This is a genomic window from Streptomyces sp. NPDC003032, assembly GCF_053591415.1.
The window spans coordinates 1-56120 of sequence record NZ_JBSFTT010000016.1 but is presented as its reverse complement, the minus strand read 5'-3'; the positions used below and the strand labels follow the sequence as shown (position 1 = coordinate 56120).

At 72.0% G+C, this 56120-nt stretch carries 49 protein-coding genes and 2 pseudogenes (1 of these 51 running past the window's edge); 32 read left to right on the top strand and 19 right to left on the bottom strand.

Features of this window, described 5'->3' with window-relative positions:
- The 4 genes from ACWDZ7_RS22865 to ACWDZ7_RS22850 form a co-directional block, all read right to left on the bottom strand.
- Positions 1-940 carry the 5' portion of an NCS2 family permease gene (locus ACWDZ7_RS22865; RefSeq protein WP_451799310.1) on the bottom strand. It extends 518 nt beyond the left edge of the window, so the window shows 940 of its 1458 coding nt (coding positions 1-940); it begins with the start codon at positions 938-940; its stop codon lies off the left edge, out of view.
- 228 nt (positions 941-1168) lie between these two features.
- Complete coding sequence (gene pucD / locus ACWDZ7_RS22860; protein WP_451799309.1) at positions 1169-3559, bottom strand: xanthine dehydrogenase subunit D; 2391 nt, start codon at positions 3557-3559, stop codon at positions 1169-1171.
- 2 nt (positions 3560-3561) lie between these two features.
- On the bottom strand, positions 3562-4173 hold the full coding sequence (locus ACWDZ7_RS22855; protein WP_451513264.1) for a (2Fe-2S)-binding protein: 612 nt from the start codon (positions 4171-4173) through the stop codon (positions 3562-3564).
- Positions 4173-5063: an FAD binding domain-containing protein gene (locus ACWDZ7_RS22850; RefSeq protein WP_451799307.1), complete on the bottom strand. Its 891-nt coding sequence runs from the start codon at positions 5061-5063 to the stop codon at positions 4173-4175. Before ACWDZ7_RS22850 ends, ACWDZ7_RS22855 begins: the two co-directional genes overlap by 1 nt.
- 330 nt (positions 5064-5393) lie before the next feature.
- Between ACWDZ7_RS22850 and ACWDZ7_RS22845 the strand changes: the two genes are divergently transcribed.
- Entirely contained in the window at positions 5394-7070 is a 1677-nt protein-coding gene (locus ACWDZ7_RS22845) for a PucR family transcriptional regulator (RefSeq protein WP_451799306.1), read from the top strand.
- 185 nt (positions 7071-7255) lie between these two features.
- Entirely contained in the window at positions 7256-8017 is a 762-nt protein-coding gene (locus ACWDZ7_RS22840) for a hypothetical protein (RefSeq protein WP_451799304.1), read from the top strand.
- A 93-nt stretch (positions 8018-8110) separates the two neighbouring features.
- On the opposite strand, the gene ACWDZ7_RS22835 is transcribed toward ACWDZ7_RS22840, so the two are convergent.
- Positions 8111-8875 carry a GntR family transcriptional regulator gene (locus ACWDZ7_RS22835; RefSeq protein WP_451799302.1) on the bottom strand — a complete coding sequence of 255 codons (765 nt, stop codon included), beginning with the start codon at positions 8873-8875 and terminating at the stop codon, positions 8111-8113.
- Between the two features lie 86 nt (positions 8876-8961).
- Here ACWDZ7_RS22835 and ACWDZ7_RS22830 point away from each other — a divergent pair, with 86 nt between their 5' ends.
- On the top strand, positions 8962-9828 hold the full coding sequence (locus ACWDZ7_RS22830) for a (2Fe-2S)-binding protein (protein WP_451799301.1): 867 nt from the start codon (positions 8962-8964) through the stop codon (positions 9826-9828).
- 189 nt (positions 9829-10017) lie between these two features.
- The gene (locus tag ACWDZ7_RS22825) at positions 10018-11082 is read left to right on the top strand and encodes a DUF2637 domain-containing protein (RefSeq protein WP_451799299.1); all 1065 of its coding nucleotides are present in this window, start codon (positions 10018-10020) and stop codon (positions 11080-11082) included.
- A 46-nt stretch (positions 11083-11128) separates the two neighbouring features.
- On the opposite strand, the gene ACWDZ7_RS22820 is transcribed toward ACWDZ7_RS22825, so the two are convergent.
- Positions 11129-11614: an ATP-binding protein gene (locus tag ACWDZ7_RS22820; protein ID WP_451799297.1), complete on the bottom strand. Its 486-nt coding sequence runs from the start codon at positions 11612-11614 to the stop codon at positions 11129-11131.
- Between the two features lie 177 nt (positions 11615-11791).
- Between ACWDZ7_RS22820 and ACWDZ7_RS22815 the strand changes: the two genes are divergently transcribed.
- Entirely contained in the window at positions 11792-14836 is a 3045-nt protein-coding gene (locus tag ACWDZ7_RS22815) for an alpha-mannosidase (protein WP_451799295.1), read from the top strand.
- Between the two features lie 51 nt (positions 14837-14887).
- On the opposite strand, the gene ACWDZ7_RS22810 is transcribed toward ACWDZ7_RS22815, so the two are convergent.
- A complete protein-coding gene (locus ACWDZ7_RS22810; protein WP_451799294.1) occupies positions 14888-16630 on the bottom strand; it encodes a pyruvate dehydrogenase in 1743 nt (580 codons plus the stop codon).
- Between the two features lie 64 nt (positions 16631-16694).
- Positions 16695-17954 (bottom strand): protein phosphatase 2C domain-containing protein, encoded by a 1260-nt coding sequence (locus tag ACWDZ7_RS22805; protein ID WP_451799293.1) that lies wholly within the window; start codon positions 17952-17954, stop codon positions 16695-16697.
- A gap of 347 nt (positions 17955-18301) precedes the next feature.
- Between ACWDZ7_RS22805 and ACWDZ7_RS22800 the strand changes: the two genes are divergently transcribed.
- The 3 genes from ACWDZ7_RS22800 (at position 18302) to ACWDZ7_RS22790 (ending at position 20275) form a co-directional block, all read left to right on the top strand.
- Entirely contained in the window at positions 18302-19297 is a 996-nt protein-coding gene (locus ACWDZ7_RS22800; protein ID WP_451799291.1) for a helix-turn-helix domain-containing protein, read from the top strand.
- Positions 19298-19338: 41 nt separating this feature from the next.
- The gene (locus ACWDZ7_RS22795) at positions 19339-19821 is read left to right on the top strand and encodes a DUF456 domain-containing protein (protein WP_451799290.1); all 483 of its coding nucleotides are present in this window, start codon (positions 19339-19341) and stop codon (positions 19819-19821) included.
- Between the two features lie 82 nt (positions 19822-19903).
- A complete protein-coding gene (locus tag ACWDZ7_RS22790; protein WP_451799289.1) occupies positions 19904-20275 on the top strand; it encodes a PPOX class F420-dependent oxidoreductase in 372 nt (123 codons plus the stop codon).
- Here the strand turns inward: ACWDZ7_RS22790 and ACWDZ7_RS22785 are convergent.
- The 4 genes and pseudogenes from ACWDZ7_RS22785 to ACWDZ7_RS22770 form a co-directional block, all read right to left on the bottom strand.
- Positions 20211-21689 carry a bifunctional transcriptional activator/DNA repair enzyme AdaA gene (locus ACWDZ7_RS22785; protein ID WP_451799287.1) on the bottom strand — a complete coding sequence of 493 codons (1479 nt, stop codon included), beginning with the start codon at positions 21687-21689 and terminating at the stop codon, positions 20211-20213. The genes ACWDZ7_RS22790 and ACWDZ7_RS22785 overlap by 65 nt on opposite strands.
- Positions 21690-21841: 152 nt before the next feature.
- A complete protein-coding gene (gene rsgA / locus ACWDZ7_RS22780; protein ID WP_451799488.1) occupies positions 21842-22909 on the bottom strand; it encodes a ribosome small subunit-dependent GTPase A in 1068 nt (355 codons plus the stop codon).
- A gap of 327 nt (positions 22910-23236) precedes the next feature.
- Positions 23237-23880 (bottom strand): annotated as a pseudogene (locus tag ACWDZ7_RS22775) (class I SAM-dependent methyltransferase); the annotation flags it as partial.
- On the bottom strand, positions 23877-24452 hold the full coding sequence (locus tag ACWDZ7_RS22770) for a GNAT family N-acetyltransferase (protein WP_451799286.1): 576 nt from the start codon (positions 24450-24452) through the stop codon (positions 23877-23879). The pseudogene ACWDZ7_RS22775 and the gene ACWDZ7_RS22770, both read right to left, overlap by 4 nt.
- A gap of 215 nt (positions 24453-24667) precedes the next feature.
- Between ACWDZ7_RS22770 and ACWDZ7_RS22765 the strand changes: the two genes are divergently transcribed.
- Positions 24668-25981, top strand: a complete 1314-nt coding sequence (locus ACWDZ7_RS22765; RefSeq protein ID WP_451799284.1) for a cytochrome P450 — start codon at positions 24668-24670, stop codon at positions 25979-25981.
- Positions 25982-25994: 13 nt separating this feature from the next.
- A complete protein-coding gene (locus tag ACWDZ7_RS22760; RefSeq protein ID WP_451799283.1) occupies positions 25995-26219 on the top strand; it encodes a ferredoxin in 225 nt (74 codons plus the stop codon).
- 29 nt (positions 26220-26248) lie between these two features.
- Here the strand turns inward: ACWDZ7_RS22760 and ACWDZ7_RS22755 are convergent, their stop codons facing one another.
- Both ACWDZ7_RS22755 and ACWDZ7_RS22750 read right to left on the bottom strand, forming a co-directional pair.
- Positions 26249-28798: a polysaccharide lyase family 8 super-sandwich domain-containing protein gene (locus ACWDZ7_RS22755; protein ID WP_451799281.1), complete on the bottom strand. Its 2550-nt coding sequence runs from the start codon at positions 28796-28798 to the stop codon at positions 26249-26251.
- Positions 28799-29347: 549 nt separating this feature from the next.
- Complete coding sequence (locus ACWDZ7_RS22750) at positions 29348-30040, bottom strand: pyridoxamine 5'-phosphate oxidase family protein (RefSeq protein WP_451799279.1); 693 nt, start codon at positions 30038-30040, stop codon at positions 29348-29350.
- Positions 30041-30225: 185 nt separating this feature from the next.
- Here ACWDZ7_RS22750 and ACWDZ7_RS22745 point away from each other — a divergent pair, with 185 nt between their 5' ends.
- The 3 genes from ACWDZ7_RS22745 to ACWDZ7_RS22735 are packed head-to-tail and all read left to right on the top strand — an operon-like array spanning position 30226 to position 35590.
- Positions 30226-33168: a glycoside hydrolase family 2 TIM barrel-domain containing protein gene (locus ACWDZ7_RS22745; RefSeq protein ID WP_451799278.1), complete on the top strand. Its 2943-nt coding sequence runs from the start codon at positions 30226-30228 to the stop codon at positions 33166-33168.
- A gap of 52 nt (positions 33169-33220) precedes the next feature.
- Entirely contained in the window at positions 33221-34807 is a 1587-nt protein-coding gene (locus ACWDZ7_RS22740; RefSeq protein ID WP_451799276.1) for a hypothetical protein, read from the top strand.
- A gap of 45 nt (positions 34808-34852) precedes the next feature.
- Complete coding sequence (locus ACWDZ7_RS22735) at positions 34853-35590, top strand: hypothetical protein (RefSeq protein ID WP_451799274.1); 738 nt, start codon at positions 34853-34855, stop codon at positions 35588-35590.
- A gap of 15 nt (positions 35591-35605) precedes the next feature.
- On the opposite strand, the gene ACWDZ7_RS22730 is transcribed toward ACWDZ7_RS22735, so the two are convergent.
- Positions 35606-36019 carry an NUDIX hydrolase gene (locus ACWDZ7_RS22730; RefSeq protein ID WP_451799273.1) on the bottom strand — a complete coding sequence of 138 codons (414 nt, stop codon included), beginning with the start codon at positions 36017-36019 and terminating at the stop codon, positions 35606-35608.
- 100 nt (positions 36020-36119) lie between these two features.
- On the opposite strand from ACWDZ7_RS22730, the gene ACWDZ7_RS22725 reads away from it, so the two are divergent.
- Positions 36120-36575: a VOC family protein gene (locus ACWDZ7_RS22725; RefSeq protein WP_451799271.1), complete on the top strand. Its 456-nt coding sequence runs from the start codon at positions 36120-36122 to the stop codon at positions 36573-36575.
- On the opposite strand, the gene ACWDZ7_RS22720 is transcribed toward ACWDZ7_RS22725, so the two are convergent.
- Both ACWDZ7_RS22720 and ACWDZ7_RS22715 read right to left on the bottom strand, forming a co-directional pair.
- Positions 36558-37307 carry a DUF6597 domain-containing transcriptional factor gene (locus ACWDZ7_RS22720; protein ID WP_451799270.1) on the bottom strand — a complete coding sequence of 250 codons (750 nt, stop codon included), beginning with the start codon at positions 37305-37307 and terminating at the stop codon, positions 36558-36560. The two genes, ACWDZ7_RS22725 and ACWDZ7_RS22720, sit on opposite strands and share 18 nt — an antisense overlap.
- A pseudogene (locus tag ACWDZ7_RS22715) lies at positions 37229-37644 on the bottom strand (cupin domain-containing protein); the annotation flags it as partial. The pseudogene ACWDZ7_RS22715 and the gene ACWDZ7_RS22720, both read right to left, overlap by 79 nt.
- A gap of 324 nt (positions 37645-37968) precedes the next feature.
- Between ACWDZ7_RS22715 and ACWDZ7_RS22710 the strand changes: the two are divergent.
- Positions 37969-38169 carry a hypothetical protein gene (locus tag ACWDZ7_RS22710; protein WP_451799269.1) on the top strand — a complete coding sequence of 67 codons (201 nt, stop codon included), beginning with the start codon at positions 37969-37971 and terminating at the stop codon, positions 38167-38169.
- Between the two features lie 69 nt (positions 38170-38238).
- Here the strand turns inward: ACWDZ7_RS22710 and ACWDZ7_RS22705 are convergent, their stop codons facing one another.
- Entirely contained in the window at positions 38239-39375 is a 1137-nt protein-coding gene (locus ACWDZ7_RS22705; protein ID WP_451799268.1) for a YihY/virulence factor BrkB family protein, read from the bottom strand.
- A gap of 17 nt (positions 39376-39392) precedes the next feature.
- On the opposite strand from ACWDZ7_RS22705, the gene ACWDZ7_RS22700 reads away from it, so the two are divergent.
- From ACWDZ7_RS22700 to ACWDZ7_RS22620, 17 genes are all read left to right on the top strand, one after another.
- Entirely contained in the window at positions 39393-41027 is a 1635-nt protein-coding gene (locus ACWDZ7_RS22700) for an acyl-CoA dehydrogenase family protein (RefSeq protein ID WP_451799266.1), read from the top strand.
- A 264-nt stretch (positions 41028-41291) separates the two neighbouring features.
- Positions 41292-42590 carry a GAF domain-containing protein gene (locus ACWDZ7_RS22695; protein WP_451799264.1) on the top strand — a complete coding sequence of 433 codons (1299 nt, stop codon included), beginning with the start codon at positions 41292-41294 and terminating at the stop codon, positions 42588-42590.
- Positions 42587-42715 (top strand): hypothetical protein, encoded by a 129-nt coding sequence (locus ACWDZ7_RS22690; protein WP_451799262.1) that lies wholly within the window; start codon positions 42587-42589, stop codon positions 42713-42715. Before ACWDZ7_RS22695 ends, ACWDZ7_RS22690 begins: the two co-directional genes overlap by 4 nt.
- 5 nt (positions 42716-42720) lie before the next feature.
- Entirely contained in the window at positions 42721-43308 is a 588-nt protein-coding gene (locus ACWDZ7_RS22685; protein WP_451799260.1) for a GNAT family N-acetyltransferase, read from the top strand.
- Positions 43309-43431: 123 nt separating this feature from the next.
- On the top strand, positions 43432-43515 hold the full coding sequence (locus tag ACWDZ7_RS22680) for a putative leader peptide (protein ID WP_324611535.1): 84 nt from the start codon (positions 43432-43434) through the stop codon (positions 43513-43515).
- Between the two features lie 139 nt (positions 43516-43654).
- Positions 43655-45352: a nitrite/sulfite reductase gene (locus tag ACWDZ7_RS22675; protein ID WP_451799258.1), complete on the top strand. Its 1698-nt coding sequence runs from the start codon at positions 43655-43657 to the stop codon at positions 45350-45352.
- Complete coding sequence (locus ACWDZ7_RS22670) at positions 45349-45528, top strand: hypothetical protein (RefSeq protein ID WP_127909339.1); 180 nt, start codon at positions 45349-45351, stop codon at positions 45526-45528. Before ACWDZ7_RS22675 ends, ACWDZ7_RS22670 begins: the two co-directional genes overlap by 4 nt.
- Positions 45525-46235 carry a phosphoadenylyl-sulfate reductase gene (locus ACWDZ7_RS22665; protein WP_451799255.1) on the top strand — a complete coding sequence of 237 codons (711 nt, stop codon included), beginning with the start codon at positions 45525-45527 and terminating at the stop codon, positions 46233-46235. The genes ACWDZ7_RS22670 and ACWDZ7_RS22665 overlap by 4 nt, the downstream gene beginning before the upstream one ends.
- Positions 46232-46831: an adenylyl-sulfate kinase gene (cysC, locus tag ACWDZ7_RS22660; RefSeq protein WP_451799254.1), complete on the top strand. Its 600-nt coding sequence runs from the start codon at positions 46232-46234 to the stop codon at positions 46829-46831. The genes ACWDZ7_RS22665 and cysC overlap by 4 nt, the downstream gene beginning before the upstream one ends.
- A complete protein-coding gene (gene cysD / locus ACWDZ7_RS22655; protein ID WP_451799253.1) occupies positions 46828-47766 on the top strand; it encodes a sulfate adenylyltransferase subunit CysD in 939 nt (312 codons plus the stop codon). The genes cysC and cysD overlap by 4 nt, the downstream gene beginning before the upstream one ends.
- A gap of 2 nt (positions 47767-47768) precedes the next feature.
- Positions 47769-49127 carry a sulfate adenylyltransferase subunit 1 gene (locus tag ACWDZ7_RS22650; RefSeq protein ID WP_451799252.1) on the top strand — a complete coding sequence of 453 codons (1359 nt, stop codon included), beginning with the start codon at positions 47769-47771 and terminating at the stop codon, positions 49125-49127.
- Positions 49128-49348: 221 nt separating this feature from the next.
- Complete coding sequence (locus ACWDZ7_RS22645) at positions 49349-50452, top strand: aliphatic sulfonate ABC transporter substrate-binding protein (RefSeq protein ID WP_451799250.1); 1104 nt, start codon at positions 49349-49351, stop codon at positions 50450-50452.
- A gap of 46 nt (positions 50453-50498) precedes the next feature.
- Complete coding sequence (locus tag ACWDZ7_RS22640; RefSeq protein ID WP_451799249.1) at positions 50499-51290, top strand: ABC transporter ATP-binding protein; 792 nt, start codon at positions 50499-50501, stop codon at positions 51288-51290.
- Entirely contained in the window at positions 51277-52203 is a 927-nt protein-coding gene (locus ACWDZ7_RS22635) for an ABC transporter permease (RefSeq protein WP_451799248.1), read from the top strand. Before ACWDZ7_RS22640 ends, ACWDZ7_RS22635 begins: the two co-directional genes overlap by 14 nt.
- Before the next feature lie 6 nt (positions 52204-52209).
- Positions 52210-52995, top strand: a complete 786-nt coding sequence (locus tag ACWDZ7_RS22630) for a sirohydrochlorin chelatase (protein ID WP_451799246.1) — start codon at positions 52210-52212, stop codon at positions 52993-52995.
- Positions 52996-53006: 11 nt separating this feature from the next.
- Positions 53007-53864 carry an SCO6745 family protein gene (locus ACWDZ7_RS22625; protein ID WP_451799244.1) on the top strand — a complete coding sequence of 286 codons (858 nt, stop codon included), beginning with the start codon at positions 53007-53009 and terminating at the stop codon, positions 53862-53864.
- Between the two features lie 41 nt (positions 53865-53905).
- Complete coding sequence (locus ACWDZ7_RS22620; protein WP_451799243.1) at positions 53906-54433, top strand: GNAT family N-acetyltransferase; 528 nt, start codon at positions 53906-53908, stop codon at positions 54431-54433.
- Positions 54434-54607: 174 nt separating this feature from the next.
- On the opposite strand, the gene ACWDZ7_RS22615 is transcribed toward ACWDZ7_RS22620, so the two are convergent.
- Positions 54608-55816: a S8 family serine peptidase gene (locus ACWDZ7_RS22615; RefSeq protein ID WP_451799241.1), complete on the bottom strand. Its 1209-nt coding sequence runs from the start codon at positions 55814-55816 to the stop codon at positions 54608-54610.
- Between the last annotated feature and the right edge of the window lie 304 nt (positions 55817-56120).

Genomic DNA, 56120 nt, shown 5'->3' with positions numbered 1-56120 from the left:
TGGCCTCGGTGCCGACGCCGATGATGGTGGCCATCGCGTCGAAGAAGCCGGCGAGCACCAGCGTGAAGACGATCATGCCGACGGTCATCGCGCCGACCTCGCCCCAGCCGCCGAACTCGACGTCTCCGAAGAGCGAGAAGTCGGGTGACGAGACCGCGCCGCCGTGCAGTTCGGGGGCGCCGTTCGCCCACTGCTTGGGGTCGATGACATCCAGGGCGTTGAGGATGACCGCGACGATCGTGCCGGTGACGATGCCGATCAGGATCGCGCCGGGGATGTTGCGCGCCTGCAGCATGAAGATGAGGAGCAGGGTGCCCGCGAAGAGCAGGACGGGCCAGCCCGAGAGCTCACCCGCCGGGCCGAGCGAGAGCGGTGTCGCCTTGCCCGGGTGGACGAAGCCGCCCTTGACCAGGCCGATGATGGCGATGAACAGGCCGATGCCCATGGTGATGCCGTGCTTGAGGGCGAGCGGGATCGCGTTCATGATCATCTCGCGGAGCCCGGTGATCACCAGGAGCATGATCACCACGCCGTACATCACGCACATGCCCATGGCCTGCGGCCAGGTCATCTGGGGCGCGACCTGCGAGGAGATCACACCGGACACGGAGAGTCCGGCGGCGAGGGCGAGCGGCACCTTGCCGACGAAGCCCATGAGGAGCGTGGTGAGGGCGGCGGCGAACGCGGTCGCGGTGATCACGGCCTTGGTGGCCATGGTGTCCCCCGCCGCGTCCTTGCCGGACAGGATCAGGGGGTTGAGCAGGAGGATGTACGCCATCGCCATGAAGGTGGTGACGCCGCCGCGCACCTCACGCGCGACCGTGGATCCTCTCCGGGATATGTGAAAGTACCGATCGAGCCAAGACCGGCCGGCCGGGACGCGAGAGCCGTGGCCCGCGTCCTCTGCGGTGGTCTTGGGCTCCACTGACGACTGGGTCATGGTGCCTACTCCCAAGGTTCACAGGGGCACCCGCGGAGTTGCGGGATTTGGGATGGTGCGTGGGCTGCACGACCCGGGGGACGGCCCGAGACGAACTACATCTCCCTCGGAACGAGGGGGAGTTGGGATCCGAGCGGTGTGGGCGAAGGGAAGTGTGACGTTCCTGGGAGGCACACACCGCTCGGAGAACTGGGGTGGACCGCGCGGGGGCCGGGGCCCCCGCGGGGCTCAGGTGCCGGTGAGGTGTTCGGGCCGTACCGGCGTCTTGTTGAGTTCGAGACCGGTCGCGTTCCGGATGGCCGCGAGGACCGCCGGGGTCGACGACAGGGTCGGGGCCTCGCCGATGCCGCGCAGCCCGTACGGGGCGTGCTCGTCGGCGAGTTCGAGGATGTCGACGGGGATGGTCGGCGTGTCGAGGATGGTGGGGATCAGATAGTCCGTGAAGGAGGGGTTCTTCACCTTCGCGGTCTTCGGGTCGACGATGATCTCCTCCATGACCGCGACGCCCAGGCCCTGGGTGGTGCCACCCTGGATCTGGCCGAGGACGGACAGCGGGTTGAGCGCCTTGCCGACGTCCTGGGCGACGGCCAGCTCGATGACCTTGACCAGGCCCAGCTCGGTGTCGACCTCGACGACCGCGCGGTGCGCGGCGAAGGAGTACTGGACGTGGCCGTTGCCCTGCCCGGTGACCAGGTCGAAGGGCTCGGTGGGGCGGTGGCGCCACTCGGCCTCGACCTCGACGCTCTCGTCCTCCAGGACGTCCACGAGGTCGCCTAGGACCTCGCCGCCGTCGGTGACGACCTTGCCGCCTTCGAGCAGCAGCTCGGCGGTGGCCCACGCCGGGTGGTAGGAGCCGAACTTGCGGCGGCCGATCTCCAGGACCTTCTCGCGCACCAGCTCGCAGGAGTTCTTGACGGCGCCACCGGTGACGTACGTCTGACGCGACGCGGACGACGAACCGGCGCTGCCCACCTGGGTGTCGGCGGGGTGGATCGTCACCTGAGCGACGCCCAGCTCGGTCCGCGCGATCTGCGCGTGGACGGTGACACCGCCCTGGCCGACCTCCGCCATCGCGGTGTGCACGGTCGCGACGGGCTCGCCGTTGATGACCTCCATGCGCACCTTGGCGGTGGAGTAGTCGTCGAAGCCCTCGGAGAAGCCGACGTTCTTGATGCCGACCGCGTAGCCCACACCGCGTACGACGCCCTCGCCGTGCGTGGTGTTGGAGAGGCCGCCGGGCAGCTGGCGCACGTCGGAGCCCTCGCTGGACTCCCACTGGCGCTCGGGCGGCAGCGGGCGGGCCTTGACGCGGCGCAGGATCTCGGCGACCGGGGCCGGCGAGTCGACCACCTGTCCGGTCGGCAGGAGCGTGCCCTGCTCCATGGCGTTCAGCTGGCGCAGCTCGACGGGGTCCATGCCCAGCTTCGCGGCCAGCTTGTCCATCTGGGCCTCGTACGCGAAGCACGCCTGGACCGCGCCGAAGCCGCGCATGGCGCCGCAGGGCGGGTTGTTGCTGTAGAGGGCTATGGCCTCGATCTCGACGTCGTCGATCACGTACGGACCGACCGACAGGGACGAGGCGTTGCCGACGACCGCCGGGGAGGCCGACGCGTAGGCGCCGCCGTCCAGGACGATCCGGCACTTCATGTGCGTGAGCTTGCCGTCCTTGGTGGCGCCGTGCTCGTAGTACAGCTTCGCCGGGTGGCGGTGCACATGGCCGAAGAAGGACTCGAACCGGTTGTAGACGATCTTCACCGGCTTGCCGGTTCGCAGCGCCAGGAGGCAGGCGTGGATCTGCATCGAGATGTCCTCGCGGCCGCCGAAGGCACCGCCGACGCCGGAGAGCGTCATGCGCACCTTCTCCTCGGGCAGGCCGAGGACGGGGGCGATCTGTTCGAGGTCCGAGTGCAGCCACTGGGTGGCGACGTAGAGGTCGACGCCGCCGTCCTCGGCGGGCACGGCGAGGCCGGACTCCGGGCCGAGGAAGGCCTGGTCCTGCATGCCGAAGGTGTACTCGCCCTTGACGATGACATCGGCCTTCTTGGCCGCCTCGTCCGCGTTGCCGCGGATGATCGGCTGGCGGTGCACGATGTTCGGGTGCGGTACGTGCTTCATGTGGTCGTCGGTGCGGCCCTCGTGCACGAGCACGGCGTCGGGGGCGGTCGCCGAGGCCTCATCGGTGATGAGGGGCAGTTCCCTGTACTCGACGACGATCTTCGCGGCGGCGCGGCGGGCGGTCTCCGGGTGGTCGGCGGCCACGATGGCGACCGGCTCACCGTGGTGACGGACCTTGCCGTGGGCGAGGACCGGGGTGTCCTGGATCTCCAGGCCGTAGTTCTTCATCTCGGCCGGCAGGTCGTCGTAGGTCATGACGGCGTAGACGCCGTCCATCGCGAGGGCCTGGGAGACGTCGATCGAGACGATCTCGGCGTGCGCGACCGTGGAGCGCAGGGTCTGGCCCCACAGCATGTCCTCGTGCCACATGTCCGAGGAGTACGCGAACTCGCCGGTGACCTTCAGGGTGCCGTCGGGCCGCAGCGTCGACTCGCCGATGCCGCCCTTGGTCTGCGAACCCTGGGTGAGCTTGGTGGGTACGCCGGTCGTACGGGTGGAGCCCATGGTCAGACCGCCCCTTCCTGGAGTCCCTGACGGTCCTGGCGGGCGGCGGCGAGGCGCACCGCGTCCAGGATCTTCTCGTAACCGGTGCAGCGGCACAGGTTGCCGGAGAGCGCCTCGCGGATGTCCGCGTCGGTCGGCTGCGGGTTGCGCTCCAGCATCTCGTCGGCCGCGATGAGCAGGCCGGGGGTGCAGAAGCCGCACTGGACGGCGCCGGCGTCGATGAACGCCTCCTGGATCGGGGAGAGTTCGCCGCCCTCGCCGGTCTGCGAGTCCGTCCCCTGGGCCTTCCACTGCTGGGCGTCCTGGAGCGAGGTGCCGCACGCGCCAGAGGCGCAGCCGCCGCCCGGGTGGGCGCTCTCGCGGTGCTTGGCGTAGTCGGCGAGGCCCTCGACGGTGGTGACCTCGCGGCCCTCCACCTGACCGGCCGCGACCAGACACGAACAGACCGGCACCCCGTCGAGCCGGACGGTGCAGGAACCGCACTCGCCCTGCTCGCAGGCGTTCTTGGAGCCCGGCAGGCCCATGCGCTCACGCAGCACGTACAGAAGGGACTCGCCCTCCCAGACGTCGTCCGCTTCCTGCTGACGGCCGTTGACCGTGAAGTTCACGCGCATTATGCGACTCCCTCAATGCTGCGGCCCTTGCCGCGGTACGACTCCCAGGTCCAGCCGAGCGTGCGGCGGGCCATGATGCCGACGGCGTGACGGCGGTAGCTCGCCGTGCCGCGCACATCGTCGATCGGGTTGGCGGCACCGGAGGCCAGCTCCGCGAACTGCTTGGCGATCGAGGGGGTGATGATCTTCTTGCTCTCCCAGAAGCCGCCCTCTTCGAGGGCCGCGTTCAGGAACTCCTCGGCGGTCTTCGCCCGGATCGGGGTCGGCGCGGCGGAGCCGATGCCGGTCCGCACGGTCCGGGTCTCGGGGTGCAGCGCGATACCGAAGGCGCACACGGCGATGACCATGGCGTTGCGGGTGCCGACCTTGGAGTACTGCTGCGGGCCGTCCGCCTTCTTGATGTGGACGGCCCTGATCAGCTCGTCCGCGGCCAGCGCGTTGCGCTTCACGCCGGTGTAGAAGTCGTCGATCGGGATCAGGCGCGAGCCGCGCACCGACTCCACCTCGACCTCGCAGTCGGCGGCGAGCAGCGCCGGGTGGGCGTCGCCGGCCGGGGACGCCGTGCCGAGGTTGCCGCCGACGCCGCCGCGGTTGCGTATCTGCGGGGACGCGACCGTGTGCGAGGCGAGCGCCAGGCCGGGAAGCTCGGTGCGCAGCTCCTCCATGATCTGCGTGTACGGGACGGAGGCACCGAGCCGGACCGTCTCCTCGCCCACCTCCCAGTCGCGCAGCTCGCCGATGCGGTTGAGGTCGAGCAGGTACTCGGGACGGCGGTGGTCGAAGTTGATCTCGACCATCACGTCGGTGCCACCCGCAATCGGCACAGCCGTGGGGTGCTCGGCCTTGGCGGCGAGCGCCTCCTCCCAGCTGGCGGGGCGAAGGAAGTCCATGAGGCTCTCTTCTTCGTGTCGAGGGTCGTTCGCTGCGAGGGATTCCGTATCGGCCACTCGGGCCGTTCGTCCCTCGACTGCTCGTTCATCTGCTGTTAACGCGGAGTGGGGCAAGTACACCGCCCGGTCCTCCGATGGGGTCAGTCACCGAAACCATGAAGGAGTTGGCTGGCCAAGCCGCGCGTCTTGTAGATTCGTATGAAGAACGGGTCTCAGTAACCTCGCGGAATCCCCCGGGAAACCGCGGACACCCGGCGGCACAGGGCCCCGGCCCTGCAGAGCCCTCCTGCTTGTACACCACTTTCGAGACAGATCGGCGGCGACGACACCATGCGGCTGCGCGCACTCCTGGACACCGACGCGCTGGGCCTGCGGCTGCTCGGCGGCGAGGACGAGCTGGACCGCACCGTGCGCGGTGTGATGACCACGGACCTGCGGGACCCCAGCCGCTATCTGGCGGGCGGCGAGCTGGTCCTCACCGGGCTCGCCTGGCGCCGCGACGCCTCGGACACCGAGCCCTTCGTCCGCATCCTCGCGAGCGCGGGGGTGGCGGCGCTGGCGGCCGGTGAGGCCGAGCTGGGCGATGTCCCCGCCGACATCGTCGAGGCCTGCGCCCGCCACCGTCTGCCGCTCTTCGCGGTCAACGAATCGGTGGCCTTCGCGACCATCACCGAACACGTCGTACGTCAGGTCTCCGGCGAGCGCGCCGGGGACCTGGCGGCCGTGGTGGACCGGCACCGCCGCCTGATGACCTCGGGTCCGGCGGGCGGCGGCCCCGACGTCGTACTCGACCTGCTCGGCACCGACCTGGACCTGCGGGCCTGGGTGCTCTCCCCCGCCGGGCGCCCCATCGCCGGGTCGGGCGCGGACGGCACGGCCCTGTCCGGGCCCGTCTGCGCGCGGCTGGCCGGGGAGCATCTGGCGGCCACGCGCACCGGGCGGCGCGGCCCGCACCGCGTCGCGGTGGACGGGGTGACGTACTCGCTGTTCCCCGTTCGGCCCAGCGGCCGCGGAGCGGGCGGCGGCGCGCGCGACGTGCGCGAGACGCTGCTCTCCGACTGGGTGCTCGCCGTGGAGGCCGACGCGGGCGACTGGCCCGAGGAGCGGCTGGACCTGCTCCAGGGCGTCACGCAGCTGATCGCGGTGGAGCGGGACCGCCGCGACGCCGCCCGCACGGTGCGGCGCCGCCTGGCCCAGGAGGTCCTGGAGCTGGTGCAGACGGGCGCGGCACCGGCGGAGATCGCGGCGCGGCTGCGGGTCGCGGCGCCCGTGCTGCTGCCGGGGCTCGGCGCGGCCCCGCACTGGCAGGTCGTGGTGGCCCGCGTGGAGTGGGAGGGCGGCGACATCGCGGGCGGCCCGGTGGCCCAGTCGCTCCTGGAGGAGATCCTCGTCGACCCCCTCTCCTCCGGACCGGAGCCCTCCGACCGGATCGCGGTCGCCCACACCGGCGACGAGGCCATCGCGCTGCTGCCGCTCCCCGCGGTCTCGGCGGAGCACGACGGCTCGGAGACGGGCCTGCTCGCCGACGCGCTCCTGGAGTCGGTACGCGACCCGCTGTCCGCGGGCCTGGACGGCGACGGCCGCCTCACGCTGGGCGTCAGCGCGTCCGTCCACTCGGCGGAGGGGCTGCGCGGCGCCCTCGAAGAGGCGCGGCACGCCCGCCGGGTCGCCGCCGCCCGCCCCGGCCGGGTCTGCGCGGCCGGCCACCAGGAGCTGGCCTCGCACGTCCTGCTGCTGCCGTTCGTGCCGGACGACGTGCGCCGGGCGTTCACGGCGCGGCTCCTGGACCCGCTGCGGGAGTACGACCAGCGCCACCGGGCGGAGCTGATCCCGACCCTGGAGGCGTTCCTCGACTGCGACGGCTCGTGGACGCGCTGTGCGGCGCGGCTGCACCTCCACGTCAACACGTTGCGCTACCGAGTGGGCCGTATCGAGCAGTTGACGAGCCGTGACCTCTCGCGCCTGGAGGACAAGCTCGACTTCTTCCTCGCGCTGCGGATGAGCTGAGGAAATCCGGCGGAGGCCGGCCGGGGCCGACGGAACACCGGTCGGCCCCGCGCCCTCCCCGGGCCCGCCGTTTGTGAATTCTTTCACCCGGCCTCTTGGCCGGACACCGCCATCCATGCTGAGATGCGCCCACGACTCAACAGCTCAATGGTGTGCTCGGGGAGGGCAACGTGGCGCATACCGCCATGTCTGGTACCGGAACGATTGCAGGGGACGATCCACTCCAGACCGCGGTATGGCGGCTGCGCTCGCGCGGCTGCTGGACCGACGCGGCCGCGCTGCTCGCCTCGCGGGCCGGGGCGGTGCCGGCGCTCCAGCGGGCGGCGCTGCTCGTCGAGCGCTGCCTGTTCACCGGGGACGGCTGGGCCGAGGCCGAGGACGGGCTGCGGACCGCGGAGGCACTGGCCGAGGACGACGACGACCGCGGGGCGGCGGCCTGCGAGCGGGGTCAACTCGCGTACGCCTCCACGGTGTTGGGGGTACGGGACCGGGCCGACGAGGCGCGTACGGCGCTCGGCAGGGCGGCAGCGCTGCTCGCCCCCGACGCGGCGGGCCGGCCCCTTCTCGACTTCCGCCGGGGGCTGATCGCCGAGCACGTCGCCGACTCGCCACAGGCCGCGAGGGCCGCGTACCGGCGGGCGCACGCGGGGGCCACCGCGCGCGCCGACTCCCTTCTCCTGTCCTTCACTTGGCGGCATCTGGCCGGACTGGCCCTGCGGGACGGGGAGTTGGCGGAGGCGCGGCACGGTTTCGCGGAGTCGCTGCGGCTCCGCGAGGAGCTGGGCTACCTCGTGGGCACGGCGCCGGCGCTCGCCGCGCTCGCCGACGCGGAGCCGGAGCCGGAGGCCGGCCGCCTCCGCGCCGAGGCCACCCGCCTCTTCCGCCTCCTGGGCGGAGTCCCCACCTGGCTCACCCCCCACCTCACACCGACGGCTCCGGCGACCTAGGCAGCCGAAAACCCGGGGCAACGGACGGGTGGGTGGGAAACATCCGCCGCGAAGCGGCGGACCAGGACACCTCCACCGGACGGCGCGAAAAGGTCAGGCCCCCGCGAAGTGTTCGCGGGCCAACGCGGAGACCACCGGCAGGTCCTGGGCGATCAGCGCCTGAAGGAGCGCCATGTGCTCCGCCGCGTCCGCGACGAGATCGGCCCGTCGGCCCGGGACGGGACCACTGACGAGGGGCCACCGCGCCCGCCGGTGCAGGTCATCCGCGACCCGCACCAACTGGCGGTTGCCGGAGAGCGAGAGCACCGCTCCGTGAAAGGCGCGATCGGCCTCGGCGTAGCGCGCGAGGTCGCCGCCGGCCGCCGCCAGCACGGTCGCCTCGGCCAGCGGCGACAGCTCGCTCCAGCGCTCCGACGGCACCGTACGGGCGAGCCTCAGCATGACCGGCACCTCGATCAGCGCCCGCACCTCCGCAAGCTCCGCCAGCTCCCGCGCACCCCGCTCGACGACCCGGAAGCCACGGTTGGGGACGACCTCCACGGCGCCCTCGATCGCCAGCTGCTGCATCGCCTCGCGCACGGGCGTCGCGGAGACGCCGAAGCGCTCGCCGAGCACCGGCGCCGAGTACACCTCGCCGGGCGTCAGCTCGCCGCCCACCAGCGCGGCCCGCAGGGCGTCGAGGATCTGCCCGCGTACGGAGTTCCGCCGTACCGTCCGACGCGGTGCCTGCTCCGGCACCCGGACGGGCGGCGCCGCGGCGGAGGGCTCCGCCGCACGCCCTCCGCTCTGCCCCACGACGTCCACCCGTGCCCGCTCCGCCCCGCTTGCGACTGCTGTGAAAGGTACGAGAGGCACCATAGGCGGACAGGACCGCGGTTGAAACCTCGATCACGTCGGGTAAGGTAAGGCTTACCTGCAATCGATCGCGATTCGGTGGTCCCCGCATGTCCGTCCCCACCTTGGCCGCGCCCGCCCAGAGCGTCTCCAGCGCCGTAGCGGACTCCTACGCCCGCCTCAACGAGGTGTTCCCAGGACTGCGCGTCACCGAGCTGAGCGCCGGGGAAGAGGCCCCCCGGGACGGCGGCTGGGTCACCGCCGCCCACCTCGCGGAGGGCGGGGCCGACCTCGACGCGTTCCTCGCGTGGGACGACGCGCAGGTCCTGAAGGACTACGGCACCCGGGCGCGCCCCGACGTGGTGGCGAGCTTCGGACTGCACCGCTACGCCTGGCCGGCCACCCTGCTCATCACGGTCCCGTGGTTCCTGCACCGCCGCGTCCCCCGCTTCCCGGTGGCGAACGTCTCCTTCCAGCGCTCCCTCGGCCGGATGGCCGTACGGGCGGACGGTTTCGCCTGTCTGCCGGGCGACCCGGCCGCCGAACTGCCCGCCGCCCGCGTCGTGGCGGACGAGGAGGCGCTGCGGGCGGAGGTGCGGGCGGCGGTCGCCGACCATCTGGGCCCGCTCCTGGAGGGTTTCGGCCCCCGGATGCGGCGCCGTTCGCGCGCCCTGTGGAGCGTGGCCACCGACGAGATCGTCGAGGGCCTCTGGTACATCGCGCACCTCCTCGGCGAGGAGCGCCGCGCGATGACGGAGCTGGAGCGGCTGCTGCCCGGCGCCACGAAGCCGTACGTGGGCACGGCCGGTTTCCGTGAGCTGACGGGGCCGAACGGCGAGTCGCTGCCGACCCGCGACCGGGCGAGCTGCTGCATGTTCTACACCCTGCGCCCCGAGGACACCTGCGTCACCTGCCCCCGCACCTGTGACACGGAACGCGTCGCACGGCTGAGCGCCACCGCCGCCACTTCCGGCTGAACCACCCCTTCGGTGCACGGTTAATCGAACTCGACAGCCGTTCCCTGGCAGTCAGTTCGAGCAAAAACGCGTTCCGCGTACTCTCTCTCACCCCCTTGGCGTTCTCTTGCCCGGAAACCCTCCTGAGGGCCTTCCGGATCGGGTCACTATGGCGCCCGAAACGCCCTACCGCGACGCAAGGGACCCCCGATGAGACTGACCGACATATCGCTGGACTGGCTGCTCCCCGGCGGCGTCCTGCTCCTGGGCGTGCTGGTGGCGGTGGCGGTGCTGACGCGCGGCAAGCGAGGCCACCCCAAGGCGGCGAAGTCCGCCGCCGGCGACGATTCGTGGGAACGCAGCGAGGAGCGCCGCAGGCGCAAGGAAGCCGTCTACGGCACCGCGTCCTATGTGCTGTTGTTCTGCTGTGCGGCGGTCGCCGCCGCGCTCTCCTTCCACGGCCTGGTCGGCTTCGGCCGGCAGAACCTCAGCCTCTCCGGCGGCTGGGAGTACCTCGTCCCGTTCGGCCTCGACGGCGCCGCCATGTTCTGCTCCGTCCTCGCCGTGCGCGAGGCCAGCCACGGCGACGCGGCGCTCGGCTCGCGCCTGCTCGTGTGGACGTTCGCCGGAGCCGCGGCCTGGTTCAACTGGGTGCACGCGCCCAGAGGGCTTGGCCACGCGGGCGCCCCGCAGTTCTTCGCCGGGATGTCGCTGTCGGCGGCGGTCCTCTTCGACCGCGCGCTGAAGCAGACCCGCCGGGCGGCGCTGCGCGAGCAGGGTCTGGTGCCGCGTCCGCTGCCGCAGATCCGTATCGTGCGGTGGCTGCGCGCGCCCCGGGAGACCTTCGGCGCCTGGTCGCTGATGCTCCTCGAAGGCGTACGCACTTTGGACGAGGCCGTCGAGGAGGTGCGGGAGGACCGCCGTGAGAAGGAGCGCACCCGGCTGCACCGGCGCGACCGGGAGAAGCTGGAGCGCGCCCGGCTCAAGGCGATCAGCCGCGGCCACCGGGGCTACAACCGGGGCGGCCGACAGGTCGACGTACAGGCCGTCTCCACGGCCGCCGGGTCCGCGCAGGTCGGCGCGGACCCTGTCATAGCGGCGTCGGAACAGCTGCCGTCAGGCGCCCGGCCCTCCCTCCAGGCCGTCGGGGGCGACGGTGACGAGCGGATCACTCCCGTCACCGTCGACCTCACGGCGGAGGACGACACCCAGGCCCTGCCCCGGCTCGACTCACTGGAACAGAAGCTGAAGAACCTGGAGCAGCAGTTCGGCTGATCGCTGCGGACACGTCATCACGGACAGGCGGGGGTGGCGGCAGCGTTCACGTCATGCCGCCGCCGTTCAGCTCGAACCACACCGCCTTTCCCACCCCGTGCGCGCGCACGCCCCACGCGTCGGCGAGGGACTGCACCAGGATCAGGCCCCTGCCGTTCGTACCGTCGTCGGCGTTCGGCACGCGCGGCTGGGGGCGGCGCCCCACGAAGTCCCGCACCTCGACGCGCAGACCGCGCGGTCCGAGGGTCGCGGTGACGATCGCGTCGTGGTCGGTGTGCACCAGTGCGTTGGTGACGAGTTCGCTGGTGAGCAGCTCGGCTATGTCGGCCCGTGCCGGTTTTCCCCAGCGCCTCAAGAATTCCCTCAGAGCGCCCCTGACCTCGGGCACCGCCGACAGATCGGCCCTCCCCAGTCTGCGCCTGAGCTGCGCCCGGTCCGGTTCGGCCGGCGCCCCCTCGGCGATCTCGTCTCGTACGTTCTGCGAAGAGGCCCCGATTCCCCCGGGGCCGCCTCCACGTGACTGCCTCGTCATGACCCCCGCCCACAAAGCGATGACCTTGCCTCCCTGCTCGAACAACTTCACGGAATGCATGCCCCGGCCCACAGACGGCACTCCTGTCGAATCGTCAACCAATGACAGGGGTGTGCCGAAGACCTGGGGGGAAGTGAAGCGGTGGACCCCCGCCACCGACCGTTCCGAGGAGCCCGTGTGCACGACGACAGACTGCTGGTGGAAGGCCGCCTGGAACGGGCGCTGCGCCAGTTCATCCGCCCCGCCCAGTACCCGCACAGGGTGCCGCTCGCGCTCTCCGTCTGGCACGCGCCGGGCGAGCCGGTGCCCGTCTCGGCCGCTCTCGAAGCGTCGTACGAACCCTTCGAGACCGGCACGGACTGGGGAAGTCCCTGGTCGACCAGCTGGTTCCGCCTCCAGGGGCGGGTGCCCGACGAGTGGCGGGGGCGCCGGGTCGAGGTGGTCGTCGACCCCGGCTTCACGGGGGACGGGCCGGGGTTCCAGGCGGAGGGTCTGGTGTACGACGCGGCGGGCGTGCCGCTGAAGGGAGTTCACCCGCGCAATCGGCATATTCCGGTGGCCTCCCCCGCGCGGGGTGGTGAGCCGGTGCACCTACTCCTGGAAGCGGCGGCCAATCCCGCCGTTCTGCACGACTTCGTGCCGACGCCGCTGGGCGACGTACTGACCGCGGGTACTGGGCCGATCTACCGATTCGCGTCTGCCGATCTCGCCGTACTCGATGAGGACGTATGGCGGTTGGTCCTGGACATCGAGGTCCTGTCCGAGCTCATGGCAGAACTGGACGCCGACCGTCCACGTCGCCACGAGATCCTGCGGGCCCTCGAGGACATGCTCGACGCGCTCGATCTGCACGATGTGCCGGGCACGGCGGCCGCGGGGCGCGCGGCGCTCGCCGGTGTCCTCGCGAAGCCCGCGCACGCGAGCGCGCACCGGGTGTCGGCGGCCGGTCACGCGCACATCGACTCGGCGTGGCTGTGGCCCCTGCGCGAGACGGTGCGCAAGGCGTCACGGACCTTTGCCAATGTGACGGCTCTGGCCGAGGAGTATCCGGAGCTGGTCTTCGCCTGCTCGCAGGCCCAGCAGTACGCGTGGGTGAAGGAGCACCAGCCGCACATCTGGGAGCGGATCAAGAAGGCGGTGGAGGACGGCACATGGGTGCCGGTGGGCTCGATGTGGGTCGAGTCGGACGCCAACATGCCGGGCGGTGAGGCGCTCGCGCGGCAGATCACGCACGGCATGCGGTTCTTCCGCGAGCAGCTCGGCGTCGAGACGGAGGAGATCTGGCTGCCTGACTCCTTCGGATACACCGCCGCCTTCCCGCAGTTGGCGAAGCTGGCGGGCATCCGTTGGTTCCTCACCCAGAAGCTGAGCTGGAACCAGTCCAACAAGATGCCGCACCACACCTTCTGGTGGGAGGGCATCGACGGCACCCGGGTCTTCACCCACTTCCCGCCCGTCGACACGTACAACTCACAGTTCCACGGCGCCGAACTCGCCCATGCCGAGCGGAACTTCGCCGACAAGGGCCGGGCGAGCCGCTCCCTGGTGCCGTTCGGGTGGGGCGACGGCGGGGGCGGCCCGACGCGGGAGATGATGGAGCGGGCGCGGCGTCTGAAGTCCCTGGAGGGTTCGCCGCGCGTCGAGATCGAGCGGCCGTCGGCGTTCTTCGCGGCGGCCGAGGAGGAGTACGGTGCCAAGGCCCCGGTCTGGTCCGGCGAGCTGTATCTGGAGCTGCACCGCGCGACGTACACCACCCAGGCGGCGACCAAGCGCGGCAACCGCCGCAGCGAACACGCCCTGCGGGAGGCGGAGTTGTGGTGCACGGCGGCGGCGGTGCGCGATCCGGCGTACGTCTACCCGTACGACACACTGGACCGCCTGTGGAAGACGGTTCTGCTGCACCAGTTCCACGACATCCTGCCGGGATCGTCGATCGCGTGGGTGCACCGCGAGGCGCGGGAGACGTACGAGCGTGTCCTGGCCGAGCTGGACGAGCTGACCGCGTCGGCCGTACGTTCTCTCGGCGCGGGCGGGCTCGCCGTCCTGAACGCCTCGCCGTACGCCCGCGACGAGGTCGTGGACAGCGGTGACGGCACGCTGGTGCGCGTCGACGTCCCCGCGCTCGGCACCCGGAGCCTGGACGGCTCCGGGACGCCGGGCCCGGGGGTGGCCGCGCACACGACCGGCGACACGATCCTGCTGACCAACGAGCACCTGGGCGTGACCATCGACGCCGCCGGGCTGCTGGCCTCCGTGCGGGACCTGGACGCGGGCCGCGAGGTCCTCGCGGCCCCCGGCAACCTCCTCCAGCTGCACCCCGACCACCCCACGCACTACGACGCCTGGGACCTCGACCGGCACTACCGGCACCGGCACACCGACCTGACGGACGCCGAGTCCGTCGAGCTGGTGGAGGAGGGCCCGCTGCGGGTGGCGGTGCGCGTCACGCGCGCGTTCGGGGCGTCGCGGATCACCCAGGAGATCCGGCTCGCGGCGGGCGGCAGGCGCGTCGACGTCGTCACGGACGTCGACTGGCGGGAGTCGGAGAAGGTGCTCAAGGCCGCCTTCCCGCTGGACGTGCACGCCGAACGGTCCGCCGCCGAGATCCAGTTCGGCCATGTGCACCGGCCCACACACGCCAACACCGGCTGGGACGCGGCGCGTTACGAGATCTGCGCGCACCGCTGGCTGCGGGTGGCCGAGGAGGGGTACGGCGTCGCGGTCCTCAACGACGCGACGTACGGCCATGACGTGACGCGCGAGGAGCACGGCGGCGCGCTCGGCACCACGGTGCGCCTGACCCTGCTGCGGGCCCCGCACAGCCCGGACCCGGAGACCGACCGGGGCACGCACCGCTTCACGTACGCGCTGCTGCCCGGTGGCACGCTCGGTGACGCGGTCGCGCAGGGGCTGGCGCTCAACCTGCCGCTGCGGGTCGCCGACGCGCCCGTCCTCGCGCCGCTGGTGGGCGTCGACCATCCGGCGGTCACCGTCGAGTCGGTGAAGCTCGCCGACGACCGCAGCGGCGATGTCGTCGTACGGCTCTACGAGTCGCGCGGCGGCCGGGCCGCGGCCACGCTCAGCACGTCGTTCCCGGTGGCGCGGGCCGAGGTGACCGACCTCCTGGAGCGGCCGCTCCAGGAGGCGGAGACGGGCGCGGCCGGGCTGCGGCTGGCGCTGCGGCCGTTCCAGATCGTGACGCTGCGGCTGCGGCCCGCCTGAGCCCGTCCGCGTGCCGGGGGCGTGGTCAGGGTCAGGATTACGGCCTCGGGATTACGGCCTCGGCACGTTCCGCAGGTTCGAGCGGGCCATCTGCACCATCCGGCCCACCCCGCCGTCCAGCACGATCTTGCTGGCGGAGAGCGCGAAGCCGGTCACCATGTCCGAGCTGATCTTGGGTGGGATGGAGAGGGCGTTCGGGTCGGTGACGATGTCGACCAGGGCCGGACCCTTGTGCGCGAAGGCGTCCTTCAGGGCGCCCGCGAGCTGCTTGGGCTTCTCCACGCGGACGCCGTACGCCCCGGCGGCGCGGGCGACGGCGGCGAAGTCGGGGTTGTGGTTCGCCGTGCCGTACGACGGCAGGCCGGCCACCATCATCTCCAACTCCACCATGCCGAGGGAGGAGTTGTTGAAGAGGACGACCTTCACCGGCAGGTCGTGCTGGACGAGGCTGAGGAAGTCGCCCATCAGCATCGAGAAGCCGCCGTCGCCCGACATGGAGACGACCTGGCGTCCGCGGTCGGCGAACTGGGCGCCGATCGCCTGCGGCAGGGCGTTGGCCATCGAGCCGTGGCTGAACGAACCGATGATGCGGCGCCTGCCGTTGGGGGTGAGATAGCGGGCCGCCCAGACGTTGCACATGCCGGTGTCGACGGTGAACACGGCGTCGTCGGCCGCGAGTTCGTCGAGGACCGAGGCGACGTACTCGGGGTGGATCGGGGTGTGCTTGTCGACCTTGCGGGTGTACGCCTTGACGACGCCTTCGAGGGCGTCCGCGTGTCTCTTGAGCATCTTGTCGAGGAACTTGCGGTTCGTCTTCGGCGAGACGCGCGGGGTCAGACAGCGCAGGGTCTCGCGTACGTCGCCCCAGACCGCGAGGTCCAGCTTCGAGCGGCGCCCGAGGTTCTCGGGGCGCACGTCGACCTGGGCGATCTGCACATCGTCCGGCAGGAAGGCGTTGTACGGGAAGTCCGTGCCGAGCAGGATCAGCAGATCGCACTCGTGGGTGGCCTCGTACGCGGCGCCGTAGCCGAGCAGGCCACTCATGCCCACGTCGAACGGATTGTCGTACTGGATCCACTCCTTGCCCCGCAGCGCGTGGCCCACCGGGGACTTGATCTTCTCGGCGAACCGCATCACCTCGGAGTGGGCGCCCTTGGTGCCGCTGCCGCAGAAGAGCGTGACCTTGTCGGCGTCGTCGATCATCGCCGCGAGCTTCTCGATCTCCTCGTCGCCGGGGCGCACGGTGGGGCGGGAGGTCACCAGGGCGGTCTCGGCGGCCTTGGCCGGGGCCTCCTCGGAGGCGATGTCGCCGGGCAGCGAGACGACGCTGACACCGGACCGGCCGACGGCGTGCTGGATGGCGGTCTGGAGCAGCCGGGGCATCTGCTTGGGGCTGGAGATCAGCTCGCAGTAGTGACTGCACTCCTGGAAGAGCCGGTCGGGGTGGGTCTCCTGGAAGAAGCCGAGCCCGATCTCGCTGGAGGGGATCTGCGAGGCGAGGGCGATGACGGGGGCCATGGAGCGGTGCGCGTCGTACAGGCCGTTGATGAGGTGGAGGTTGCCCGGACCGCAGGAGCCCGCACAGGCGGCCAGCCTGCCGGTGATCTGGGCCTCGGCGCCGGCCGCGAAGGCGGCGGTCTCCTCGTGCCGCACCTGGACCCAGTCGATCCCCTTCGTGCGCCGGATGGCGTCCACGACCGGGTTGAGGCTGTCACCGACGACTCCGTACAGGCGCTGCACGCCCGCCCGGACGACGATGTCGACGAACTGCTCGGCGACGTTCTGCTTGGCCATGCCGTACGCACCTCTCCACCCTGGGAACCGGAACCTCTGGTCCATGAGTTCACAGGTGCGGCGGTCATGCCTCCCAGACCGCGGCGGCCGTCCGGTCGTCGGCGTACCCCTTGACCCTGACCTGGACGTCGGCCAGGAAGGCGGCGAGCCCCGGCGGGCCGCTCTTCTCCCACCTGCGGGTGAGGTGCCCGGCCAGCTCGGGCTCGCCGCGCAGCGGTTCCGCGAGGCCGCCGCTGCACAGCAGGAGCGTGTCACCCGGCCGGGCGACCGAGGCCCGGAAGCGGAACGGGTCGCGGGGCGGTTCCGGCGCCGGTTCGTAGGGGCTCGGGGGTGTGGTGATGCCCAGGTCCATGGTGAGGTGGTCGCCCGCCGGGGTCCGGGGCGGCGGGGAGCCGAAGCCGACCACGGCGTCGCCCGTGGTGTCGGCGACGCGGGGCTCGATGTCCTGCCACTCGCCGTCGCGCAGCCGGAAGAGGCCGCCCGCGCCGACGCCGAAGAAGACCCGCGTACGGCACTGGGGGTCGGCGGGCAGCAGCAGGCAGCGCAGGGCGGCGGCGTACTCGTCCGGGCGCAGTCCCAGGTCGACGGCGTGGGCGCGGAGCCTGCCGAGGCTGCGGTCGGTGAGGCGGTGCAGGCCCGACTTCAGGTCGCCGCGCCGGGCGGCCCTGATGTCCTCGGCGAGCCGCTGGTGGCTGCGGCCCACGGCCCGGCCGATCCACTCGCAGGCCTCGGCGGCCGCGCGGTGCGCTCCCGGGGCGGCGCGGGTGCCGGTGGCCACGGCGACCAGCAGCAGCGCGTTCTCGCCGGTGCCGAAGCGGGCGGTCAGCAGGGAGTCGCGGCGCTGTTCGCCGCGGTAGCGGGCGGAGTCGCCGCGCACGGAGGCCGCGCGCAGGGTGGAGGCGCCGTACCGCGCCCCGTCGAGGACGGTGTCCGCGACGAGGTCGCCGAGGTCGTCGGGGTCGGCGGCGGGCAGGACGGTGGGGTCGGGGTCGTAGGTGGGCGGCCCGTCACCCACGTACGCGACACCGGCGGGGGCGGGCGGGCCGCCCGGGGGTGCGGCGGACTCCTCGGGCCCATACGGGCCGGCCTCGTGGGCGGTGGGTACCGCCCCGGGAACGCCGGGCGCGTACTGCGGCGGGATCATGCCCTGAGGCCCGGGTCCGGAGGGGAGTCCTTCCTTCACCGTGTCCGCCGCCGAGGCGAACCTGTCGTCGAGGGTGTCCGGTGCGGGCGCCGGGCCCGTGTCCTGTGTGGCGTCGTCGTCATACAGCTGCCCCCACCAGTCGTCGTCGCGACCGGTGCGCCTCTCCCCCTGCTGGCTCATGCCCCTAATTTTCCACCGCGGGGGCCGTACGAAAACGGTTCATCCGGAAATTCCGACCATCTGACTACGGTCCCGGGCATGCCGGGAGCCGCCGGGCGGGCCCACCCCCCACAGGAGGACCGCCCGGCGGCGTCCGGCCGGCCGGCACGTGCCGTACCGGCCTGTACCCCGCGTGCCCCGTGGCACCGAGGTCAATCCGGCATGAGCGGCCGCGGTCGGTGCCGCGGCGGCGTCACGTTGTCGTGGGGAGGTGAGGTGCGGGGATGATGTCCTGGGGCGGGTTCACGCCGTGGCTGTTTCCCGCCATGGTGCCGTCGGAACGGAGCTTCGGGGAGGGGCGTCGCCGCATGCTGGCAGCGATAGGTCTGGACGAGACGCACGAGTCGGCGTACCGGGCGCTGGTGTCGGTGGGCGCCGCCGACCTGTCCGACCTCGCCCGCAGACTCACCCTCGGCGAGCCCGAGACCGAGCGGGCGCTGCGCCGCCTGGAGCGGCACGGCCTGGCCGCGCAGGCCTCCGGCAGGGCGGGCCGCTGGGTGGCCGCGCCGCCCGGCGTCGCGCTCGGCGCCCTGCTCACCCAGCAGCGGCACGAGCTGGAGAAGGCGGAGCTGGCGGCGGCCCTGCTCGCCGAGGAGTACCGCGCGCAGGCCACCGAGCCCACCGTCCACGACCTGGTCGAGGTGGTCACGGGGGCGGCCGCCGTCTCGCAGCGCTTCCTCCAGTTGCAGCTGGGGGCGAGCGGCGAGGTGTGCGCGCTGGTGACCGGCAGCCCCGTCGCGGTCACCGGCATGGAGAACAGCGCCGAGGAGCAGGCCGCGGACCGGGGCGTCAGCTACCGCGTGGTGGTCGAGCGCACGGTCCTCGACCTGCCGACGGGCCTCGTCGAGCTGTCGACGGCGATCGGCCGCGACGAGCAGGTGCGGGTGGTGGACCGCGTCCCGACCAAGCTGGTGATAGCCGACGGCTCGCTCGCGATGGTCCCGCTCACCTCGCGGACCGCGGAGCCCGCCGCGCTCGTCGTGCACGCCAGCGGACTGCTCGAATCGCTGACGGGCCTCTTCGAGGCGGTCTGGCGCGAGGCGCTGCCGCTGCGCCTCGGCGAGGACGGCTGCACGGTCCGCGAGGAGGCGCCCGAGGGCCCGGACGGCACGGACCTGGAAATCCTCTCGCTGCTCCTCGCGGGCCTGACCGACGCGAGCGTCGCCAAACAGCTCGACCTGGGGCTCCGTACGGTGCAGCGCCGGGTGAAGCGGCTGATGGAGCTGACCGGCGTCACGACGCGGCTCCAGCTCGGCTGGCACGCGTACGAACGTGACTGGGTCGCGCGCCGCCGCACTGGCTGATCTGACCTGCGGTTTCGCCGGATCTGCTGCACTCTGGGCAGATGGGAGTGTGGGAACTCCTGCTGGTCGGCGTGGTGATGCTGCTCGGCCTGTGCGGAGTGCTGGTGCCCGGAGTGCCGGGGCCGTGGCTGGTGTGGGCCGCGGTCCTGTGGTGGGCGCTGCAGGACCCGAAAGGGCTCGCCTGGGGCGTCCTCGTCGGCGCGTCCGTCGTGCTGCTCGTGGCGCAGGCGGTGCGCTGGCAGCTGCCGCCCCGAAGACTGCGGGAGAGCGGCGCCACGCGCCGCATGGCCGCCTTCGCCGGGGCCGGTGCGCTGCTGGGCTTCTGCGTGGTGCCGGTGATCGGCGCGATCCCCGGCTTCGTCGCCGGTATCTACACCGGGGAGCGGCTGCGGCTCGGCGGCCGCGGCGAGGCGGTGGCGGCGACGCGGACGGCCATGCGGATGGGCGGCACGAGCGTCCTGACGGAGCTCTTCGCGTGCCTGCTGATTCTCGGGGCGTGGCTGGGGGCGGTCTTCTGGGGCTAGGTCCTGTCGTCACTGGGCCGGCGCTGACGTGAACGTGGCACATCCGCGTCGGCGGGCCGCATACGCGTGCGAGGCTCGCCGTATGACCGAATTCAGCGAAGCCGAGCGCGCGTACCTCAAGTCCCAGCGCCTGGGGCGGATGGCCACGGTCGACCCCAAGGGCCAGCCGCAGGCGAACCCCGTCGGCTACTTCCCGCAGGACGACGGCACGATCCTCGTCGGGGGCCATGCTCTGGGCACCACCAAGAAGTGGCGCAACCTCCAGGCGAACCCGAAGGTGTCCCTCGTCGTCGACGACGTGGTGAGCCTCAAGCCGTGGCAGGTGCGGGGCATCGACATCCGCGGCGAGGCCGAACTGCTCGACGGCCCCCACGAGTTGGGGCCCGGCTTCAGCGAGGAGCTGATCCGTATCCATCCGAGGCGGATCCACAGCTGGGGGCTTGACGCGGGCTGAGTCCCGGGGCCCGCTCCGCCCGCAGGTGGCGCAGGGCGTACGAGCGCCAGGGGCGCCAGGCGTCGCGGACCGGCTCCGGTTCGCCGGGCGGGGCCACGTCCGGGTCGCCGAGCGCCCGCATCCTGATCAGCGCGGCCGTCCTCGCGCCCAGACCGGGCAGGGCGAGCAGCGCCGCCTCCGCGTCGTCCCGGTCCGCCCCCGCGTCCAGGCGCGGCACGCCGTCGGTGAGCGCCGTCGCCAGCGCGCCGAGCGGGCCGGGCTCGGCGGCCAGTTGGGCGGGTCCGGGGAAGACGTGGGTGAGGCGCCCGCAGGCGGCGTCCAGCACCTTGCCGTGCCGCTCCACGAGCCGTTCGGCGCCGGCCCGGCCCACGAGCGCGCGCACCGCGAACTCCTCCGGGTCGGCCGCGCCCGGCGAGCGCAGCCCGGGCCGGGCGGCGACGAGCGGGGCGAGCCGCGGGTCGGCGCCGAGCCGGTCGTCCACGGCGTACGGATCGGCGTCGAGGTCGAAGAGGCGGCGCAGACGCTGCACGGCCGTGGTGAGGTCCCGCAGATCGGTGAGGTGCAGCCGGGCGTCGAGCCAGCCGCCGCGGTGCACGGCCTCGGCACTGGAACCGCCGCCCGCCGTGGCCGGGGAGCGCGCCTCCTCGACGGCCACGATGGCCGTCCCGTACGGCAGTCGGAGCGTACGCCGGTACGTGCGGGCGCCGCGCTCGCCGGTGACCTCCTCGATGCCGTGGACCGCCTCGTCCGCGAGCAGGTCGAAGACCGGGGCGGCCTGGTAGGGGCCCCGGTGGGCGAGGCGCAGCGGGATACCGGCGGCGGGCGTGGCCCGCGCCGCGCCGCGTTTGGGGGCGGCGGCGCGCAGGGCGGTCGGCGTGAGCGCGTACACGGCCTTGATGGTGTCGTTGAACTGCCGGACGCTGGCGAACCCGGCGGCGAACGCGATCTCCGTCACCGGCAGATCCGTGGTCTGCAACAGGACGCGCGCGGTGTGCGCCCGCTGGGCCCGGGCCAGCGCGACCGGGCCCGCGCCCAGTTCCGCGGTGAGCTGGCGCTGCACCTGCCGGGCGCTGTAGCCGAGGCGCACGGCGAGCCCGGGGACGCCCTCGCGGTCGACGACCCCGTCGCCGATCATGCGCATGGCGCGGCCCACGACGTCCGCGCGTACGTTCCACTCGGCGGAGCCGGGGACGGCGTCCGGCCGGCAGCGGCGGCAGGCGCGGAAGCCGGAGGTCTGGGCGGCGGCGGCCGTGGTGTAGTAGCGGACGTTCTGCCGTTTGGGCGTGACGGCGGGGCAGCTGGGCCGGCAGTAGATGCCGGTCGTCTCGACGGCGAAGAAGAACTCGCCGTCGAAGCGGGCGTCCCGGCTCCGCACGGCCTCGTACCTGGTCTCTTCATCGATCACGCCACCCATTCTGGTCCTCCGGGGCCGGGAGGACTGGCGGGATTCGGACACGACGTTCAGCCCTCATCGGCCGAGTGGAGACGCGCCCCGTATGGGGCGCGGGGAACTGCGCGCCCAGCCACAACGGACCCGCAGCTCCCCAACCACCCCAACCGCTCAGGTCACCGCAAGCGCCCCCGCTTGACCTCCATCGCCGCGCGCCCCTGCGCCCCCCGCAGCCGCCACTCGCGGCGCAGCTCCGCGCGGACCCGCGCATCCGTCTTGGCGACGATGCGCTGGTTCTCGCGGATCAGCTTGCGGTAGCTGTCGAGGCGGCGTTCGGGAAGCGTGCCGTCCGCGACGGCGGCGAGCACCGCGCAGCCGGGCTCGGCGGCGTGGGCGCAGTCGTGGAACCGGCAGTCCTCCGCCAGCTCCGCGATCTCGGAGAAGACCTGCCCCACGCCGGTCCCGGCGTCCCACAGGCCGACGCCGCGCAGCCCCGGCGTGTCGATGAGGACACCGCCCGCGGGCAGCAGCAGGAGGTTGCGGGTCGTCGTGGTGTGCCGGCCCTTGCCGTCGGCGTCACGGATCGCCTGGACCTCCATGATGTCGGCGCCGGCGAGCGCGTTCGCCAGCGTCGACTTGCCCGCGCCGGACTGGCCGAGCAGCACCGACGTACCGCCGGATACGACCGCGGCGAGGATGTCGACGCCGTCCCCCGCCGTGGAGCTGACCGGCAGCACCTGCACGCCGGGGGCCGAGGTCTCCACGTCCTCGACGAGGTGCGCGAGCGTGGCGCTGTCCGGTACGAGGTCGGCCTTGGTGAGCACGATGACGGGCTGCCCGCCCGATTCCCAGCCGAGCGCGAGGAACCGCTCGATCCGCCCGAGGTCGAGCTCGGCGGCGAGCGAGACCGCGATGATCGAGTAGTCGACGTTGGCGGCGAGGATCTGCCCCTCGGACCGCTTGGACGAGGTGGAGCGCACGAAGGACGTACGCCGGGGCAGATACGCGCGTACGTAGCGGGGGTCGCCGCCGTCCGGGTCGACGGCGGCCCAGTCGCCGGTGCACACGACCTTCAGCGGGTCGCGCGGGGTGACGAACTCGGTGTCGGCGCGGACGGTCCCATGGGCGGTGACGACGTCGCACTGCCCGCGGTCCACGCGGACGACGCGGCCGGGCAGCAGCCCTTGCGCCGCGTACGGCGCGAACTCGCTCTCCCAGTCCGCGTCCCAGCCGTAGGGGGCCAGGGGGTGCGGGACGGGCGAGGACGAACCCGGAGACGAACCGGGACGGGAGGAGAACGGAAGAGAGGAGAAAGACAAGGGGTGACCCTTCACAGGGTGGCCCCGGCGCACGCGCACGAAGGCGCGCGGAGAAAGGCGTTCGGTCAGCCGGTGGCCACGGAGGTGGACTTGACGAACTTCCGGATGCGGGCAGCGCCCACCGTGACGACAGCCATCGGTCACACCTCCTGGTCCTGCTCGGCCGAGACCGGCGGCCGAACGGCCACCGGGGAACGCTACGCAGCTTAGGTCCCGGCTCCCGCGCCGCGCCAGCCATTTACCGGGAGCCGGCCCCGGCCGGTCGGGGGCGTCGCGTACGTCCTCCACCTCGAACCCCTCGGCGGCCAGGTCCCCCTCGGTCTCCTCCCGTTCCCGGAAGCGCAGCGTCGAGTCCGAGGTGAGCACCTGCCCGTCCGCCGCGAAGGCGTAGGTCCAGCGGAACGAGACCAGCGGTCCGTCGACCGCGGTGGCCTCGACCCAGTGTTCGACCCGCCCGACGCCCGGCACGTCCGTCATGCCGTGCGAGGCCTCGCGGTGCCAGTTCTCCCAGGCGCGCCGGGCCGGGTCCCGGGTCTCGAACACCAGGCGGCCGGGTCCGCGATGGCCTGGGCCACGTTCGCCGTCATGGTCGCGAGGTCGACGCGCAGCGGCGGGAGCACCGTCGCGTCGCCGACGAGCCAGCGCACCCGTTCGGCACCCGGCTTGGCGCGGGCCACCTCGACGGACGCCCGGGCCGGGTCGACGCCGACGACCTCGATCCCGCGCCCGGCGAGCAGCAGCGCGAGGACGCCCGTACCGCAGCCGATGTCCAGGACGCGGCGCGCGCCGAACTCCTCGGCCATGCGGAGGTACGCGTCGAGGTCGCTCCGGTCCGGGTCGAGCGGGTCGTAGAGCGCGGCGAGCCGCGGATGGGCGAAGGCGTCGTCGACGGTCACCGCGCCGGGCCCTCGGCCCCCTCGGCCCGCGCCGCGCGCCACTCGGGTGCCAGTACCGCCCAGATCTCGGTGTCCTGCCGTACGCCCCGGTAGGGGTCGTTCTCCCGCTGGACCCCTTCGAGGCTCATGCCGAGCCGCTTGGCCACATTGATGCTCGGCCGGTTGCCCGAGGCCACCAGCCACTCCACCCGGTGCATGCCGCGCACCTCGACCGCCCAGTCGATGAGGACGCGCACGGCGCGGGTGACCAGGCCGCGCCCGGAGGCGGCCGGTTCCAGCCAGCAGCCCGCCTCGCAGTTGCCGGACGCCACGTCGAAGACCCGGAAGAGGACGCCGCCGACGAGGCGTTCGTCGAGCCAGATGCCGTACAGGCGGCCTGCGTCGGCGGCGGCCTTGTCGGCGTAGACCTGGAGCCAGCCGCGCGCGGACCCCAGGTCGGCGGCGACGTCGGGGAGACCGACGTACTGGCCTATGAACTCACGACCGCGATCCATATGGGCCAGGAACTCCTCGGCCTGCCACGGCTCCAGCGGGCGCAGTTCGGCTCCGTCGCCCAGGGGTATCGCGAACATTCTCTTCATCCTCCACAGTGGCCGCGCGCGGTTCTCCCGGATCCTCGCACGCCCGTCGGGCAAGCTGTACGCCCCTGCTGGAGCCCGGCACGGAGGGGGTATTCCGGACAACTCCGCCGCGTCACCGATCTGGCCGGTCTTGCCGTGGACGAGATAGATGCCCCAGGCATCCAATGGGGGCAGGTAAGGGAAATCTGCGCTTGTGAGGTACGTCCATGCCGGAGACAACGAAGTCACGGGAAACAACAGAGCCAGCGGCATCAGCTGAAACAGCTGAATCAGCGCCGGCCTCCACCCCGACCCCAGCCCCCATCCCAGCCCCCACGCCATCCTCCACCCACATCCCCTTCCCCCAGGACCGCACCTGCCCCTACCACCCGCCCACCGGCTACGCGCCTCTGCGCGAGGACCGTCCGCTCTCCCGGGTGACCCTCTGGGACGGGCGCGTCGTCTGGGTGGTCACCGGGCACACCGTGGCCCGGGAGCTCCTCGCCGACCAGCGGCTCTCCGCGGACCGCGAGAACGAGAACTTCCCCGCGCCCACCGAACGCTTCGCCCGCGTCCGCAACCGGAGCATCGCGCTGCTCGGCGTCGACGACCCACGGCACAACACCCAGCGCCGGATGCTGATCCCCAGCTTCTCGGTCAAGCGCGTCGCGGCCCTGCGTCCGGCGATCCAGGAGACCGTCGACCGGCTCCTGGACGCCATGGAGGCCCAGGGGCCGCCCGCCGAGCTGGTGGGCGCGTTCGCGCTGCCGGTGCCGTCGATGGTGATCTGCTCCCTGCTCGGGGTGCCCTACGCCGACCACGACTTCTTCGAGGAGCAGTCGCGGCGCCTGCTGCGCGGCCCCGGCGCCGAGAACACCCAGGCGGCGCGGGACGAGCTGGACGCGTACTTCTACGCGTTGATCGACCGCAAGCGGAAGGAGCCGGGTGAGGGTCTCCTCGACGAGCTGATCCACCAGCAGCTCGCGGCCGGCACCGTGGACCTGGAGGAACTGGCCGGCCTGGCCACGATCCTGCTCGTGGCGGGGCACGAGACCACGGCGAACATGATCTCCCTCGGTACGTTCACGCTGCTCCAGCACCCCGAGCACCTCGCCGAGCTGCGGGCCGGTCTCGCCGACGGGCAGCCGCTGATGCCCGCCGCGGTGGAGGAGTTGCTGCGCTATCTGTCCATCGCGGAAGGCTTGCTGCGTGTGGTGAGCGAGGACATCGAGATCGCGGGCAGCACCCTGCGCGTCGGTGAGGGCGTCGTCTTCGCCACGTCCGTCATCAACCGCGACGGCGCCGCCTACGAGGAGCCGGAGCGGCTCGACTGGCACCGCGAGACCCGCCACCACCTCGCCTTCGGCTTCGGCATCCACCAGTGCCTGGGCCAGAACCTCGCCCGGGCGGAGGTCGAGATCGCCCTGCGGTCCCTCTTCGACCGGCTGCCGGGGCTGCGTCTCGCGGCGCCCGCCGAGGAGATCCCCTGCAAGCAGGGCGACACGATACAGGGGCTGCTGGAACTCCCCGTCGCCTGGTAGGAGTTGACCGACCATGGAGAGAGGCGCTACGGACAAGGTGATTCACGTGGACACCGACCGGTGCGTGGGCGCGGGCATGTGCGCGCTCACCGCGCCGGAGGTGTTCACGCAGGACGACGACGGCTTCAGCCAGGTGCTGCCGGGCCGCGAGGACGGCGGTGGCGACCCGATGGTCCGGGAAGCCGCGCGGGCGTGCCCCGTGCAGGCCATCAGCGTGCCGGAGGTGTCGACTGAGTAGACGTCACATAGCCGCCTCCCACGTTGTATTCAGGCGCGCAGGGTGACCGTGAAGCTTCTGCCGTACGCGTGACGTGTGTCGACGTCGATCCGCGTACCGCCGGGGACCTGGCTCACCCGTACGCCGGGCTCCGCGGCGGTCGCCCGGAGGCGGCGGCCGCGGAGCAGCACCGTGACCCGGTCCCGGCCCATGGTCGGGTCGGACACGGCGACGGCGGTGCTCGCGCCCTTGCCTCCGTGGTGTCCCTCGCGGCGCACGATGACCGAGGCGGGGCCTTCGACCCGTAGCCCCGCGACCTCGTGCCGCCCCGGCGTGAAGGTGTTGGCGGCCGTCAGGCCGAGAGCGCTGTGCGAAATCGCCTGGTGGTGCGGGGAGTTGGCGTGGACCTTGAGCGGGCCGTGGCGGTGGGCGCGCAGCCGGTCCTCGGTGGCGTTCGGCACCAGCGCGTAGGCGAGGCGCGCCGGCCGGGCCCCGGCCGCCCCGTCGACCGTCACGCCGAGAACCGAACGGGTCACCGGAGTGTCGGGGTTGGCGGTGCGCACGACCCGGCGGCTGCGGGTGACCCGGTCCAGGGACACCCGTACCGGCGGGGTGTCGAGGAAGACGTAGCCGATGGCGGTGCCCTGCGTGGCGTTGGCGTAGCGCAGCCAGCGCAGATCCGCGGTGCCGGGGCCGGACCAGGCGCGGCCGTCGCGGCGCGTGCCGGTGAGCGAGGTCCGGTCGTCGGGGGCGGCGGTGCGGGCGTCGACGGTCGTGGTCACGGCCCGCCCCGCGGCGTCACCGACACCCGCGGCGAGCACCACGATCTCGTCGTCGAGCAGGAACCACGACTTCGTCGCCGTCGCGCCCCGGTACACGACGAAGTCGTCGGGGAGCAGGGCCCGGTCGTGGTAGGCCGCGTCGCTGGACTGCACCATGCCCGTGGCGCCGTACGTCCCGAGGACGGCGCCGCCGGAGTGGCTGTTCGTGCCGCGCGGGAAGTAGACGTACTTGTTCTGCGACTCGGAGGACGAGGTGAAGTGGAGGGGGTGCCCGGGGTTGTCGTAGTACGCCTTGCCGTACAACTCCGGTACGGTGTGCCGCTGTTCCACGGGTGCGGTGACGCCCGCGAGGCCGTACGGCGATACCGTGGTGTAGTAGTCGACGCCGTACGCCTGGGTCTGGTCCTGGCCGGAGAGGTAGAGGTAGTACGCGCCGTCGCCCTGGAACCACGGCATGAGGTTCTCGCCGTTCATGTACTCGTACTTGCTGATCCGGTCGGAGCTTCGCGCGAGCGCGAAGGTGTAGCCCGGTCTGCGGTGCACGGTCTTGTCCATGGCGTTGAAGGCGACACTGCGTTCGGCGGGGTTGAGGTCGGCGGGCGGCACGGAATCGTCGCCGATGATGTCGGCGTAATGGACGATGCTGACCGGGGAGACGAACCGGGACGGGTCGAGGGTGGTGCGCGAGGTGGCCCTGATGTGCTTGACGTAGCTCTTGAGTGCGGTGGCCCCGGCCCCGGTCGCGAGCGAGGAGAGGTCGACGACGGCCTCCACGACCACCGCCACGTCGGTGTACCCGGAGTCTGGGCGCGCCACGGCCCGGCCCTTGACTATCTCCATCATCCAGCCCTCGAAGATCAGCGGGGCGAAGCCGTCCTTCACCCAGCCGTACACGGTCGGCACCAGCTCCTCGCCGTGCGCGAAGCCGGTGCCGTCGAGGATCTTGAGGGTCTGCACGACGCGGGTGAGCAGGCCCTTGCCGTACGAACCCGTGTACGCGACGGAGGCGTGCTGTATGAAGGAGCCGTCCGCGTAGTGGCCGTCCGTCACGCCGTGCCGCAGCTGGTAGGGGTCGATGGTGAGGAACACCGTCAGCTGGTCGGTGAGGGCCTTGCGGATGCGGGGATCGCCCTCGTGGCCGAGGAGGGCGCCCTGGAGGATGCGGTTGGTGGTGATGTCGGCGAGGTTGGCGCCGGTGTGGAAGCGCGAGTCGAGGTCCACGTCGCCGTCGGTGCCGTTGCGCAGATAGGCGTCCATGGACGCGACGTAGGTGCGCACCAGCTCCGGGCGGTAGGAGCGCACTTCGTCCGCGAGGAGCGCCAGGGTCTTGCTGATGTGCTGGGAGATGCCGATCTCCCAGTGGAACCAGTTGCCGTAGTAGCCCTTGGACTGGTCGCCGTAGTAGCGCTCGTGCAGCCAGGTCAGGCCGTCGATGACGCGGCGCTGGGCGGCGGTGTCGCCGTGCGGCCCGGAGCCGGGTGTGCGGGTGGCGAGGGCGATCTCGTACAGGCGGCGGTAGGCGGTGTTCAGGTTCGCCTCGTCGGTGCCGAGCGCGAGTCCGGCGAAGAGTTCGCCCTCGCCCGCGTCGTCCATCGCCTTCAGGTTCGCCCGCGCTGTCCGCTCGACGGCGGCGAGCTTCGCGGCCGTCTCCGGCCGGGCGTTGGAGGCGGCCGTGCCCGCGAGGACCGCCACGGTGTTGGCGAGCAGCCGGGCGCGGCCCTCGGCCGCCGTGGCGGCGTCCGCCCGGCCCACGGGGATCACCGCCAGGAGTCCGGCGGCCGACAGGGCGGACAGCAGACGTCTGCGGGTGATCTCCATGGCGGCCTCCACCGGCGGCGTACGGGCGTTCTGGCGGGTGCTGACGGACGCGTGGCTCGGACACGTGTTCAGGCGGGCGGAGTCAAGCAGATGCCCCCGGCCGCGACAAGGGTCCGCGCGGCGACGCGCCGGGCGGCATTGGCACCGTCCCTCTGATCTTGATGCGGTTGACGGGGGAAGGGGAGCATCATGCCGGGGGTGGGCGCGCTGCGTGCGGCGCGACGGCGCGCATCGCCGCTGGTGGCGTCTCTGATTGCCCTGGTGGCGGGCGTGGCCTCCGTGACCTGGTTCGTCGTGTCGAGGTCCGAGGACCGTGCGGAGCGGCGCGCGGCGCCCGCTCGTACGCCGGGTCGGCGGTGGATGCCTTCGGGGTGCGGCGCTCACCGGCCATGTCGTACTCCTCCCCGTCCGTCGCGTCGCCCGACCGCACCGTGAACAGCGCGGGACCACCGCCGTCGCGGCGCAGGCCCGCACACCCCCGCGACAGCTGCTTCTCATTGGCCGCGAGCCGCGAGAAGTCGCCCTGAGCCCCCGGCCGTCGGCCCACGCTCACCCCTGCCGGGTCCCGCCGCGCCTCGCGATGTGCGGCGGCGGTTCGATCCCGGCGGGCAGCAGCGGATCGGCGACGGGCACGCCCCACGTGGCCGTCAGCGGGAGGTTGCCCGCCCAGACGCCGAGTGCGGCGTCCGGGCCCTCGCCGTCGTCCGGCGGTCCGACGGCGACCTTGACGGAGGCCTCCGCGAGGGAGAGCGCGAGCAGGGTGGTCGCGGCCAGCTCCTTGCGGCTGGGGCGGCGGGCGTAGTCCCACTGGCCGGGCGTCGCGTGCTCGGTGAGCAGGCGCAGGCCGCGCAGCTTCTCCTCCGGGTCGGTCACCTTGCGCGGGACCCCGTGGATCATCGCGCTGCGGTAGTTCACGCCGTGCTCGAAGACCGAGCGGGCCAGGATCAGCCCGTCGACGTGGGTGACGGTGACGCAGACCGGCGCCTCGGGGTCGGCGGCGAGGCTGCGGCTGGCGACGGAGCCGTGCAGGAAGAGCCGCGTGTCGTCACGGCCGTAGACGGTGGGTACGACCATCGGGTGGCCGTCGACGACGACACCGAGGTGACAGACGAAGCCCGCGTCCAGGATCGCTTCGAGGTCGGCGCGCTCCAGGCTGCCCTGTTCGCGGAGCCGGCGGTGGCGGGTGCGGTCGGTGACGGGCAGTTCCGGGGGCAGCGCTGACGGCTGAGGTCGTCTGTTCACGCGGCGACAACTTACCGATAACGCGGTCCAGTTGCCATACATCAACGGATCTCATACAGCTGGGGCCTTTCGGCCGCGATATCCGCAGCCGTCACCACACCCGTCCAAGCCGCGCCCGAAGAGTCCAACAACTCCCGCTCCGAAACAATTGTGAGCCGCCGCCCCGGCACGATCTGATGGAGTACATGGAACGTATGGAGCGCATGGAGCGCATGGAACGTACGGATCTCCACCACGAGGACTTCTCCCCCGGCACCGGCACCCTCCCGCCCCGCGCCTGGTACGCGACGTCGGACGCCCCCACCCTCTCCCTCAACGGAACCTGGCGCTTCCGCCTCTCCCCCACCGCCGACGCCGAGGACGACGCGTTCGCGACCGGCGCGTTCGCCACCGGCGCGCTCGCCGACGACGACCACGGCAGCGGGGCCCGGACGGCCTGGGACGAGATCACGGTCCCCGGCCATTGGGTGCTGCAGGGCCACGGCTCGCCCCACTACACCAACCAGCTCTATCCGTTCCCGGTGGACCCGCCGCGCGTGCCGACCGACAACCCCACCGGCGATCATCTGCGCACCTTCGACCTGCCCGCCGGCTGGCCGCGGTCGGGCACCGCCGTCCTGCGCTTCGACGGCGTCGAGTCCTGCGCCCGCGTCTGGCTCAACGGCACGCGGCTCGGCGACTTCAAGGGCTCCCGCCTCGCCCATGAGTTCGACGTCGGCGCGCTGCTGCGCCCGGAGGGCAACGTCCTCGCGGTCCGCGTCCACCAGTGGTCCTCCGGCTCGTATCTGGAGGACCAGGACCAGTGGTGGCTGCCGGGCGTCTTCCGCGACGTGACGCTGCTGCACCGGCCCGAGGGCAGCGCGGGCGATCACTTCGTCCACGCGTCGTACGACCACCGCGCGGGCACGGGCACGCTACGAGTCGACGCGGACGTGGAAGGACGCGTCCTCGTACGGGAGTTGGGCATCGACGTGGCGACGGGCGAGGAGGTCACCGTGCCCGTCGAGCCGTGGACCGCCGAGACGCCGAGGCTCTACGACGGGGTCCTGACCACGGCGGGCGAACGGATCCCGCTGCGCGTCGGCTTCCGCACGGTCGCCGTCGAGGACGGCGTCATCAAGGTCAACGGCCGCCGGATCCTCTTCCGGGGCGTCAACCGCCACGAGTTCCACCCGGAGACGGGCCGCGCCCTCGACCGCGACACGATGCGCGCGGACGTCCTGCTGATGAAGCGTCACAACATCAACGCGGTCCGCACCAGCCACTATCCGCCCCACCCCGCCTTCCTCGACCTCTGCGACGAGCTGGGCCTGTGGGTCGTCGACGAGTGCGACCTGGAGACCCACGGCTTCCAGGCGGTGGACTGGCGCGGCAACCCGGCCGACGACGACCGCTGGACGCCCGCGCTCCTGGACCGCGCGGCCCGCATGGTCGAGCGCGACAAGAACCACGCCTCGGTCGTCGTCTGGTCGCTGGGCAACGAGTGCGGCACGGGCCGCGGCCTCACCGCCATGGCCGACTGGATCCGCGCGCGGGACGGCAGTCGCCTCCTCCACTACGAGGGCGACAGCTCCTGCGCGGACACCGACATGTACTCGCGGATGTACGCCGCCCACGCCGAGGTCGAGACCATCGGCCGCGGAGAGGACGAGGGCCCCGAGGCGCGGCGCCGACTCCCGTTCATCCTCTGCGAGTACGGGCACGCGATGGGCAACGGCCCTGGCGGTCTCACGGAGTACCAGCACCTCTTCGAGACGTACGAGCGGCTCCAGGGCGGCTTCATCTGGGAGTGGATCGACCACGGGATCGCGCACCCCTCGTACGAGTACGCCTACGGCGGTGACTTCGGCGAGCAGCCGCACGACGGCAACTTCGTCTGCGACGGGCTGGTCTTCCCCGACCGGACGCCGTCCCCCGGCCTCATCGAGTACAAGAAGGCCGTCGAGCCGGTCCGCATCGACGGCGACGGCCGCGACGGGACCGTACGGATCACCAATCTGTACGACTTCACGACGCTGGGCCACCTCTCCTTCACCTGGTCGTACGAGGTGGACGGCGTGAGTGTCGCGGACGGCACCCTGGTGGTGCCCCCGGTCGGGCCCGGCGAGCGCGCCGAGGTGAGGCTGCCTCCGGCGCCGGCGCGCGGCCGGGACGCGGAGACCCGGTGGACGGTGCGGGCGGTACTCGCCGAGGACACGGCGTGGGCGGCGCGCGGCCACGTGGTGGCGTGGGCCCAGCTGGTCGTCGAGGTCGGCATGGCCCTGCCGGTGCCGGGCGGCACGCCCCCCGTGCGCGAAGGACGGCGGATCGCACTCGGACCCGCCGCCTTCGACGCCCACGGAACGCTGCTGTCCTTCGGCGACCTGGAGATCAAGGATCTGCGCCTGGACGTGTGGCGGGCCCCCACCGACAACGACAACGGCATGCCCTGGCGCCCCGAGCCCTCCCTGGCCGCGCGGTGGCGCAAGCTCGGCCTCGACCGGATGCAACACCGCGTCGACGCGGTCGAGTTGGGCGTCGACGCCTTGACCGTACGCACCCGGGTGGCGCCCGCGGCGAGCGATCTGGGCCTGCGGGTGGAGTACCGCTGGCAGTCGAACGGCACCCGGCTGCTGCTGACGCTGCAAGTGGAACCGGAGGGCGAGTGGCCGGTGCCGCTGCCCCGCGTCGGTATCCGCTTCGGGCTGCCCGGCGCGTCCGGGCCGGTCCGGTGGTTCGGCGGCGGGCCCGGTGAGGCCTACCCCGACACCTGCGCGGCATCGGCGATCGGCCTCTGGGAGTCGGACATCGACCGGATGCAGACGCCGTACGTGCGCCCGCAGGAGAACGGCGCCCGACCGGACCTCCGTTGGGCGGAGATCGACGGGCTGCGGATCGACAGCGGCCACGGGCCGTGGTTCACCGCGCGCCGCTGGACCACCGAGCAACTCGACGCCGCCCGGCACCGCACGGACCTCACCCCCGGTGACACCGTGTGGGTCAATCTCGACATCGGCCAGCAGGGCATCGGCTCGCAGTCCTGCGGCCCCGGCGCCCTGCCGGAATACCAACTGCACGCCCGTTCCGAAAGGTTGGACGTCACCTTCTCCACCGCCGTGACCCGGGGAAACGGAGCCGTCCGGCACTAGACTGGAGGGGAACACCGACCCCACGCGCCGCCCTGGGGGGAGGGAGCACCCCATGTCACAGCAGCGGCTCGGCCGTGGCCCGTCGAGGCCGGAACCGGACCCGGACCCGCGGCCCGACGCGGCCCCGGGGCGTTTCGTGGGCTGGCTCGGCGGCTTCGGCTGCGCCGCCGCCGGATACGCGGTGTTCCAGTCACTGGTCGGCGTGTTGCCGGACGCGATCTCGGCGGACGCCGCGCGGTACGGCATCGCGGCGGTGAGCGGCCTCGGCGTGGGCCTCGCCGCCTGGCTCTCGGCCGCGCTGCTCAGGGCGAGGGCGGGCGCCGGGGGCGACGACAGTGACGATGGCGGTGGCGGTCGGGGAGACGGTGGTGGAGGGGACGGTACGGTCGCTGGCGGGTCCGGCCGGTCCGGCCAGTCCAGCGGGGCCAGCGGGGCCCGCCACCGCCACCTCGGTCACCTCGGCCATCCCGGGCTCGCGGGGCTGCCCCGTCCGCGCGGACCCCGCACCGGCCCGGCGCCCGCTCCGTCCGCCTCTTCCACCCCCTCCACCCCTTCCGCCCTTTCCGCCCTTTCTCCCCTCCCCGGTCCGCTCCCGGCGCTCCTCGTCGCCTCGCACGCCACGCTCGCCGCGGAACTGGCCACGTTCGACGATCCGGAGCGCGGCAGGCTCATCGGCTGGCCGCACGCCCTGGACGAGCACACCAGGCCGGTGCGGCCCACACCGACCGGCACCGCCTACGGCCTGCACACCGTCCTCGAACTCGGCGCGCCCGACGGCAGGTTGGGCGTCAGTGACCTGACGGACACCCTGTGGCGGCTACGGCTGCGGGACGGCGGCTGGGCGGCCCGCTCCCAGGGTTCCAAGCCGCGTCCCGAGGTGACCGCGCTCGCGCTCGGCGCCCTCGCCCGGGCGGGCGCGGACCCGGAGCGGGTCGCCGCCGAGGCGTCCCGCTGCGCCGCGAGCTTCACCGCGGAGCTCGAACCGTCCGGCTTCGGCAGGACACATGTGGTGACCACGGTGCTGCGCGGCCTGCTCCGCGCGGCGCCGCACTCCCCCGACGTGGCCCGGCTGCGGGACGAACTGGTCGACCGCACGATCACGGACCCCGCCAGGGAGCACCGCCGCTGCTGGGGCCCCACGCTGCGCGGCGCCCCGGCCACCCGGCCCTCCCCCGCGCACACGGCGCAGGCCGTGGTCGCCCTCGACCGGGCGGCCCGCGTCCTGGACGAGGACACGAACACCCGAGCGGCCCGCGAGGACGGCGTGCGCTGGCTGCTCGCCTGCCCGCAGCCGCTGCACGACGGCTGCGTGGACCTGACCAACACTCAGGAGGAGGTGCGCCGCCCGCACCCCGTCGACTCCTGGCGCCAAGAGGTGCTGTTCGTACGCCACTTCACGGCCGCCTGGATGGTGCGCGCGCTGCTGACGCCGGGCGCCTGGCGGATCGCCGCCGACGAGGGCCGTGAGGAGGAGTGGCACACGCTTCTCACGGCGGCCGTCGGCTCGGTGTGGCGCCAGCAGGACGACGGGATATGGAACTGGGACGGGCATGATCTCGGCCGACCCCTGTGGATGACCTATCAGGGCCTTTCGGCGCTGCGGGCACATGCCGTATGGATGTATCAGCCGGGTTCCTGAACCCCGGGACCTGCGCGGGTGGGCGCGGACGAGGGGGAGAGTGCTGTGGGTGCTCGGCACGTGTACAACGCCAGGCGGCTCCTCGAAGGGTCCCTGGACGGTCCGACGGAGGACGACCTGGTGCGCGCCGCCCGCGCGGTCGTCGCCGAACTGGGCTCGCCCGAGCGCCTGTTGCCTCTGGTGGCCGAGCTGGCGACGGGAGTCGGCGACCCCTCGGGCTGCGCACTCGTCTCGTACCGCCATGTCCTCGGCTTCGACAAGCTGCTCCTGATAGACGGCGGGCCCCGGCACCGGCTGCGCGCGCACGTGTGGCATCCGAAGGAGAGCGCGCGGGAGGACATCCACAACCACCGGTCCCCGCTGGCCTCCCATGTGGTGCGGGGCGCGCTCGGTATGGAGCTGTACCAGCCGGTCGAGGACGGCGGCGAGGACAGCGGGGGCGGGCAGGCCGCCGCGTGGTTCCGGGAGTCCCTGACGGGAGAGGAGGGCGACTGGCTCCTTGAGCCGGCGGGCCGGGCGCGGCTGCGGCTGACGCAGAGCGCTCTGTACGCGGCGGGGAGCGGGTACGCGCTGCCGTCGTACGCCCTGCACCGGGCGTGGTGCGCGGCGCCCGCGCCGACGGTGACGCTGTTCCTGGAGACCGGGGCGGGGCGGCGGCGCTATACGGACGTGTTCACCGAGCCCGACGCGGGGGACGCACCGGCGCGGGCGGTGGCGAAGAAGCCACTGGAGGTGCGGGACTACTTGACGGAGCTGAGGGTTCTCGCGGAACTCATCGGCTGAAGGTCCCGGCCCAACTCATCGGCTGAAGGCCTGGCGGACGATGTCGCGGTTGTAGTCGTCGATCTCGACCGTGCCGAGTTCGGCGGGGGCCAGCCAGCGGTGGTCCTGGTCGGGAAGGGGCAGCGTCACATCGAAGGAGAGCGGCCGGACCAGGAAGTTGTCCTGCCAGTTCTTGATCTCGTGGCCCCGGTACGTACTGAGGAACGACGACTCGCCGACCTTGCGCAGCACCTGGCCGAGGAGACCGGTCTCTTCCTTCAGCTCTCTCAGGACGCCGTCGCGTGGACTCTCGCCCGGTTCGAGCTTCCCGCACGGCACGCCCCACACCCGGGGCAGGAACCGCTCGGTCTCGCTGCGGCGTACGAGCAGGACACGGCCGCGGTGGGCGACGACGGCCGCCGCGAGCCGGTTCTCGCCGGGATAATCCATGCCTTCCACCGTAGCGGGGAATCGGGGGCCGGGACAGTCGGGCAGACCGTGTCCGATTCCTTCAAGACCGGTCATCGGCACGCCACATACGCTCACGGGCATGAACAGCACACCCACTCACACACCCGCTCGCACGCCCACACCGCGATTCGATCTGATCGGTCTCGTCGTCTCCGACATGGCCGCCTCGCTCGCCTTCTACCGCCGGCTCGGCCTGGAGTTCGCCGAGGGCTCCGAGAGCGCGCCGCACGTCGAGGCCGTGCTCCCCGGGGGCCCGCGCATCGCCTTCGACACGGAGGAGACCATCCGTTCCTTCCACGAGGGGTGGCGCCCGCCCACCGGCGGGGGGCGGATCGGGCTCGCCTTCCACTGCGGGACATCGGAGGCCGTCGACGCGTCCTACGCGGAGCTGACGGGCGCCGGGCACAAGAGCGAGCTGGCGCCGTTCGACGCGCCCTGGGGCCAGCGGTACGCGGTCGTGCTCGACCCGGACGGCAACGGCGTCGACCTCTTCGCACCGCTGGAGGACGCCGGGCGGTCAGCGGCCGCCGAGTAGTCCGGTCAGCGACATTCCGGTCAACTCCCTTACGTCACGGGCCAGGTGGGCCTGGTCGGCGAAGCCCGTGGCGGCCGCGGTGTCCGCGTACGACAGTCCTTCGCGGGCCAGCGCGAGCGCCCGCTGAAGCCGGAGCACCCGGGCCAGCGTCTTGGGTCCGTAGCCGAAGGCGGGCAGTGAACGGCGGTACAGGAGACGGGCGTTGACGCCGAGGGCCGCCGCGGTCCCGGCGACCGACCGGCCTGCGCCCAGGGATCTGACGATCTCGGCGAGGAACGGGTCGGGCGCCTCCGCGTCGGCGGCGCGCTCCACGGCGATCGCCTCCAGGGCGGCCATCGGGTCACGCGCGCCGTCCACCCGGCCCGTCAGGCGGCGCACCTTCGCCGCCGTCCACAGACCGGCCAACTCGACGCGCTGGTCCCTTAGTTCGTGGGCCGGGACGCCCAGGAAGGCGGGGGCGGTGCCGGGGTGGAAGCGGATGCCGACGTGGCGGCCGCCGGGCTCGGTGGCGGCGGGGACGTACGCGCGGGTGTCCGGGCCCGCGACGAACAGCCTGCCCTCGGTCCACAGCAGGTCCATGCAGCCGTCGGGCAGCACGGGGCGGGCGTCGCCGGGGGCGTCCGTGGACGTGCGGGTCCACACGACCGCGCCGGTCAGCAGGGACGGCCGCTCCCGGTACTCCCCCTGGTCACCGGGCGTCCGGGCCATGTTCTGGGCCATGTTCTGGGCCATGCGAGGAAGGCTACGCCCGCGCGGACGCGGTGCTCCTGGGGGCTGACTCCGTAGACCCTCTTGAAGGCGCCGGAGAGCGCGAACGCGCTGCCGTACCGACCTTGCGGGCGATCGAGCCGATCATCAGTCCGCTGTCGCGCAGCAGATCCGCGGCGCGGTCCGTACCAGGCGGGGCCGCCGCCTCGGGGCGGGAGAACCAGGCGCGCAGCGCGGCGATCAGGAGGAGGTCCAGGAGCCGGTCGAGGACGACGTCCTGGCCCGGCTCGTCCTTGCTGTTCTCGTCGGCGAGCAGCGGGGTGTGCGGGCAGTCCCACGCGGTGCCGCGCACCATGATCATGACGACAGAAGTGCCTCGTCGGCGATGCGCACGGACCAGGGCGGTTCGCACAGCCGGCCGTGAGGGCCGCAGGGTCGACTGGGCGGACCGGTCGACGTGGCGGACGCCCTGCGGGGCGCCGACGCGGCGCATCTCGCGTATCTGCCGGACGTCGGCGCGCCCGGCGCGGCGGAGACGGTCGGCGCGTTCGCCCGCCTCGCGGTGGACGATCGTACGGGCCAGTTGGCTCGCGCGGAACCTCAGCGAAGGGCCGCTCCTGGACGGGATGCGGGGCGGAGAGCTGGTCTCCCCCGCGGGTGAGGTGCTGGAGCCCTGGGCATCGACGTGCGGGATGTCGCGGATGTGGTGGTGGCCGCGCTGACCGGCGGCGACCGGTTCGCGGGGCGGACCCTTGACCTCGGGACGAACCTCGACGGTCGCAACGCGGTGCTCTCCGAGGGGGTACGGGAGGCGCTGGGCCGGGATCCCAGGGACTTCGCGGACTTCGCCGGGGAACAGGCCGAGGCGGGCACCTGGAAGAACTGAGTCCGGGGCCCTCCGCCACTCCGGACCCCGCTCCTGCTCCGGACCCCTCTGCCGCTCCGGACCCCTCCGCTACTCCGGAGGCCGATCCGTGCCGTTCTTCTTCACATGCGTCCGCAGCCGCGACGTCACATCGTCCGGAGGAAGGAAGCGGGACCACCGCTCGGGGAACTCGGACGGCATCTCCGGGTCCTCGGGGTCGATGAAGGCCTCGCGTGCCGCGGCGGCACGGGCGACGACCTCGGCGGCCTGCGCCTCCCTTATGCGGTCGTTGGCGGCGCGCGCCGCCGCCGTGGCGACGGACGGCCAGACGCGGTCGATCGCCGCGTTGACCGCGGCGCCCACCAGGACCGCGAAGGCCGACACGCCGATCCACAGGAGCACGGCGACCGGGGCCGCCAGCGAGCCGTAGATCGTGGGGCCCTCCACCGTGCTGGTGAGGTAGATACGGAGCAGGAAGCTGCCGAGCACCCACATGGCCAGGGCGATCAGCGCGCCCGGCATGTCCTCGACCCACGGCGACCGGACCGGTACCGACACGTGGTACAGCGTCGTCAGGAAGACCACGGAGAGGATGACGACGACCGGCCAGTAGAGGATCTGGACGACCGTCGTAGAGCCCGGCAGGAGCTTCACCACCGCGTCCGGCCCCGCCACCATCAGCGGCAGCGCGACCGAGCCGATCAGCAGCGCCACGATGAAGAGCCCGAAGGCCAGGACCCTCGTCTTGACGATGCCGCGCACGCCGTCCAGGCCGTACATCACGGTGATCGTGTCGATGAAGACGTTCACGGCGCGCGAGCCCGACCAGAGGGCGAAGAGGAAGCCGATGGAGATGACGTCGGGGCGGCCGACCTTCATGACGTCTTCCAGTATCGGCTGCGCGATCTGGCTGACCCCCCGGTCGGACAGGACCGTGCGGGACGCCTCCAGGATGTTGCTCTCGACGCTGGCGATGGTGTTCGCGCCGGTCCACCGGTCGACGTAGGCGAGCAGCCCGATCAGGCTCAGCAGCAGCGGCGGCACGGAGAGCAGCGTGAAGAACGCCGCCTCGGCCGCGAGCCCCAGGATGCGGTACTCCATGCAGGAATTGACGGTGTCCTTGAGCAGCAGCCAGGCGGTCCTGCGCTTGGAGACGTTGCGGTAGAGAGCGCGGGCCCGTTTCCAGCGTCCCGAGGGACGCCCGGGTGTTTCATTTGCCTGGTGCACCTCCTTACCGTAGCGGCATGGCAGCCACCACCCACACAGTGACCAACCAGGCTCCGCCCCTGGTGGGATATGACGTATTCGCGTCCGACCGGGCCCTCGTGGAGGGCGTCGAGCGGCATCTGGATCCGGCACTCCTCGATTCCGCCCGTGACGAGCTCTCGCTGCTCGGCCGCAGCGCCGGTTCCGCCCAGGCACAGGAGTGGGGAGCGCTCGCCAACGACAACCCTCCGGTGCTGCGCACCCACGACCGCTACGGCCACCGCATCGACGAGGTCGACTTCCATCCGTCCTGGCACCGGCTGCTCGGCAAGGCGGTCGGCGCGGGCCTGACCGGGGCCTGGTCGCGGCCCGGCGGGCATGTGCGGCGGGCCGCGGGGTTCCTGGTGTGGACGCAGACCGAGGGCGGGCACGGCTGCCCGGTCTCGATGACGCACGCCGCGGTGCCCGCGCTGCGCGCCGACCCGGCGCTCGCCGCCGAGTGGGAGCCGCGCCTCACCTCGACCATCTACGACCAGGGGCTGCGCCCGGCGTCGCAGAAGGCGGGCGCCCTCTTCGGGATGGGCATGACGGAGAAGCAGGGCGGCAGCGACGTGCGGGCCAATACGACGCGGGCGCAGGCGCTCGCCGAGGACGGGACGTACGCGCTCACGGGGCACAAGTGGTTCTGCTCCGCGCCCATGTCCGACGGTTTCCTGGTGCTCGCGCAGGCCGAGCAGGGGCTGACCTGCTTCCTCGTGCCGCGGGTCCTGGAGGACGGCTCGCGGAACGCCTTCGCCATCCAGCGGCTCAAGGACAAGCTGGGCAACCGCTCCAACGCCTCCAGCGAGGTCGAGTTCGACGGGACGTGGGCGCGCCGGGTCGGTGACGAGGGGCGCGGGGTGCGCACCATCATCGAGATGGTCGCGGCGACCCGGCTCGACTGTGTGATCGGTTCGGCGGCGCTGATGCGGCAGGCCGTCGCGCAGGCGGTGCACCACGCCACGTACCGGGAGGCGTTCGGCGGCAAGCTCGTCGACAAGCCGCTCATGCGCAACGTACTGGCGGATCTGGCGCTCGAATCGGAGGCGGCCACGACGCTGGCGCTGCGGCTCGCGGCGGCGTACGACGACGGGAGCGAGCAGGAGCGGGCGTTCCTGCGGCTCTCGGTGCCGGCCGCGAAGTACTGGGTGACCAAGCGGTGCACGCCGATGGTCGGCGAGGCGCTGGAGTGCCTGGGCGGCAACGGCTACGTCGAGGAGTCGGGCATGCCGCGGCTGCTGCGCGAGGCGCCGCTCAACTCCATCTGGGAGGGGTCGGGGAACGTACAGGCGCTGGACGTCCTGCGGGCACTCCAGCGCGAACCGCAGGCGCTGAACGCGTTCCTCCAGGAGGTCGGCAAGGCCCGTGGCGCCGACCACCGCCTGGACGGCGCGATCAAGGGCCTGCTGACGGAGCTGGCCGATCTCGACGGCATCGAGGCGCGGGCGCGGCGGCTCGTGGAGCGCATGGCGCTGGTGCTCCAGGGGTCGCTGCTCGTGCGGTACGCGCCTTCGGAGGTGTCCGACGCGTTCTGCGCGTCACGGCTCGGCGGGGACTGGGGCACGGCGTTCGGGACGCTGCCGCACAGCCTGGATCTGGCCTCGGTGGTGGAGCGGGCGGCTCCGACGGCGTAGAGCGTGTACTGACACGGGGGTGGTGCTGCGCCGACACGGCACCACCCCCGTCTTTCAGGCCCCTTGAGGAGCATGAACACCGCACGGGCGGCGTGGTGTCCAGATTCCGTCACCGCACAGCCGTTCGCGAGGGTTGCATGAGGTTGCAACGCGCGCCCTCCTCCAGTTGATTCATCGTCGAACCAATACCTCGGGCGGCGCTCCGCAAGGCACGATGAGGGGGTGCCGCTACGCACTGGTCTGGCCGGAAAGGACCCAGTGGTGATGAACGCCCCTTCGACGATCGACCTCGCGCGGCTCTCCGCCATGGACCTCGCACACGCCGCGCGGCTCCTGAAGGCGGTGCGCGACGCGACGCTCTCCGGACAGCGGCCGCACGTCATGCCCCGGCCGGTGATCCACGAGTCCTGGGGGCGCATGCTGACCGACGGCGTCGATCCCGACCACGACGTCCGGGCCCGGCTGCTCAGCGAGGAGGAGCTGGAGGAGCGCCGCCGCGCCTCGCCGCTCCTGGAGATCCTGCCGGTCCTGCGCCACGCCCTGGTCTCGGTGGCGGACGCCGCGCAGCACATCATGGTCGTCTGCGACGCGCAGGCACGGGTGCTGTGGCGCGAGGGCAGCGCCGCGGTGCTGCGCAAGGCGGACTCGCTCGGTTTTGAACCGGGCGCGGACTGGGGGGAGAGCGTCGTCGGCACGAACGGCATCGGCACCCCGCTGATCGTGCGCCGCCCCGTGCAGGTCTTCTCCGCCGAGCACTTCGTGCAGACCCACCACCCGTGGACGTGCACGGGTGCGCCGGTGACCGATCCGCGCGACGGCCGGCTGCTCGGCGTGGTCGACGTCAGCGGCCCGCTGCGGAGCATGCATCCGGCGACACTCGCCCTGGTCGACACGGTGGCCAAGCTCGCCGAGGCCCGGCTGCGCGAGCGGCATGTGACGGCGCTGGAGCGGCTGCGGGCGGTGGCGGCCCCGGTCCTCGCGAGACTCGACGGGCGGGCCATCGCCGTGGACGTGCACGGCTGGACCGCCGCGGTGACGGGCATGCCCCCCGCTGACCGCCTCGCCCTGCCCAAGTCCCTTGCCGCGGGCCGTACTTGGCTTCCCTCGCTGGGCTCCTGCCGGGTGGAGCCGCTGCCCGGCGGCTGGCTGCTGCGCCTGGGGAACCCGGGCGAGACACCGGATCCGCTCCCCGCGACACGGCTGGTCCTCGATGTGAGCGAGCCACGCCGGTGGACGCTCGCGATGCTCGGCGGCGCCCGCGACTGGACGCACGAACTGAGCCCGCGCCACGCCGAGTTGCTCTATCTGCTCGCCACGCACCGCGAGGGGCGCAGCGCGTCGGAGCTGGCACAGGACATGTTCGGTGATCCGGCGCGGACGGTGACGGTCCGGGCGGAACTCTCCCGAGTGCGGCGGTACTTGGGCGGACTGCTCGCCCACCGCCCCTACCGACTGCACGAGGACGTCGAGGTGGAGGTCATATCACCGGACAGCCCGGCCGGCCTCCTGCCGCACTCGACCGCACCGGCGATTCGAGACGCGAGGAGCGTGGCGGAGCCTTGAGCGTCATCGTGGCCTTGAGCATCATCGTGGCCTTGAGCATCATCGCGGCCTTGAGCATCATCGTGCGGGTCCGGTTCGACACCGGCCCCCGGCCTCGTCGAGGAGCCCGGCCCGTGATTCGCTGAGCCCCATGAGTCTCACTGTCACCACGTGGTCGCTGGAGCAGACGTCTCCCCGCGATCTGCTGCCCGCCGCCGCGCCCGAGGGCGATGTGCGGATCGTGCGCGCCGAAGTGCCGTCGCCCGAGTTCAGCCGGTTCCTCTACGCTTCCGTCGGCGGGGACGTCCGCTGGACCGACCGGCTGTCCCTGACCTATGCCGAGTGGCAGAAGCTGCTGGACCGGCCCGGTGTGGAGACGTGGGTCGCGTACGACAGGGGAACGCCCGCCGGGTACGTGGAGCTGGTCGCGCGGGGCGAGCGGGGGGACGCGGCGCCGGGCGTCGTCGAGATCACGTACTTCGGGCTGCTCCCCGCCTTCCGGGGCCGCCGGATCGGCGGGCACCTCCTCTCTTACGGTGTGGCGCGCGCCTGGGACCTGGCCGAGCGGTGGCCGGGACTCACGCCGACCGAGCGGGTCTGGCTGCACACCTGCTCCCTGGACGGCGAGCACGCCATGGACAACTACCAGCGGCGCGGTTTCAAGCTCTTCGACACCAAGGTCGAGCAGGAAGCGGAGGTTGCTGCTCCGGGCCCGTGGCCGGGGGCCGACCGCGGCTGATTCGGCCCCTCCGCTTTCCGGTTCGCTGTGACCGACAACACCCTTGTCCACGATGCGGGACAAGGGTGTCCACATTTTGGATAATGCTGGACTGGGCCGAAAGTCCCGTGACACGCTTCCGTCATGGATCGCACTGGAACTGCCTTGGTGAGTCGGCGTCACGTCGACCTCGGCCGCATGTCCAGCGCCATGTGTCCGGCTTGCTGATCGAGTCAGCGACGCCGCACGTCTGATCACCAATCTTCCCCGCTTCCCTCCCTGCGCAGCGCCGCGCGCACATTTCCGCATGTGCCCATACCCGCAGGTCAGAGAGCCGCTTTTCCGCTGCCCCGAAGGACGTAACCCCATGCCCGCCACGCCAGAGAAGCCCGCCCCAGCCACGCCCCGCCGCAAGGCGAGCCGTCACCGCGGCGAGGGCCAGTGGGCCGTGGGTCACTTCACGCCGCTCAATGGGAACGAGCAGTTCAAGAAGGACGACGACGGTCTCAATGTGCGGACACGCATTGAGACGATCTACTCGAAGCGTGGCTTCGACTCCATCGACCCCAATGACCTTCGGGGACGTATGCGCTGGTGGGGGCTTTACACCCAGCGCAAGCCCGGGATCGACGGCGGCAAGACCGCCATCCTGGAGCCGGAGGAGCTGGACGACGAGTACTTCATGCTGCGCGTCCGCATCGACGGCGGGCGGCTGACCACCGAGCAGCTGCGCGTCATCGGTGAGATCTCCGAGGAGTTCGCGCGCGGGACCGCCGACCTCACCGACCGGCAGAACGTCCAGTACCACTGGATCCGCATCGAGGACGTCCCCGAGATCTGGCGGCGGCTCGAAGCCGTGGGGCTCTCCACGACCGAGGCCTGCGGCGACACGCCGCGCGTCATCCTCGGCTCACCGGTGGCCGGTGTCGCCGAGAACGAGATCATCGACGGCTCCCCCGCCATCGACGAGATCCAGCGCCGCTTCATCGGCAACCCCGAGTTCTCGAACCTGCCGCGGAAGTTCAAGTCCGCGATCTCCGGCTCCCCGCAGCTGGACGTCGCCCACGAGATCAACGACGTCGCCTTCGTCGGCGTCCACCACCCCGAGCACGGCCCCGGCTTCGACCTCTGGGTCGGCGGCGGCCTCTCCACCAACCCCAAGCTGGGCGTGCGCCTCGGCGCGTGGGTGGCGCTGGAGGACGTGCCGGACGTGTACGGCGGCGTCATCGGCATCTTCCGCGACTACGGCTACCGCCGGCTGCGCAACCGCGCCCGCCTGAAGTTCCTGCTCGCCGACTGGGGCCCCGAGAAGTTCCGCCGGATCCTGGAGGACGAGTACCTCGGCCGGAAGCTGACCGACGGCCCCGCGCCCGAGCAGCCCGCCGGCATCTGGCGCGACCACCTCGGCGTGCACCGGCAGAAGGACGGCCGCTTCTACGTCGGCTTCGCGCCCCGCGTCGGCCGCGTGGACGGCGCCACCCTCACGAAGATCGCCGAGGTCGCCGAGGCCCACGGCTCGGGACGCCTGCGCACCACCGCCGAGCAGAAGATGATCGTGCTCGACGTCGCCCAGGAGCAGGTCGACTCGCTCGTCTCCGCGCTGGAGGCCCTCGATCTGCGGGTCAACGCCTCGCCGTTCCGGCGCGGCACGATGGCCTGCACGGGCATCGAGTTCTGCAAGCTCGCCATCGTCGAGACCAAGGCGCGCGGCGCCTCGCTCATCGACGAACTGGAGCGCCGCGTCCCGGAGTTCGACGAGCCGATCACCATCAACATCAACGGCTGCCCGAACGCCTGCGCCCGTATCCAGGTCGCCGACATCGGCCTCAAGGGCCAGCTGGTCCTCGACGACGACGGCAAGCAGGTCGAGGGCTACCAGGTGCACCTGGGCGGCGCGCTCGGCCTCGACGCCGGCTTCGGCCGCAAGGTCCGCGGCCTGAAGGTCACCGCGGACGGACTGCCCGACTACGTCGAGCGGGTCCTCAAGCGGTTCCAGGAACAGCGCACGGACGGCGAGCGCTTCGCCACCTGGACCGCGCGCGCCTCCGAGGAGGACCTGAAGTGAGCGAGCGAGCCGCCCCCTTCCACTGCCCCTACTGCGGTGACGAGGACCTGCGACCGAACGAGACCGGGCATGGCGCCTGGGAATGCGCGGCGTGCAACCGGGCCTTTCAGCTGAAGTTCCTCGGGCTGCTCGCCCGGGGAGTTCAGCACACCGACGGTGGAGGGGACCAGATATGACTGTCACCCAGACAGAGCGCGTGAACGACGAGTTGAAGGTGCTCGCCGAGCGGGCCGGGCGCGACCTGGAGGAGGCGTCCGCCCTGGAGATCCTCCAGTGGGCGGTCGACACCTTCGGCGACACGTTCTGCGTGACCTCCTCGATGGAGGACGCCGTCGTCGCGCACCTCGCCTCGCGGGCCATGCCCGGCGTCGACGTCGTCTTCCTCGACACGGGCTACCACTTCCCGGAGACCATCGGCACCCGCGACGCCGTCGAGGCCGTGATGGACGTCAACGTCATCACCTTGACGCCGCGTCAGACCGTGGCCGAGCAGGACGCCGCGTACGGACCGAGGCTGCACGACCGCGACCCCGACCTGTGCTGCAGGCTGCGCAAGGTCAAGCCCCTTGAGGACGGCCTCGGTTCGTACGCGGCATGGGCCACAGGGCTGCGCCGCGACGAGTCGCCGACCCGGGCGAACACCCCGGTCGTCGGCTGGGACGAGAAGCGGCGGAAGGTCAAGGTGTCGCCGATCGCCCGCTGGACGCAGGACGACGTCGACGCCTACGTCGCCGAGCACGGCATCCTCACCAACCCCCTCCTGATGGACGGTTACGGCTCGGTCGGCTGCGCCCCCTGCACCCGCCGCCTCCTCGAAGGGGAGGACGCGCGGGCCGGCCGCTGGGCCGGGAACGCCAAGACCGAGTGCGGGATCCACGGATGACCGCGGCACAGCGAGAGACACAGCAGCCGGACACTCGGCGGCGAGAGACCCAGGAGAACCACGTGAGCGGAGCCACCGTCTGGCTCACCGGCCTGCCCAGTGCCGGCAAGACGACCATCGCGTACGAACTGGCGGGCCGGCTGCGCGAGGAGGGCCGCCGCGTCGAGGTGCTCGACGGCGACGAGATCCGTGAGTTCCTCTCGGCGGGCCTCGGCTTCAGCCGTGAGGACCGGCACACCAACGTGCAGCGGATCGGCTTCGTCTCCGAACTCCTGGCCCGCAACGGCGTGTTGACCCTCGTACCGGTGATCGCGCCGTTCGCGGACAGCCGTGAGGCGGTGCGCAAGCGCCACCAGGCGGGCGGCACCGCGTATGTCGAGGTGCATGTCGCGACGCCGGTCGAGGTCTGCTCCGTACGTGATGTGAAGGGCCTGTACGCCAAGCAGGCGGCCGGCGAGATCTCCGGGCTCACCGGGGTCGACGACCCCTACGAGGAGCCCGACTCGCCCGATCTGCGCATCGAGTCGCAGGACCAGACGGTGGCCGAGTCCGCCGCGGCCCTGCACGCGCTGCTCACCGAGAGGGGTCTGGCATGACCACCGTCGCCACTGTGACCGGCGAGGGCACCGACAGCCCGTACGCGCTCAGCCACCTGGACGCCCTGGAGTCCGAGGCGGTGCACATCTTCCGCGAGGTCGCGGGCGAGTTCGAGCGGCCGGTGATCCTCTTCTCCGGCGGCAAGGACTCCATCGTCATGCTGCATCTGGCGCTGAAGGCGTTCGCGCCCGCCGCGGTCCCCTTCTCGCTGCTGCACGTCGACACCGGGCACAACTTCCCCGAGGTCATCGAGTACCGCGACCGGGCGGTGGCCGAGCACGGGCTGCGGCTGCACGTCGCCTCCGTGCAGGAGTACATCGACGCCGGAAAGCTGCGCGAGCGCCCCGACGGGACACGCAATCCGCTGCAGACCGTGCCGCTCACCGAGAAGATCCAGAGCGAGAAGTTCGACGCCGTCTTCGGCGGCGGGCGCCGCGACGAGGAGAAGGCGCGCGCCAAGGAGCGGGTGTTCTCGCTGCGCGACGAGTTCTCGCAGTGGGACCCGCGCCGCCAGCGCCCCGAGCTGTGGCAGCTCTACAACGGCCGCCACGCGCCCGGCGAGCACGTGCGGGTGTTCCCGCTCTCCAACTGGACCGAGCTGGACGTGTGGCAGTACATCGCCCGCGAGGACATCGAGCTGCCGCAGATCTACTTCGCGCACGAGCGGGAGGTGTTCCAGCGCTCGGGGATGTGGCTGACCGCGGGCGAGTGGGGCGGCCCCAAGGACCACGAGACGACTGAGAAGCGGCTGATCCGCTACCGCACGGTGGGCGACATGTCCTGCACCGGTGCCGTCGACTCCGACGCCACCACGCTGGACGCCGTCATCGCCGAGATCGCCGCCTCCCGCCTGACCGAGCGCGGGGCCACGCGGGCCGACGACAAGCTCTCCGAGGCCGCGATGGAAGACCGCAAGCGCGAGGGGTACTTCTAACCATGAGCAACACCACCACCGCCACCGCCGGGCAGCTGGCCGATCTGTCGGCCACCACCCTGCTGCGGTTCGCCACCGCCGGTTCCGTCGACGACGGCAAGTCCACCCTCGTGGGCCGCCTGCTGCACGACTCCAAGTCGGTCCTCACCGACCAGCTGGAGGCCGTCCAGCGCGTGTCGGCCGACCGGGGCGCCGACGCGCCCGACCTGGCGCTGCTCACCGACGGCCTGCGGGCCGAGCGCGAGCAGGGCATCACCATCGATGTGGCCTACCGCTACTTCGCCACCGCCCGGCGCCGGTTCATCCTGGCCGACACGCCGGGACATGTGCAGTACACCCGCAACATGGTCACCGGCGCCTCCACCGCCGACCTCGCCGTCGTCCTCGTCGACGCCCGCAACGGCGTCATCGAGCAGACCCGCCGGCACGCCGCCGTCGCCGCCCTGCTGCGCGTCCCGCACGTCGTCCTGGCCGTCAACAAGATGGACCTCGTGGCGTACGACGAGCAGATCTTCGCCGAGATCGCCGAGGAGTTCACCGCGTACGCCGGGCAGTTGGGCGTCCCGGAGATCACCGCGATCCCGATCTCCGCGCTCACCGGCGACAATGTCGTCGAGCCGTCCTCGAACATGGACTGGTACGGCGGCCCCACCGTCCTGGAGCACCTGGAGACGGTCCCGGTCAGCCACGACCTGACCTCCTGCCACGCACGGCTTCCCGTGCAGTACGTGATCCGACCGCAGACCGCCGAACACCCCGACTACCGCGGGTACGCGGGCCAGATCGCCGCCGGTACCTTCCGTGTCGGCGAGTCGGTGACGGTCCTGCCCTCGGGCCGCACCTCCAAGATCACCGGAATCGACCTGCTGGGCAAGGCCGTGGACGTGGCATGGACGCCACAGTCCATCACCCTGCTCCTGGAGGACGACATCGACATCTCGCGCGGCGACCTGATCGTGCCGAGCAGCGACATCCCGCCCGCCACGCAGGACATCGAGGCGACGGTCTGCCACGTCGCGGACACCCCGCTCGGCGTCGGCCAGCGGGTGCTGCTCAAGCACACCACCCGCACGGTCAAGGCGATCGTCAAGGAGATCCCCTCGCGGCTGACCCTCGACGACCTGTCCCAGCACCCGGAGCCCGGGCAGCTCGTCGCCAACGACATCGGGCGCGTGAAGGTCCGTACCGCCGAGCCCCTCGCGCTCGACGCGTACGCGGACTCCCGGCGCACCGGCTCGTTCCTGCTGATCGACCCGGCCGACGGCACGACGCTCGCGGCGGGCATGGCGGGCGGGGCCTTCGCCACCGCACCCGGGGCCAAGACCGTGGCCCCGGCCGATGACGAGGGCTGGGACTTCTGACATGACCTACGTCGACGTGTTCGCGACGTTCGCGAAGGAGGGCGGCCGCATCGGCAGCGGCGCCCTCGGCAGCGGGCAGGGCGGAGTGGCGCGATGTGCGTGATGACGTACGCGCACCGCATGCGCGCCCTCCCCGTACGACGTACGCGAAGACGAAGACCTGCCGATCTCCCGGCCACGACCTGACGGCGTGCGCCGGGCCAACGAGGGGACCACCTCCCGTGCCTGCACCACGTACCCGACTCGTCGCCCTGGCGGCGCTGCCCCTGCTGGCCCTGGCGCTCGGCGCCTGCGGCTACGGCTCCGAGGCGACGGACCAGGACGACAGGTCCAAGGTCGCCGCGGGCGCGAAGAAGATCGACGGCCTGGACAGCGTGAAGATCGGCTACTTCCCGAACCTCACTCACGCCACCGCCCTGGTCGGCAGCCGTGAGGGCCTGTTCCAGAAGGAGCTGGGCGGCACGGAGGCGAAGTACTCCCAGTTCAACGCCGGTCCCTCGGAGATCGAGGCGCTGAACGCGGGCTCGATCGACATCGGCTGGATCGGTCCCTCGCCCGCCATCAACGGCTACGTCAAGTCCCAGGGCACGAACCTGCGCGTCATCGGCGGGTCGGCCTCCGGCGGCGTGAAGCTCGTCGTGGACCCCGAGAAGATCAAGTCCCTGGACGACGTCAAGGGCAAGAAGATCGCGACGCCGCAGCTCGGCAACACGCAGGACGTGGCCTTCCTCAACTGGATCGCCGAGCAGGGCTGGCAGGTCGACGCGCAGAGCGGCAAGGGCGACGTGTCGGTGGTCCGCACCGACAACAAGATCACCCCGGACGCCTACAAGTCCGGCTCCATCGACGGCGCCTGGGTGCCCGAGCCGACCGCGTCCAAGCTGGTCGCCGAGGGCGGCAAGGTCCTCCTCGACGAGGCGGACCTCTGGCCGGACAAGAAGTTCGTGATCACCAACATCATCGTGAAGCAGAGCTTCCTGAAGGAGCACCCGAAGGTCGTCGAGGCCGTCCTGCGCGGCGCCGTGAAGACCAACGCGTGGATCGAGAAGAACCCGGACAAGGCGAAGGCCGCCGCGAACGCCCAGCTCAAGGCGGACTCCGGCAAGGCGCTGCCCGCCGAGGTCCTTGACCCGGCGTGGAAGTCCATCCGGACGACCAACGACCCGCTGGCCGCCACCCTCTACGCGGAGGCGGACCACGCGGTCAAGGCCGGCCTCCTGGAGAAGCCCGACCTCAAGGGCATCTACGACCTCCGTCCGCTGAACAAGGTCCTCCAGGCCGCGGGTGAGTCCCCGGTCGACGACGCCGGTCTCGGCGTCGAGTAGTCCCGGAATAAGCCCAGTTCCCAGGAGTTCCCAGGAGGTGACGACCATGGCGACCACCCTCGCCGAGGCCGCGGACGACATCCGCACCGCGACAACGCAGGCCGCCCGGATCGAGCACGTATCGAAGTCCTTCGGCGGTCCCGCCGGGTCCCAGCTCGTCCTCGACGACATCACGCTCGATGTCGCGCCGGGCGAGTTCGTCACGCTCCTGGGAGCCTCGGGCTGCGGGAAGTCGACGCTGCTCAATCTGGTCGCCGGGCTCGACAAGCCCTCGGCGGGCGCCATCACGACGGACGGCCGGCCCGCCCTGATGTTCCAGGAGCACGCGCTCTTCCCGTGGCTGACCGCGGGCAAGAACATCGAACTCGCCCTGAAGCTGCGCGGCGTACCCAAGGCGGAGCGCCGCCCGAAGACCGAGGAGCTGCTCGAACTCGTCCGGCTGCAAGGGTCGTACGGCAAGCGCGTGCACGAACTGTCCGGCGGCATGCGCCAGCGCGTGGCGCTGGCCCGCGCGCTCGCGCAGGACAGCAGGCTCCTGCTGATGGACGAGCCGTTCGCGGCGCTCGACGCGATCACCCGGGACGTGCTGCACGACGAGCTGACCCGCGTCTGGCGCGAGACGAACGTCTCCGTCCTCTTCGTCACGCACAACGTCCGCGAGGCCGTGCGCCTCGCCCAGCGCGTCGTGCTCCTCTCGTCGCGTCCCGGCCGGGTGGCGCACGAGTGGCGGGTCGACATCCCGCACCCGCGCCGCATCGAGGACTCCGCGGTGGCGGAGCTGTCCGTCGAGATCACCGAAAAACTGCGTGGGGAGATCCGCCGCCATGGCCAGCACTGAGACGACCGGCTCGGACACTGGGACGACCGTCAAGACCGTGAAGGAGGACGGCCAGGATCTCGCCGGTCTCGAGGCGGGTCTCGACGCGCTGGAGACGACCGCGGGGCCTGTCCGCACCCCGGTGCGCCAGGTCCTGGTGCAGAAGGTGCTTCCGCCGCTCACCGCGGTGCTGCTCGTCCTGCTGGTCTGGCAGGCGCTGGTCTCCTTCGAGGTCGTCGACGACCCGGGCAAGCTGCCGTCGCCGTCCGCGGTCTGGGACGAGGTGCGCGAGGCGTGGCTGCAGGGCACGCTCCTCGACTTCATCTGGACATCCGTCTCACGCGGCCTGCTCGGCTTCGTCTTCGCCCTGGCGATCGGCACGCCGCTCGGGCTGATCGTCGCCCGGGTGCGGTTCATCAGGGCCGCGATCGGCCCGATCCTCTCCGGACTCCAGTCGCTTCCCTCCGTGGCCTGGGTGCCGCCGGCGGTGCTCTGGCTGGGCCTGGAGAACAAGATGATGTACGCGGTGATCCTGCTCGGCGCCGTGCCGTCCATCGCCAACGGCCTGGTGTCGGGCGTCGACCAGGTGCCGCCGCTGTTCCTGCGCGCGGGCCGCACGCTCGGCGCGACGGGCCTGCGGCACACCTGGCACATCGTGCTCCCGGCGGCGCTGCCCGGCTATCTCGCGGGGCTCAAGCAGGGCTGGGCGTTCTCCTGGCGCTCCCTGATGGCCGCCGAGATCATCGCGTCGTCGCCGGAGCTGGGCGTGGGCCTCGGCCAGCTCCTGGAGAACGGCCGCAACGCCAGCTCCATGCCCATGATCTTCCTGGCCATCTTCCTCATCCTGATCGTCGGCATCGCCATCGACCTGCTCATCTTCAGCCCGTTGGAGCGGCGCGTGCTGCGCGGCCGCGGTCTCCTCGTGAAGAGCTGACCGACCATGCGCCGACCCGTACTCCTCACCCACCGGCCCGTACTGCTCGTCATCGCCCACGGCAGCCGCGACCCGCGGCACGCCGCGACCGTGCACGCGCTGGTGCGCCGGGTGCGCTCGCTGCGCCCGGGGCTCCGGGTGGAGACGGGCTTCCTGGACTTCAACGCCCCCTCGGTGCCGGATGTGTTGGAGAGGCTCGCGGCCGAGGGCGTACGAGACGTCGTGGCACTGCCGCTCCTCCTGACGCGCGCGTTCCACGCGAAGGCGGACATCCCGGCGGTGCTGCGTGAGGCCCCCGCGTCCCTGCGCGTCCGCCAGGCACCGGTACTCGGCCCGTCCCCGCTCCTCCTGCACGCCCTGGAGCAGCGGTTGTACGAGGCGGGGCTCGACCCCGCCGACAAGTCCTCGACCGGGGTCGTGCTGGCCTCGGCGGGGTCATCGGACCCGGAGGCGATCGCAGTGATCGCTGAAATCGCGCGGGAGTGGCGGCTCACCGGTTGGTGTGCCGTGCGGCCTGCGTTCGCCTCCGCATCCCTGCCGCGCACGGAGGACGCCGTGCGCGCACTGCGTGCCGTGCCCGGAGTACGGCGAGTGGCGGTCGCGCCCTACGTCCTCGCGCCCGGTTTCCTGCCGGACCGCATCGCGCGGGGCGCCGCCGGAGCGGACGTACTGGCGGACGTCCTCGGCCCCGCACCAGCGGTGGCGCGACTGCTCGTGCGGCGCTACGACGAGACGTACGCGCCCGAGGCCTGCCCCGTTGCTCCTCTGGCGCGGATTCCCGCACTGGCCTAGCTTGTGGGTTCATGACCCCGAGCCGATCCCGCACACTGTGGCTGCGGACCGAACCCCTGCACGCGGTGATCTACTTCGAGGAGCGCTGCCGCGGCCTCGGCCGCGCGGTGGGCCTCAAGGGCTTCTGGATGGGGTATTTCGCCGCCCGTACCGCGCCGATGGGCCGCGTCGGGCCGGGCGTCGCCTCGGCGGCACTCGGTGTCTTCGCGCCGGGCATGGTGGCGCGCGCCCTGCCCTCGGCCTGGGAGTACGCCTCACCGGACCGGGTCGTCGAGGAGCGGGCCCGCCTCGCGGCCCGCGCCCTGCGCCAACTGGTCCCCGACATAGCGGTCCTGACGACAGCTGCCAACCCGCCCCTGACAGCCGTGGTCGAGGACGCACCGCCCCTGGCCCGCCCCCTGTTCGCCGCCAACCGCGACCTGACGGACCGCGCCGACCCCGTGGAACGCCTGTGGCAACTGGCCACGTGCGTACGCGAGTTCCGCGGTGACGCGCATGTCGCGGCCCTCGCCGACCACGGCCTGGACGCGTGCGAGGCCCTCGCCCTGGCGGCCGCGACCGGCAGGGTGGACGCGGCACGCATCCGCCAGGACCGCGGCTGGAGCCAGGAGGAGTGGGCGACGTCCGTGGACCGGCTGCGCGGCCGCGGCCTGATCGACACGGCGGGCCGCGTCACCGAACGCGGTGTGACGGAACGCGAACTGATCGAGGATGACACGGACCGCCTGTCGGACCGCCTCCTGCGTCCCCTCACCATCCCCGCGACGGACACCCTCCTCACCGCCCTCCACCCGGCGGCCCGCTCCATCCAGAACTCCGGCGTCCTGCCCTACCCCAATCCCATCGGGCTGCCGCGAACGGTGGGGTAAAGCGCTTGCCCCGCCCGTCCCCGCCCCTTACCGTCTCGCGGATGACACCCGAACTACGGTCCGAACGTCTCTCGCTCCGTGCCTATGCCGCCGCCGACGAGACGCACTTCGTCACGCTCTTCCAGGACGAGGCGGTGGGCCGCTGGTTCGGGGACGGGGTGCGGAGCGCGGCGGAGGACCGCGCGTTGTTCGGGCGGATATTCAGCCTCGTCTACGCCGAGGAGCGCTTTCCCGTGTGGGCGGTGCGGTACGAGGGACGCTATGTCGGGCACGCCGAGATCAAGCCCTCCCCGGAGACCTGGCTCGACGGGCACGAGATCGTCTACGGGCTGACCAGGGAGAGCTGGGGCCTCGGACTGGGTACGGAGCTGGCGCGGCTGCTGACCTCGTACGGGCACGAGACCCTCGGGCTCGCCGAGGTGCACGCGACCGTGGACGCGGAGAACACCGCCTCCATCACCGTCCTCAAACGCCTCGGCTACACCCAGCAGCGCGAGGTTCCGGAGGAGAACGGCAGCACCACTCTGCTGCTGACCTCCCGGGTTCAGCAGCCTCTCACCCCCCGCTGAAGGGTGTCCCCTGGTGGAACCAGAGCCGCCACCCGTCCTCCGTGCGACTCGCCGAAGCTCTTCGGGGAGGTGCTGCACCCGGAGTTCAGACCCGCACCTCTGCGCGGACGGTGGAGCGGCCGCCGTGCCCCGTGGGGGTGGGCACGGCGGCCGCGGCTCAGCGGGCGGCGAGGGTTACCCGACGACCTTCAGGAGCTTGTTGGGCGTGCCCTCGCCCGGGTTGGAGATCTTGTCCGGGGTGGCGCCGTCGGTCAGGGCCTTGGCGACGTCCGCGGGCTCGGCGTCCGGGTGGGCGGCGACGTAGACGGCGGCGGCGCCCACGACGTGCGGGGTCGCCATCGACGTACCGGAGATGGTGTTGGTGGCGTCGTCACCGGTGTTCCAGGCGGAGGTGATGTCCGAGCCCGGGGCGTAGAGGTCCACGGCGGAGCCGAAGTTGGAGAAGTCCGACTGCGCGTCGTCCTTGGTGGAGGAGGCGACCGTGATGGCCTCCTTCACACGGGCCGGGGAGACCTGGGAGGCGTCGCTGGACTCGTTGCCGGCGGCGACCGCGTAGGTGACGCCCGCGGCGATCGACTTCTGGACGGCCGCGTCGAGCGCCTCGTCCGCGCCGCCGCCGAGGCTCATGTTGGCGACGGAGGGGCCCTGGTGGTTCTTGGTGACCCAGTCGATGCCCGCGACGACCTGCTCGGTGGTGCCGGAGCCCTGGTCGTCCAGGACGCGGACCGCGACGATCTTCGCCTTCTTGGCGACGCCGTGCGCCTCGCCTGCGATGGTCCCGGCGACGTGCGTGCCGTGGCCGTTGCCGTCGTCGGCGTTGTCGTCGTTGTCGATGGCGTCGAAGCCGGAGGTGGCTCGGCCGCCGAAGTCCTTGTGGCTGACGCGGACACCCGTGTCGATGACGTACGCGGTGGCGCCCTCGCCCGCGGCGTCCGGGTAGGTGTACTTGCTGTCGCCCGCGGCGTCCGCCTGGTCGATGCGGTCCAGGCCCCAGGAGGGCGGGCTGTCCTGGGTGGCGTCGATGGTGAACCTCTTCGACTGGACGACCTTGCCGACGGCCGGGTCGGCGGCCAGGCGCTTGGCCTCCGTCTCGCTCAGGCCCTTGGCCGAGAAGCCGTTGATGGCGGAGGAGTAGTTGCGCCTGAGCTCGCCGCCGTACTCCTCGGCGAGGTCGGACTTGGCGTCCTTGTCCGCCTTCTCGTCGAGCATGACGATGTAGCTGCCGGCGACGGCGCCCTTGGCGTCGGCGCCGTAGACCTTGCCCTCGGCGGGGGTGGCCGCGCCGGCGAAGGAGGTGGCGAAGACGGTGACACCGATCGCGGTGGCGGTGGTGGCTATCGCGGCGGTGAGCTTCATCGTGCGGGCGCGCTTGTGAGTTGCCATGAAGGAGGGGTCTCCTCGTGGTGTGTGGGGGGATGTGGGGGGTATTCAGCTGTCTTGCCGGAGGACTGCCGTGGCGAACAAGTCGTCGTGACGTCCCCTGACGCCCGGAAGATCTCCGGGTGTTGGGACGAAACCCTGACTGATTGACGCGCGCAGATCAATACCTACATGCAGCTGTGACTTGTTCAACAAGGTTCTGTAACAACAAACCGGATCTTGCCGCATCGGAACGGACATCCAGGGATCCAAGCACCCCAACTCCGGGTAACGGCAAGCGTTTTGCGCCCCACACGCGAGCGTCCCC

Bases quoted from the DNA above. Each gene is read 5' to 3' on its own strand.
- pucD (WP_451799309.1), bottom strand. From the start codon at position 3,559: ATGGGCTCCACCCGTACGACCGGCGTACCCACCAAGCTCACCCAGGGT.
- ACWDZ7_RS22855 (WP_451513264.1), bottom strand. From the start codon at position 4,173: ATGCGCGTGAACTTCACGGTCAACGGCCGTCAGCAGGAAGCGGACGAC.
- ACWDZ7_RS22850 (WP_451799307.1), bottom strand. From the start codon at position 5,063: ATGGACTTCCTTCGCCCCGCCAGCTGGGAGGAGGCGCTCGCCGCCAAG.
- ACWDZ7_RS22845 (WP_451799306.1), top strand. From the start codon at position 5,394: ATGCGGCTGCGCGCACTCCTGGACACCGACGCGCTGGGCCTGCGGCTG.
- ACWDZ7_RS22840 (WP_451799304.1), top strand. From the start codon at position 7,256: ATGTCTGGTACCGGAACGATTGCAGGGGACGATCCACTCCAGACCGCG.
- ACWDZ7_RS22835 (WP_451799302.1), bottom strand. From the start codon at position 8,875: ATGGTGCCTCTCGTACCTTTCACAGCAGTCGCAAGCGGGGCGGAGCGG.
- ACWDZ7_RS22830 (WP_451799301.1), top strand. From the start codon at position 8,962: ATGTCCGTCCCCACCTTGGCCGCGCCCGCCCAGAGCGTCTCCAGCGCC.
- ACWDZ7_RS22825 (WP_451799299.1), top strand. From the start codon at position 10,018: ATGAGACTGACCGACATATCGCTGGACTGGCTGCTCCCCGGCGGCGTC.
- ACWDZ7_RS22820 (WP_451799297.1), bottom strand. From the start codon at position 11,614: ATGACGAGGCAGTCACGTGGAGGCGGCCCCGGGGGAATCGGGGCCTCT.
- ACWDZ7_RS22810 (WP_451799294.1), bottom strand. From the start codon at position 16,630: ATGGCCAAGCAGAACGTCGCCGAGCAGTTCGTCGACATCGTCGTCCGG.
- ACWDZ7_RS22805 (WP_451799293.1), bottom strand. From the start codon at position 17,954: ATGAGCCAGCAGGGGGAGAGGCGCACCGGTCGCGACGACGACTGGTGG.
- ACWDZ7_RS22800 (WP_451799291.1), top strand. From the start codon at position 18,302: ATGCTGGCAGCGATAGGTCTGGACGAGACGCACGAGTCGGCGTACCGG.
- ACWDZ7_RS22795 (WP_451799290.1), top strand. From the start codon at position 19,339: ATGGGAGTGTGGGAACTCCTGCTGGTCGGCGTGGTGATGCTGCTCGGC.
- ACWDZ7_RS22790 (WP_451799289.1), top strand. From the start codon at position 19,904: ATGACCGAATTCAGCGAAGCCGAGCGCGCGTACCTCAAGTCCCAGCGC.
- ACWDZ7_RS22785 (WP_451799287.1), bottom strand. From the start codon at position 21,689: ATGGGTGGCGTGATCGATGAAGAGACCAGGTACGAGGCCGTGCGGAGC.
- ACWDZ7_RS22770 (WP_451799286.1), bottom strand. From the start codon at position 24,452: ATGTTCGCGATACCCCTGGGCGACGGAGCCGAACTGCGCCCGCTGGAG.
- ACWDZ7_RS22765 (WP_451799284.1), top strand. From the start codon at position 24,668: ATGCCGGAGACAACGAAGTCACGGGAAACAACAGAGCCAGCGGCATCA.
- ACWDZ7_RS22760 (WP_451799283.1), top strand. From the start codon at position 25,995: ATGGAGAGAGGCGCTACGGACAAGGTGATTCACGTGGACACCGACCGG.
- ACWDZ7_RS22755 (WP_451799281.1), bottom strand. From the start codon at position 28,798: ATGGAGATCACCCGCAGACGTCTGCTGTCCGCCCTGTCGGCCGCCGGA.
- ACWDZ7_RS22745 (WP_451799278.1), top strand. From the start codon at position 30,226: ATGGAACGTATGGAGCGCATGGAGCGCATGGAACGTACGGATCTCCAC.
- ACWDZ7_RS22740 (WP_451799276.1), top strand. From the start codon at position 33,221: ATGTCACAGCAGCGGCTCGGCCGTGGCCCGTCGAGGCCGGAACCGGAC.
- ACWDZ7_RS22730 (WP_451799273.1), bottom strand. From the start codon at position 36,019: ATGGATTATCCCGGCGAGAACCGGCTCGCGGCGGCCGTCGTCGCCCAC.
- ACWDZ7_RS22725 (WP_451799271.1), top strand. From the start codon at position 36,120: ATGAACAGCACACCCACTCACACACCCGCTCGCACGCCCACACCGCGA.
- ACWDZ7_RS22720 (WP_451799270.1), bottom strand. From the start codon at position 37,307: ATGGCCCAGAACATGGCCCAGAACATGGCCCGGACGCCCGGTGACCAG.
- ACWDZ7_RS22700 (WP_451799266.1), top strand. From the start codon at position 39,393: ATGGCAGCCACCACCCACACAGTGACCAACCAGGCTCCGCCCCTGGTG.
- ACWDZ7_RS22695 (WP_451799264.1), top strand. From the start codon at position 41,292: ATGAACGCCCCTTCGACGATCGACCTCGCGCGGCTCTCCGCCATGGAC.
- ACWDZ7_RS22685 (WP_451799260.1), top strand. From the start codon at position 42,721: ATGAGTCTCACTGTCACCACGTGGTCGCTGGAGCAGACGTCTCCCCGC.
- ACWDZ7_RS22680 (WP_324611535.1), top strand. From the start codon at position 43,432: ATGGATCGCACTGGAACTGCCTTGGTGAGTCGGCGTCACGTCGACCTC.
- ACWDZ7_RS22675 (WP_451799258.1), top strand. From the start codon at position 43,655: ATGCCCGCCACGCCAGAGAAGCCCGCCCCAGCCACGCCCCGCCGCAAG.
- ACWDZ7_RS22665 (WP_451799255.1), top strand. From the start codon at position 45,525: ATGACTGTCACCCAGACAGAGCGCGTGAACGACGAGTTGAAGGTGCTC.
- cysC (WP_451799254.1), top strand. From the start codon at position 46,232: ATGACCGCGGCACAGCGAGAGACACAGCAGCCGGACACTCGGCGGCGA.
- cysD (WP_451799253.1), top strand. From the start codon at position 46,828: ATGACCACCGTCGCCACTGTGACCGGCGAGGGCACCGACAGCCCGTAC.
- ACWDZ7_RS22650 (WP_451799252.1), top strand. From the start codon at position 47,769: ATGAGCAACACCACCACCGCCACCGCCGGGCAGCTGGCCGATCTGTCG.
- ACWDZ7_RS22640 (WP_451799249.1), top strand. From the start codon at position 50,499: ATGGCGACCACCCTCGCCGAGGCCGCGGACGACATCCGCACCGCGACA.
- ACWDZ7_RS22635 (WP_451799248.1), top strand. From the start codon at position 51,277: ATGGCCAGCACTGAGACGACCGGCTCGGACACTGGGACGACCGTCAAG.
- ACWDZ7_RS22630 (WP_451799246.1), top strand. From the start codon at position 52,210: ATGCGCCGACCCGTACTCCTCACCCACCGGCCCGTACTGCTCGTCATC.
- ACWDZ7_RS22625 (WP_451799244.1), top strand. From the start codon at position 53,007: ATGACCCCGAGCCGATCCCGCACACTGTGGCTGCGGACCGAACCCCTG.
- ACWDZ7_RS22620 (WP_451799243.1), top strand. From the start codon at position 53,906: ATGACACCCGAACTACGGTCCGAACGTCTCTCGCTCCGTGCCTATGCC.
- ACWDZ7_RS22615 (WP_451799241.1), bottom strand. From the start codon at position 55,816: ATGGCAACTCACAAGCGCGCCCGCACGATGAAGCTCACCGCCGCGATA.